Annotated in this window: 52 protein-coding genes (2 of these 52 cut by a window edge); 38 read left to right on the forward strand and 14 right to left on the reverse strand. The window is 73.0% G+C overall.

The features are described from left to right. Positions 1–1,325, reverse strand: partial view of a cytosine permease gene (locus ACZ4SV_RS30035; protein WP_365883679.1) — the 5' portion only. 124 nt of this gene lie to the left of the window's left edge; the window shows 1,325 of its 1,449 coding nt (coding positions 1–1,325); it begins with the start codon at positions 1,323–1,325; its stop codon lies off the left edge, out of view. A gap of 170 nt (positions 1,326–1,495) precedes the next feature. Between ACZ4SV_RS30035 and ftsY the strand changes: the two genes are divergently transcribed. Next, positions 1,496–2,698 (forward strand): signal recognition particle-docking protein FtsY, encoded by a 1,203-nt coding sequence (ftsY, locus tag ACZ4SV_RS30040; protein ID WP_365941725.1) that lies wholly within the window; start codon positions 1,496–1,498, stop codon positions 2,696–2,698. A gap of 242 nt (positions 2,699–2,940) precedes the next feature. Here the strand turns inward: ftsY and ACZ4SV_RS30045 are convergent, their stop codons facing one another. Beyond that, on the reverse strand, positions 2,941–3,603 hold the full coding sequence (locus ACZ4SV_RS30045; RefSeq protein ID WP_365872013.1) for a bifunctional DNA primase/polymerase: 663 nt from the start codon (positions 3,601–3,603) through the stop codon (positions 2,941–2,943). Positions 3,604–4,113: 510 nt separating this feature from the next. Between ACZ4SV_RS30045 and nsdA the strand changes: the two genes are divergently transcribed. The 6 genes from nsdA to ftsH all read left to right on the forward strand — a co-directional run bounded on the left by nsdA (position 4,114) and on the right by ftsH (position 13,884). After that, positions 4,114–5,592, forward strand: coding sequence for a transcriptional repressor NsdA (gene nsdA, locus ACZ4SV_RS30050; RefSeq protein WP_468007941.1), 1,479 nt, complete (start codon positions 4,114–4,116; stop codon positions 5,590–5,592). 343 nt (positions 5,593–5,935) lie between these two features. Continuing rightward, on the forward strand, positions 5,936–7,273 hold the full coding sequence (locus tag ACZ4SV_RS30055) for an ammonium transporter (RefSeq protein WP_468007943.1): 1,338 nt from the start codon (positions 5,936–5,938) through the stop codon (positions 7,271–7,273). After that, a complete protein-coding gene (locus ACZ4SV_RS30060; protein WP_171152440.1) occupies positions 7,270–7,608 on the forward strand; it encodes a P-II family nitrogen regulator in 339 nt (112 codons plus the stop codon). Before ACZ4SV_RS30055 ends, ACZ4SV_RS30060 begins: the two co-directional genes overlap by 4 nt. Before the next feature lie 28 nt (positions 7,609–7,636). Next, positions 7,637–10,144 carry a [protein-PII] uridylyltransferase gene (locus tag ACZ4SV_RS30065; protein WP_468007945.1) on the forward strand — a complete coding sequence of 836 codons (2,508 nt, stop codon included), beginning with the start codon at positions 7,637–7,639 and terminating at the stop codon, positions 10,142–10,144. A 156-nt stretch (positions 10,145–10,300) separates the two neighbouring features. Continuing rightward, positions 10,301–11,854, forward strand: coding sequence for a signal recognition particle protein (gene ffh, locus ACZ4SV_RS30070; protein WP_365872021.1), 1,554 nt, complete (start codon positions 10,301–10,303; stop codon positions 11,852–11,854). An 89-nt stretch (positions 11,855–11,943) separates the two neighbouring features. Continuing rightward, complete coding sequence (gene ftsH / locus ACZ4SV_RS30075) at positions 11,944–13,884, forward strand: ATP-dependent zinc metalloprotease FtsH (RefSeq protein WP_468007947.1); 1,941 nt, start codon at positions 11,944–11,946, stop codon at positions 13,882–13,884. Positions 13,885–13,940: 56 nt separating this feature from the next. On the opposite strand, the gene ACZ4SV_RS30080 is transcribed toward ftsH, so the two are convergent. Beyond that, the gene (locus ACZ4SV_RS30080; RefSeq protein ID WP_468007949.1) at positions 13,941–14,819 is read right to left on the reverse strand and encodes a class I SAM-dependent methyltransferase; all 879 of its coding nucleotides are present in this window, start codon (positions 14,817–14,819) and stop codon (positions 13,941–13,943) included. A 519-nt stretch (positions 14,820–15,338) separates the two neighbouring features. On the opposite strand from ACZ4SV_RS30080, the gene ACZ4SV_RS30085 reads away from it, so the two are divergent. The 17 genes from ACZ4SV_RS30085 to ACZ4SV_RS30165 all read left to right on the forward strand — a co-directional run bounded on the left by ACZ4SV_RS30085 (position 15,339) and on the right by ACZ4SV_RS30165 (position 28,467). Next, positions 15,339–15,935, forward strand: coding sequence for a hypothetical protein (locus ACZ4SV_RS30085; protein ID WP_365872025.1), 597 nt, complete (start codon positions 15,339–15,341; stop codon positions 15,933–15,935). A 314-nt stretch (positions 15,936–16,249) separates the two neighbouring features. Next, the gene (gene rpsP, locus ACZ4SV_RS30090) at positions 16,250–16,672 is read left to right on the forward strand and encodes a 30S ribosomal protein S16 (protein ID WP_365872027.1); all 423 of its coding nucleotides are present in this window, start codon (positions 16,250–16,252) and stop codon (positions 16,670–16,672) included. A 5-nt stretch (positions 16,673–16,677) separates the two neighbouring features. Continuing rightward, positions 16,678–16,917, forward strand: a complete 240-nt coding sequence (locus tag ACZ4SV_RS30095; RefSeq protein ID WP_005479813.1) for an RNA-binding protein — start codon at positions 16,678–16,680, stop codon at positions 16,915–16,917. An 82-nt stretch (positions 16,918–16,999) separates the two neighbouring features. Then, the gene (gene rimM, locus ACZ4SV_RS30100; RefSeq protein ID WP_365872030.1) at positions 17,000–17,551 is read left to right on the forward strand and encodes a ribosome maturation factor RimM; all 552 of its coding nucleotides are present in this window, start codon (positions 17,000–17,002) and stop codon (positions 17,549–17,551) included. Further along, positions 17,551–18,384: a tRNA (guanosine(37)-N1)-methyltransferase TrmD gene (gene trmD, locus ACZ4SV_RS30105; protein WP_468007952.1), complete on the forward strand. Its 834-nt coding sequence runs from the start codon at positions 17,551–17,553 to the stop codon at positions 18,382–18,384. The genes rimM and trmD overlap by 1 nt, the downstream gene beginning before the upstream one ends. Before the next feature lie 135 nt (positions 18,385–18,519). Next, the gene (rplS, locus tag ACZ4SV_RS30110; RefSeq protein WP_468007954.1) at positions 18,520–18,870 is read left to right on the forward strand and encodes a 50S ribosomal protein L19; all 351 of its coding nucleotides are present in this window, start codon (positions 18,520–18,522) and stop codon (positions 18,868–18,870) included. A gap of 45 nt (positions 18,871–18,915) precedes the next feature. After that, a complete protein-coding gene (gene lepB, locus ACZ4SV_RS30115; protein ID WP_468007956.1) occupies positions 18,916–19,614 on the forward strand; it encodes a signal peptidase I in 699 nt (232 codons plus the stop codon). After that, positions 19,607–20,713 (forward strand): signal peptidase I, encoded by a 1,107-nt coding sequence (gene lepB, locus ACZ4SV_RS30120; RefSeq protein ID WP_365872036.1) that lies wholly within the window; start codon positions 19,607–19,609, stop codon positions 20,711–20,713. Before lepB (ACZ4SV_RS30115) ends, lepB (ACZ4SV_RS30120) begins: the two co-directional genes overlap by 8 nt. After that, positions 20,682–21,566, forward strand: a complete 885-nt coding sequence (gene lepB / locus ACZ4SV_RS30125; protein WP_468007959.1) for a signal peptidase I — start codon at positions 20,682–20,684, stop codon at positions 21,564–21,566. The genes lepB (ACZ4SV_RS30120) and lepB (ACZ4SV_RS30125) overlap by 32 nt, the downstream gene beginning before the upstream one ends. Before the next feature lie 120 nt (positions 21,567–21,686). Continuing rightward, a complete protein-coding gene (gene lepB, locus ACZ4SV_RS30130) occupies positions 21,687–22,472 on the forward strand; it encodes a signal peptidase I (RefSeq protein WP_468007961.1) in 786 nt (261 codons plus the stop codon). Then, entirely contained in the window at positions 22,462–22,992 is a 531-nt protein-coding gene (locus tag ACZ4SV_RS30135; RefSeq protein ID WP_468007963.1) for an NUDIX hydrolase, read from the forward strand. The genes lepB (ACZ4SV_RS30130) and ACZ4SV_RS30135 overlap by 11 nt, the downstream gene beginning before the upstream one ends. Positions 22,993–23,048: 56 nt before the next feature. Continuing rightward, entirely contained in the window at positions 23,049–23,357 is a 309-nt protein-coding gene (locus ACZ4SV_RS30140; protein ID WP_014675276.1) for a DUF2469 domain-containing protein, read from the forward strand. Between the two features lie 184 nt (positions 23,358–23,541). After that, on the forward strand, positions 23,542–23,904 hold the full coding sequence (locus tag ACZ4SV_RS30145; RefSeq protein ID WP_365872044.1) for a YraN family protein: 363 nt from the start codon (positions 23,542–23,544) through the stop codon (positions 23,902–23,904). Next, positions 23,905–25,530: a YifB family Mg chelatase-like AAA ATPase gene (locus tag ACZ4SV_RS30150; protein WP_468007965.1), complete on the forward strand. Its 1,626-nt coding sequence runs from the start codon at positions 23,905–23,907 to the stop codon at positions 25,528–25,530. It begins immediately after the preceding gene. Beyond that, positions 25,527–26,687 (forward strand): DNA-processing protein DprA, encoded by a 1,161-nt coding sequence (dprA, locus tag ACZ4SV_RS30155; protein ID WP_468007967.1) that lies wholly within the window; start codon positions 25,527–25,529, stop codon positions 26,685–26,687. The genes ACZ4SV_RS30150 and dprA overlap by 4 nt, the downstream gene beginning before the upstream one ends. A gap of 312 nt (positions 26,688–26,999) precedes the next feature. Further along, positions 27,000–27,842, forward strand: a complete 843-nt coding sequence (whiG, locus tag ACZ4SV_RS30160; RefSeq protein ID WP_365872051.1) for an RNA polymerase sigma factor WhiG — start codon at positions 27,000–27,002, stop codon at positions 27,840–27,842. A gap of 67 nt (positions 27,843–27,909) precedes the next feature. Beyond that, positions 27,910–28,467, forward strand: a complete 558-nt coding sequence (locus ACZ4SV_RS30165) for a TetR/AcrR family transcriptional regulator (protein WP_468008109.1) — start codon at positions 27,910–27,912, stop codon at positions 28,465–28,467. Between the two features lie 45 nt (positions 28,468–28,512). On the opposite strand, the gene ACZ4SV_RS30170 is transcribed toward ACZ4SV_RS30165, so the two are convergent. Beyond that, entirely contained in the window at positions 28,513–29,166 is a 654-nt protein-coding gene (locus tag ACZ4SV_RS30170; RefSeq protein WP_468007970.1) for a peptidoglycan DD-metalloendopeptidase family protein, read from the reverse strand. A gap of 275 nt (positions 29,167–29,441) precedes the next feature. Here ACZ4SV_RS30170 and rpsB point away from each other — a divergent pair, with 275 nt between their 5' ends. The 10 genes from rpsB (at position 29,442) to ACZ4SV_RS30220 (ending at position 41,322) form a co-directional block, all read left to right on the forward strand. Further along, entirely contained in the window at positions 29,442–30,365 is a 924-nt protein-coding gene (gene rpsB, locus ACZ4SV_RS30175; RefSeq protein ID WP_365872055.1) for a 30S ribosomal protein S2, read from the forward strand. A gap of 177 nt (positions 30,366–30,542) precedes the next feature. After that, positions 30,543–31,379: a translation elongation factor Ts gene (gene tsf, locus ACZ4SV_RS30180; protein WP_365872057.1), complete on the forward strand. Its 837-nt coding sequence runs from the start codon at positions 30,543–30,545 to the stop codon at positions 31,377–31,379. A 216-nt stretch (positions 31,380–31,595) separates the two neighbouring features. Further along, positions 31,596–32,354: a UMP kinase gene (gene pyrH / locus ACZ4SV_RS30185; protein WP_365872059.1), complete on the forward strand. Its 759-nt coding sequence runs from the start codon at positions 31,596–31,598 to the stop codon at positions 32,352–32,354. A gap of 182 nt (positions 32,355–32,536) precedes the next feature. After that, positions 32,537–33,094 (forward strand): ribosome recycling factor, encoded by a 558-nt coding sequence (frr, locus tag ACZ4SV_RS30190; RefSeq protein WP_365872061.1) that lies wholly within the window; start codon positions 32,537–32,539, stop codon positions 33,092–33,094. Then, the gene (locus ACZ4SV_RS30195) at positions 33,094–34,230 is read left to right on the forward strand and encodes a phosphatidate cytidylyltransferase (RefSeq protein ID WP_468007973.1); all 1,137 of its coding nucleotides are present in this window, start codon (positions 33,094–33,096) and stop codon (positions 34,228–34,230) included. Before frr ends, ACZ4SV_RS30195 begins: the two co-directional genes overlap by 1 nt. 709 nt (positions 34,231–34,939) lie before the next feature. Continuing rightward, positions 34,940–36,208, forward strand: a complete 1,269-nt coding sequence (locus ACZ4SV_RS30200; protein ID WP_468007975.1) for a cytochrome P450 — start codon at positions 34,940–34,942, stop codon at positions 36,206–36,208. A 60-nt stretch (positions 36,209–36,268) separates the two neighbouring features. Next, a complete protein-coding gene (rlmN, locus tag ACZ4SV_RS30205) occupies positions 36,269–37,375 on the forward strand; it encodes a dual-specificity RNA methyltransferase RlmN (RefSeq protein ID WP_468007977.1) in 1,107 nt (368 codons plus the stop codon). Positions 37,376–37,588: 213 nt separating this feature from the next. Continuing rightward, positions 37,589–38,662: a thiamine ABC transporter substrate-binding protein gene (locus ACZ4SV_RS30210; protein WP_468007980.1), complete on the forward strand. Its 1,074-nt coding sequence runs from the start codon at positions 37,589–37,591 to the stop codon at positions 38,660–38,662. Positions 38,663–38,700: 38 nt separating this feature from the next. After that, positions 38,701–40,302: an ABC transporter permease gene (locus tag ACZ4SV_RS30215; RefSeq protein WP_365881504.1), complete on the forward strand. Its 1,602-nt coding sequence runs from the start codon at positions 38,701–38,703 to the stop codon at positions 40,300–40,302. Further along, positions 40,303–41,322 (forward strand): ABC transporter ATP-binding protein, encoded by a 1,020-nt coding sequence (locus tag ACZ4SV_RS30220; RefSeq protein ID WP_468007983.1) that lies wholly within the window; start codon positions 40,303–40,305, stop codon positions 41,320–41,322. Between the two features lie 267 nt (positions 41,323–41,589). Here ACZ4SV_RS30220 and ACZ4SV_RS30225 read toward each other — a convergent pair whose 3' ends face one another. The 6 genes from ACZ4SV_RS30225 to ACZ4SV_RS30250 form a co-directional block, all read right to left on the reverse strand. Next, positions 41,590–42,327 (reverse strand): LAETG motif-containing sortase-dependent surface protein, encoded by a 738-nt coding sequence (locus tag ACZ4SV_RS30225; protein WP_397940454.1) that lies wholly within the window; start codon positions 42,325–42,327, stop codon positions 41,590–41,592. Between the two features lie 202 nt (positions 42,328–42,529). Then, positions 42,530–42,937 (reverse strand): VOC family protein, encoded by a 408-nt coding sequence (locus tag ACZ4SV_RS30230; RefSeq protein WP_365878678.1) that lies wholly within the window; start codon positions 42,935–42,937, stop codon positions 42,530–42,532. Between the two features lie 123 nt (positions 42,938–43,060). After that, positions 43,061–44,479 (reverse strand): hypothetical protein, encoded by a 1,419-nt coding sequence (locus ACZ4SV_RS30235; RefSeq protein ID WP_468007986.1) that lies wholly within the window; start codon positions 44,477–44,479, stop codon positions 43,061–43,063. After that, positions 44,461–45,201: an ABC transporter ATP-binding protein gene (locus ACZ4SV_RS30240; RefSeq protein ID WP_365877873.1), complete on the reverse strand. Its 741-nt coding sequence runs from the start codon at positions 45,199–45,201 to the stop codon at positions 44,461–44,463. Before ACZ4SV_RS30240 ends, ACZ4SV_RS30235 begins: the two co-directional genes overlap by 19 nt. 201 nt (positions 45,202–45,402) lie before the next feature. Further along, positions 45,403–46,767 (reverse strand): aspartate aminotransferase family protein, encoded by a 1,365-nt coding sequence (locus ACZ4SV_RS30245; RefSeq protein ID WP_468007988.1) that lies wholly within the window; start codon positions 46,765–46,767, stop codon positions 45,403–45,405. Between the two features lie 19 nt (positions 46,768–46,786). Beyond that, positions 46,787–47,308: an Lrp/AsnC family transcriptional regulator gene (locus ACZ4SV_RS30250; protein WP_030785039.1), complete on the reverse strand. Its 522-nt coding sequence runs from the start codon at positions 47,306–47,308 to the stop codon at positions 46,787–46,789. 171 nt (positions 47,309–47,479) lie between these two features. Between ACZ4SV_RS30250 and ACZ4SV_RS30255 the strand changes: the two genes are divergently transcribed. Continuing rightward, positions 47,480–48,919, forward strand: a complete 1,440-nt coding sequence (locus tag ACZ4SV_RS30255; RefSeq protein WP_365877877.1) for a gamma-aminobutyraldehyde dehydrogenase — start codon at positions 47,480–47,482, stop codon at positions 48,917–48,919. 61 nt (positions 48,920–48,980) lie between these two features. Here ACZ4SV_RS30255 and ACZ4SV_RS30260 read toward each other — a convergent pair whose 3' ends face one another. Beyond that, on the reverse strand, positions 48,981–49,985 hold the full coding sequence (locus ACZ4SV_RS30260) for an aldo/keto reductase (protein WP_365877879.1): 1,005 nt from the start codon (positions 49,983–49,985) through the stop codon (positions 48,981–48,983). Between the two features lie 167 nt (positions 49,986–50,152). Here ACZ4SV_RS30260 and ACZ4SV_RS30265 point away from each other — a divergent pair, with 167 nt between their 5' ends. Next, complete coding sequence (locus tag ACZ4SV_RS30265) at positions 50,153–51,001, forward strand: helix-turn-helix transcriptional regulator (protein WP_468007991.1); 849 nt, start codon at positions 50,153–50,155, stop codon at positions 50,999–51,001. A 111-nt stretch (positions 51,002–51,112) separates the two neighbouring features. Then, positions 51,113–52,303, forward strand: a complete 1,191-nt coding sequence (locus ACZ4SV_RS30270) for an ABC transporter substrate-binding protein (protein ID WP_468007993.1) — start codon at positions 51,113–51,115, stop codon at positions 52,301–52,303. A 78-nt stretch (positions 52,304–52,381) separates the two neighbouring features. On the opposite strand, the gene ACZ4SV_RS30275 is transcribed toward ACZ4SV_RS30270, so the two are convergent. The 3 genes from ACZ4SV_RS30275 to ACZ4SV_RS30285 form a co-directional block, all read right to left on the reverse strand. Beyond that, entirely contained in the window at positions 52,382–53,551 is a 1,170-nt protein-coding gene (locus tag ACZ4SV_RS30275) for a serine hydrolase domain-containing protein (RefSeq protein ID WP_468007995.1), read from the reverse strand. 165 nt (positions 53,552–53,716) lie between these two features. Next, the gene (locus tag ACZ4SV_RS30280; RefSeq protein WP_468007997.1) at positions 53,717–54,400 is read right to left on the reverse strand and encodes a glycerophosphodiester phosphodiesterase; all 684 of its coding nucleotides are present in this window, start codon (positions 54,398–54,400) and stop codon (positions 53,717–53,719) included. Between the two features lie 67 nt (positions 54,401–54,467). Beyond that, on the reverse strand, positions 54,468–55,535 hold the full coding sequence (locus ACZ4SV_RS30285) for an adenosine deaminase (RefSeq protein ID WP_468007999.1): 1,068 nt from the start codon (positions 55,533–55,535) through the stop codon (positions 54,468–54,470). 155 nt (positions 55,536–55,690) lie between these two features. Between ACZ4SV_RS30285 and ACZ4SV_RS30290 the strand changes: the two genes are divergently transcribed. Beyond that, positions 55,691–56,586: the 5' portion of a DUF4190 domain-containing protein gene (locus ACZ4SV_RS30290; RefSeq protein ID WP_468008001.1), read on the forward strand. The gene runs 703 nt beyond the window's last position; only the first 896 of its 1,599 coding nucleotides appear in the window; it begins with the start codon at positions 55,691–55,693; its stop codon lies off the right edge, out of view.

Consider the following 56,586-nt stretch of genomic DNA (forward strand, 5'->3'; position numbering starts at 1 on the left):
TACTCGCCGATCACGTTGTTCGTCGCCAGCGGCCCGGTGAACCAGTCGGACGTGGTGAACATCAGCCCCGCCACCAGACCGGCCGCCCAGGCGGCCACGGCCGCGGGGGAGAAGCCGCCGCGGTACCAGTAGGCGCTGGTGCGCGTGGTGTCGGCCATGGCCCGGCCGTCGTACTCCGTGCGCCGCAGCATGTCCGCGCCGAACACGCCCACCCACGCCGAGAAGGCGACCGCCAGCAGCGACAGGAAGGCGATGAAGGAGCCCATGAAGCTGGTGGCCACCAGCATCAGCACGCCGCCGAAGGCCAGCGAGATCACCGCGTTGACCGAGACCGCCCAGTGCCGCGGCACCTTGAAGCCGAGCGTCTGCGCGGTGAAGCCCGCCGAGTACATCGACATCGAGTTGATCAGCAGCATGCCGATGAGCGCGATGAACAGGTACGGCACCGCGATCCACGTCGGCAGGATCTCGCCCAGGAACGACACCGGGTCGCTCGCCGAGGCCAGGTCCGGCGTGGAGACCGCCATCACCGCGCCCATCAGCACCATCGGCAGCACGACGACACCGGCGCCGCCCACCGCCGTACCCACGATCGTCTTCGAGGACGCCGTACGCGGCAGGTAGCGGGTGAAGTCCGGCGCGGTCGGGATCCAGCTGACACCGCCCGCCGCGATCATGCCGATGCCGGTGATCACCGCGGCCGTGGACCCGGCGCTGTGGTCCAGCACCTCGGACCAGTCGGTGTTCGCCACCAGATAGCCCAGCACCAGCACCGAGAAGAGCCCGAAGAGGTAGGTCGCGTACTTGTTGCACTTCTGCACGGCGTTGATGCCGAGCCCGGAGATCGCGAACGTCGCGACCACGAACACCAGCAGCGTCACCATGTCCAGCACGCTGTTCGCCTTGATGCCGAACAGGATGTCCAGGATGGTGAGCAGCGCGTACGCGCCGGTCACCGCGTTGATCGTCTCCCAGCCCCAGCGCGCGACCCAGATCAGCGAACCGGGCAGCAGATTGCCGCGCTGTCCGAAGACCGCGCGCGACAGCGCCATGCCGGGCGCGCCGCCCCGCTTGCCCGCGATGCCGATCAGACCGACGAGGCCGTACGACACGACCGGCGCGGCCACGGCGACGACCAGGGCCTGCCAGATGTCGAGGTGATACGCCACGACCAGGCTCGCGCCCATGGTCAGCAGCAGCACGCTGATGTTGGCGCCGACCCACGTGGGGAACAGCTCGCGGGCGCGCCCGGTGCGCTCATGGTCGGGGACCTGCTCGATCCCGCGGGTCTCGAGAGCGCCTTCGGTCTCGACGGATGTGCTCATGAAAGAGGTGCCAGACATGGGGGGACAGGGGGACGTGGGGACTCTACGCGCGTGGATAGACGTGCCACCATCGTACTTTGCTCCGAGTCCTCGCCTTACGTGGCGTTTGTCTCTCAGAGGAAGCCACAAACGGGCCCCCGGCGGACCCCATGGCCGATACTGGTCGGGTTATGGAAACCGTCATCCTTGCTGTAGTCATCGCCGTGGTCGTGCTCGGCGCGCTCGGCGGGCTGATCGTGGGCAGCCGGCGCCGGAAGCCGCTGCCCCCGCCGCCCCCGAAGGCGCCCGACATCACCGCGCCCCCGGCCGAGCCGCATGTCGGCGACGAGGCCGAGACGCCGCGCGACGAACCGCGCCGGACGATCGAGGAGGTGGATCTCCCGGGCGGCCCCGCACCGGTCGTCGTAGAGGAGCCCCCCGTTGTCGAGGCTCCCGAGATCGAGATCCCGGAGCCCACCGCAGGCCGGCTGATCCGGCTGCGCGCCCGCCTGTCCCGCTCGCAGAACGCCCTGGGCAAGGGCCTGCTCACGCTGCTGTCCCGCGAGCACCTCGACGAGGACACCTGGGAGGAGGTCGAGGACACGCTGCTCACCGCCGACGTCGGCGTGCAGCCCACCCAGGAACTGGTCGAGCGCCTGCGCGAACGCGTCCGGGTGCTCGGCACCCGCACCCCGGAGGAGCTGCGGGCCCTGCTCCGCGAGGAACTCCTCCACCTGGTCGGCACCGACGTCGACCGCGCGGTGCGCACCGAGCCCGAGGGCCGCAAGCCCGGCATCGTGATGGTCGTCGGCGTCAACGGCACCGGCAAGACCACCACCACCGGCAAGCTGGCCCGGGTCCTGGTGGCCGACGGCCGCAGCGTCGTGCTGGGCGCCGCCGACACCTTCCGGGCCGCCGCCGCCGACCAGCTCCAGACCTGGGGCGAGCGCGTCGGCGCCCACACCGTGCGCGGCCCCGAGGCCGGCGATCCCGCCTCCGTGGCGTTCGACGCGGTGAAGGAGGGCAAGGAGATGGGGGTCGACGTGGTCCTCATCGACACCGCCGGGCGGCTGCACACCAAGACCGGCCTCATGGACGAGCTGGGCAAGGTCAAGCGCGTGGTCGAGAAGCACGCGCCGCTGGACGAGGTGCTGCTCGTCCTGGACGCCACCACCGGTCAGAACGGCCTGGTGCAGGCCCGTGTCTTCGCCGAGGTCGTGGACATCACCGGCATCGTGCTGACCAAGCTGGACGGCACGGCGAAGGGCGGCATCGTGATCGCGGTCCAGCGCGAGCTGGGCGTGCCGGTGAAGCTGATCGGGCTCGGCGAGGGCGCGGACGACCTCGCGCCGTTCGAGCCGGAGGCGTTCGTGGACGCCCTGATCGGCGACTGACCGGACCCGCTGACCGGACCCGCCGACCGGACACCGGAAAAGCGCCCGCCCCCTCGCATCCGAGGCGGCGGGCGCTTTCGTGTCACGGTGCTTCGCGCGCGGTGGCCCACTTCCCGCACGCACCACGCCTTTCCCCTACGGCGCCCACCCCGCCCGGAGCGGCCGTCCGGCCGTCCCGCCGACGTCACGGGCCCCGTGCCGCCGTCCGGTCAACGGCCCCCGGCGCCCGCCCCGCCGGCCGCTCAGTCCCGGCTGCGGGACCGGTGGGCCACGTATGCCAGGGTGCCCAGCAGCAGCCGGGCCGGCGGCGGCCGGGTCGCCGAGTCCAGCGCGGGCGGGCGCAGCCAGCGCACCGGGCCCAGGCCGCCCCGGTCGGACGGCGGCGCGGTGAGGTACGCGCCGGGGCCGAGGCCGCGCAGGTCCAGCGCGGCCGGGTCGTCCCAGCCCATGCGGTAGAGCAGCCGGGGCAGCTCGGCGGCGGCGCCGGGGGCGACGAAGAAGTGGACGCGGCCGTCCGGGCCGGCGGTGACCGGACCGAGCGGCAGACCCATCCGCTCCAGCCGGACCAGGGCGCGGCGGCCGGCCGTCTCCGAGACCTCGACGGCGTCGAACGCCTGGCCGGCCGGCAGCATCACCGAGGCGCCCGGGAACTCGGACCAGACCTTGCTCACCTCGTCCAGCGTGGCCCCGGCCGGGACCGCCGGCGCGAACTCCAGCGGATGCGCGCCCGGCTCCGGGCAGCCGGCGCGCCCGCACGAGCAGGCACCCCCGGCGGCCCGCGCCCCCGGCAGCACGTCCCAGCCCCACAGCCCGGTGAACTCGGCGACGGCGGTGACCTCCGCCGCCCGCCCGCGCCGGCGCGTGCCGGACCGGATCTCGCGGATGCCGCCGATCGTGAAGCCCATGCCCCCTCCAACGGGTCGTGCGCGCCGGTGGTTACGACACGGAACGAGACGGAAGCGGAACGTAACGCTACGGCTCCGCCTGCCCGAGTGGCCCGTGATCAAGGCGGCGCCTTGAAGCGTTCGGGGTGGCACATCCGGAACCGTGCGCCCCTGTATGCCTCAGTCCGCCGATGTCCGCTCGCTCTCTGTCAAGTCAATCGCGCCTGGCTGGTCGTGAGTTCATTCGAAGGGGTGGCGAATGGTGGCGTTTCCGTGATGCAGGTGGTTGATGGGTAATCGTGGGGTTACTCTGAGTGTGCGAGTCCTGGGGGTGCGTGCACCCGTGGGTATGCCGGAGGCAAGCCGCCGGCGCGTTCGAAGGGTGAGAACCGGCGGACGGAACGCCGTAGGCACCGGCATGCTGATAGGGCTTGGCGCGCCGGCGGCGGCGCGCCGGCGGGGCGGCAGCGCACAGGCGGGACAAGCGGCAGCGCACAGGCGACAAGTGGTCTCAGAAATGGGGGCGTTCCAGTGGGCGGCAACGGCGGAGGCGGGACGAACGCTGACAAGCGCCCCAACGAGCTGCTCGGCTCGTGGTTCGTGCGCAGCGGCTGGTCCAAGGGCGAGCTGGCCCGCCAAGTCAACCGCCGGGCACGCCAGTTGGGTGCCAACCACATCTCCACCGACACCTCGCGGGTGCGCCGCTGGCTGGACGGGGAGAACCCGCGCGAACCGATCCCGCGCATCCTCTCGGAGCTGTTCTCGGAGCGCTTCGGCTGCGTGGTCTCCATCGAGGACCTCGGTCTGCGCGCCGCCCGCCAGCCGCCCGCCGCCTCCGGGGTCGACCTGCCGTGGACCGGCCCGCAGACCGTCGCCCTGCTCGGCGAGTTCTCCCGCAGCGACCTGATGCTCGCCCGGCGCGGCTTCCTCGGCGCCTCGCTCGCCCTGTCCGCCGGCCCCTCGCTCATCGAGCCCATGCAGCGCTGGCTCGTGCCCGCCCAGGCCGCCGCGGCCCAGGCCGGGCCCGAGCCCGCGCCGGACCCGCGCAGGCCCGGCCGGCTGTCCGGGCCCGAGCTGGACCTGCTGGAGTCCACCACGCGGATGTTCCGCCTGTGGGACGCCCAGTGCGGCGGCGGACTGCGCCGCAAGGCGGTCGTCGGCCAGTTGCACGAGGTCACCGACCTGCTCCAGGAACCCCAGCCCGGGGCCACCACCCGCAAGCTGTTCCAGATCGCCGCCGAACTGGCCGAACTGGCCGGCTGGATGTCGTACGACGTCGGTCTCCAGCCCACCGCTCAGAAGTACTTCGTGCTCGCCCTGCACGCGGCCAAGGAAGCCGGCGACAAGCCGCTCGGGTCGTACGTCCTGTCCAGCATGAGCCGCCAGATGATCCACCTCGGCCGGCCCGAGGACGCCCTGGAGCTGATCCACCTCGCCCAGTACGGCAGCCGCGACTGCGCGAGCCCGCGCACCCAGTCCATGCTGTATGCGATGGAGGCCCGCGCGTACGCCAACATGGGCCAGCCCGCCAAGACCAAACGCGCCGTCCGCATGGCCGAGGACACCTTCGCCGAGGCCGGCGAGTGGGACGAGCCGGACCCCGACTGGATCCGCTTCTTCTCCGAGGCCGAGCTGTACGGCGAGACCTCCCACTCCTTCCGCGACCTCGCCTATGTCGCCGGCCGCAGCCCCACCTACGCCTCCCTGGCCGAGCCGCTGATGCGGCGGTCCGTGGAGCTGTTCGCCAAGGACGGCGACCACCAGCGGTCGTACGCGCTCAACCTGGTCGGCATGGCCACCGTGCACCTGCTCCAGCGCGAGCCCGAGTGCGGCACGCAGTGCGTCTCGCAGGCCATGGAGGTCGCCAAGAGGGTCCGTTCCGAGCGGGTGAACACCCGTATCCGCAAGACGGTCGACACGGCCGTGCGGGACTACGGCGACCTCGCCGTCGTAGCCGATCTCTCCGACAAGCTGGCCGTCGAACTGCCGGAGGCCGCCGAGGCGAGCTGATCCGGCACCACCCCGAACCCCGGCCGCGGCCGGGCCTCCCGAACTGCCCGACTCGGCTCCCCCATGCCAGGTCATCGAGAGGCCCGCCGCGGCCGGCCTGTTCCCCGCCGCGGGCATCGTCCGCGCGAGGTTGCGCCACGATAACGATCGCGCGACCCGGTATCCGGCGCTTCACCGACGCGTAACACGCAGGACGCCTTCGTCACCCGGGCGAAACAACGAGGGGCCTCCACCGAAACCGCGCTGCGTCAGTCTCGTGGCGCATAACCGGCCACCCCTCACCCCGACCGGACCGCTCACGCACCGCCCGCACGGGGCCGTACCAACCGACGAGGAGACGCCGATGGCACCAGCCATCATGCTTGCGGCGGACACACCCAGACTGTCGTCCGCCAACACCGGCTTCATGCTCATCTGCTCCGCCCTGGTGATGCTCATGACCCCGGGCCTGGCCTTCTTCTACGGAGGCATGGTCCGCGTCAAGAGCACCCTGAACATGCTGATGATGAGCTTCATCAGCCTCGGGATCGTCACGATCCTGTGGGTGCTCTACGGCTTCTCCCTCGCCTTCGGCAGCGGCAACAGCCTCCTCGGCTACAACGCCCACTGGATCGGCCTCAGCGACATCGGCCTCACCGAACTCTGGGACGGCTACACCATCCCGGTCTTCGTCTTCATGGTCTTCCAGCTGATGTTCGCGATCATCACCCCGGCCCTGATCAGCGGCGCCCTCGCCGACCGGGTGAAGTTCTCCGCCTGGGCGCTCTTCGTCGCCCTGTGGGTCACCGTCGTCTACGTCCCGGTCGCCCACTGGGTGTGGGGCGCCGACGGCTGGGCCTACAAGCTGGGCGTGATCGACTTCGCGGGCGGCACGGCGGTCCACATCAACGCCGGCGCGGCGGCGCTCGGCGTCATCCTCGTCATCGGCAAGCGTGTCGGCTTCAAGCGGGACCCGATGCGCCCGCACAGCCTCCCGCTGGTCATGCTGGGCGCCGGTCTGCTCTGGTTCGGCTGGTTCGGCTTCAACGCCGGCTCCTGGCTCGGCAACGACGACGGCGTGGGCGCGCTGATGTTCGTCAACACCCAGGTCGCCACCGCCGCCGCCATGCTGGCCTGGCTCGCCTACGAGAAGATCCGGCACGGCGCGTGCACCACGCTGGGCGCCGCCTCCGGAGCGGTCGCGGGCCTGGTCGCCATCACCCCGTCCGGCGGCGCGGTCTCCCCGCTCGGCGCCATCGCCGTCGGCGCCATAGCCGGCGTCGCCTGCGCCGCGGCCGTCGGCCTGAAGTTCCGCTTCGGCTACGACGACTCCCTCGACGTCGTCGGCGTCCACATGGTCGGCGGCATCCTCGGCTCCCTGCTCATCGGCTTCTTCGCCACCGGCAAGGGCCAGTCCGCGGCCACCGGCGTCTTCTACGGCGACCACTCCTTCACCCAACTGTGGAAGCAGTGCGCGGGCGTCTTCGCCGTCCTCGCCTACTCGCTGGTCGTCTCCGCCGTCCTCGCCTTCCTCCTCGACAAGACCCTCGGCATGCGGGTCGCCGAGGACGAGGAGATCTCCGGTATCGACCAGGCCGAGCACGCCGAGACCGCATACGACTTCAGCGGCGCCGGCGGCGGCGTCGTCACGACCGCCGCGCAGGCCCCGGCCGCCGTGCAGACCAGGAAGGTGGACGCGTGAAGCTCATCACCGCCGTCGTCAAGCCCCACCGGCTCGACGAGATCAAGGAGGCCCTCCAGGCCTTCGGCGTCCACGGACTGACCGTGACCGAGGCCAGCGGCTACGGCCGCCAGCGCGGCCACACCGAGGTCTACCGTGGTGCCGAGTACACCGTCGACCTCGTCCCCAAGATCCGCGTCGAGGTGCTGGCCGAGGACGACGACGCCGAGCAGCTGATCGAGGTCATCGTGAAGGCGGCCCGGACCGGGAAGATCGGAGACGGCAAGGTGTGGTCCCTGCCGGTGGAGACCGCCGTACGGGTCCGCACCGGCGAGCGCGGTCCGGACGCGCTCTGAGCCGTAGCAACAGAACAGGAGTCGCCGGGTGACGGGTACGGATGTGCACACAGGGACGCAGGACTCGGGACCCGGCGGCTACGCGGCGGCGCGGCTGCGCCTCCTCACCGAGGAGGCGCGGTCCGGGCCGCCGCGCCGTGCCGCCCTCGCCGGGCTGACCGACGACTGGCTCGCGGGACTGTTCGGCGCGGCGGCGGGGGAGCGGACGGCGGCGCAACGCTCCGGGCGGCAGGACGACGGAGGGCGGCGGAGCGGCCCCGCCGGCGTCTCGCTCGTCGCCGTCGGCGGCTACGGCCGCGGGGAACTCTCCCCGCGCAGCGACCTCGACCTGGTCCTGCTGCACGACGGCTCCGACCCCGGCGCGGTCGCCGCCCTCGCCGACCGGCTCTGGTACCCGGTCTGGGACCTCGGCATCTCCCTCGACCACTCCGTCCGCACCCCCGCCGAGGCCCGCAAGACGGCCGCCGAGGACCTGAAGGTCCACCTCGGCCTGCTGGACGCCCGCCACCTCGCCGGCGATCTCGGCCTCACCGCCGGGCTGCGCACCGCCGTCCTCGCCGACTGGCGCAACCAGGCCCCCAGGCGCCTGCCCGAACTCCGCGACCTGTGCGCCGAGCGCGCCGCCCGCCAGGGTGAACTGCAGTACCTGCTGGAACCCGACCTGAAGGAGGCCCGCGGCGGCCTCCGCGACGCCACCGCCCTGCGCGCCGTCGCCGCCTCCTGGCTCGCCGACGCCCCGCGCGAGGGCCTGGCCGACGCCCGCCGCCGGCTGCTCGACGTCCGCGACGCCCTGCACCTGGCCACCGGCCGCGCCACCGACCGGCTCGCCCTCCAGGAACAGGACCAGGTGGCCGCCGGCCTGGGCCTGCTCGACGCCGACATCCTGCTGCGGCAGGTCTACGAAGCGGCGCGCGTGATCGCGTACGCCAGCGACGTCACCTGGCGCGAAGTGGGGCGCGTCCTGCGCTCGCGCGCCGTCCGGCCGCGGCTGCGCGCCATGCTCGGCGGCGGCAAACCCGTGACGGAACGCTCCCCGCTGGCCGAGGGCGTCGTCGAACAGGACGGCGAGGTGGTGCTCGCCCGCGCCGCACGCCCCGAACGCGACCCCGTGCTCCCGCTGCGCGCCGCGGCCGCCGCCGCACAGGCCGGCCTCCCGCTCTCCCTGCACGCCGTACGGCGCATGGCCGCCACCGTGCGCCCGCTGCCCACGCCCTGGCCCGCCGAGGCCCGGGAACAGCTCGTCACCCTGCTCGGCTCCGGCGCCCCCACCGTCGAGGTCTGGGAAGCCCTGGAGGCCGAGGGACTGATCAGCCGCCTCCTGCCCGACTGGGAACGGGTCCGCTGCCGGCCCCAGCGCAACGCCGTCCACCTCTGGACGGTCGACCGGCACCTGATCGAGACCGCCGTGCGCGCCTCCGAACTCGCCCGCCGCGTCAGCCGCCCCGACCTGCTCCTGGTCGCCGCTCTGCTGCACGACATCGGCAAGGGCTGGCCCGGCGACCACTCGGTGGCCGGCGAGATCATCGCCCGGGACGTCGCCGCGCGCATCGGCTTCGACCGCGCCGACGTCACCGTCATCGCCACACTGGTCCGCCACCACCTCCTCCTCGTCGAGACGGCCACCCGCCGTGACCTGGACGACCCGGCCACCGTCCGCGCGGTCGCCGAAGCCGTCGGCGGCCAGAGCACCCTGGAACTGCTGCACGCCCTCACCGAGGCCGACGCCCTCGCCACCGGCCCCGCCGCCTGGTCCTCCTGGCGCGGCTCCCTCGTCGCCGACCTCGTCCGCCGCGTCCGCGCCGTCCTCACCGGCGACGCGCCCGGGGAACCCGAACCCGCCGCGCCCACCGCCGAGCAGGAGCGCCTCGCCATCGAGGCCTTCCGCACCGGCGGCCCCGTCCTCGCGCTGCGCGCCCAGACCGAACCCGTGGCCGGCGCGGAACAGCCCGGCGACCCGGAACCGCTCGGCGTCGAACTCCTCATCGCCGTACCCGACCAGCCGGGCGTCCTGCCCGCCGTGGCCGGCGTCCTCGCCGTGCACCGCCTCACCGTCCGCACCGCGGAGCTGCGCGCCGTGCCGCTGCCCGAGGACGTGGACGACGACGGCGCGATCCTCCTGCTGAACTGGCGGGTCGCCGCCGAGTACGGCTCCCTGCCCCAGGCCGCCCGGCTGCGCGCCGACCTCGTGCGCGCCCTGGACGGCTCCCTGGACATCGCCGGACGGCTCGCCGAACGGGACGCGGCCTACCCGCGCCGCCGCGGCTGGACCGCCCCGCCGCCCCGCGTCACGGTGGCCCCGGCCGCCTCCCGCCACGCCACGGTGATCGAGGTCCGCGCCCAGGACGCGCCGGGCCTGCTCCACCGCATCGGCACGGCCCTGGACAAGGCGGGCGTGCGGGTGCGGAGCATGCACGTGTCGACCCTGGGCTCCAACGCGGTCGACGCCTTCTACGTCACGACGGGCACGGGCGCGCCCCTGCCCACCGGGGACGCGGGCACCTTGGCGGGCGCGCTGGAGGAGACCCTGCGGGCGTGACGCCCGGGCCCCGGCCGCCGCCGGCCCGCTGTGGTCCCGGCGGCCGCCGGGGTGGGCCCCGTCCGCCGAATGCGGCGGGCGGGAACCGTCGCCTTGCCGGGCCGGATACCCTGGAAGACGCTCAGACCGCCCCCGACTCCGAGGACCGAAGCCGCCGTGTTCGATACTCTCTCCGACCGCCTCAGCGCGACTTTCAAAAACCTCCGCGGGAAAGGCCGGCTGAGCGAAGCGGACATCGACGCCACGGCGCGCGAGATCCGCATCGCGCTTCTCGAGGCCGACGTCGCCCTGCCCGTGGTCCGCACGTTCATCAAGAACGTCAAGGAGCGGTGCCTCGGCGTCGAGGTCTCCAAGGCCCTCAACCCCGGCCAGCAGGTCCTCAAGATCGTCAACGACGAGCTGGTCACCATCCTCGGCGGCGAGACCCGCCGGCTCCGCTTCGCCAAGCAGCCGCCCACCGTGATCATGCTGGCCGGTCTCCAGGGCGCCGGCAAGACCACCCTCGCGGGCAAGCTGGGCAAGTGGCTCAAGGAGCAGGGCCACTCCCCGCTGCTGGTCGCCTGCGACCTCCAGCGCCCGAACGCGGTGAACCAGCTCAGCGTCGTCGCCGAGCGCGCGGGCGTCGCGGTGTACGCGCCGGAGCCGGGCAACGGCGTCGGCGACCCGGTGAAGGTCGCCAAGGACTCCATCGACTTCGCGAAGTCCAAGGTCCACGACATCGTGATCGTGGACACCGCCGGCCGCCTCGGCATCGACGCCGAGATGATGCAGCAGGCCGCGGACATCCGCGACGCGGTCTCGCCGGACGAGATCCTCTTCGTCGTCGACGCCATGATCGGCCAGGACGCCGTCAACACGGCCGAGGCGTTCCGCGACGGTGTCGGCTTCGACGGTGTGGTGCTCTCCAAGCTGGACGGCGACGCCCGCGGTGGTGCCGCCCTGTCCATCCGGCAGATCACCGGCAAGCCGATCATGTTCGCGTCGAACGGCGAGAAGCTGGACGAGTTCGACGCGTTCCACCCGGACCGGATGGCCTCCCGCATCCTCGACATGGGTGACCTGCTCACCCTGATCGAGCAGGCGGAGAAGACGTTCAGCCAGGAAGAGGCCCAGAAGATGGCCTCGAAGCTGGCGTCCAAGAAGGGCCAGGACTTCACCCTGGACGACTTCCTGTCCCAGATGGAACAGGTCAGGAAGATGGGCAGCATCAGCAAGCTGCTCGGCATGCTCCCGGGCATGGGCCAGATCAAGGACCAGATCGCCAACCTGGACGAGCGGGACGTCGACCGCACCGCCGCGATCATCAAGTCGATGACCCCGGCCGAGCGGCAGGACCCGACGATCATCAACGGCTCCCGCCGCGCCCGTATCGCGCGGGGTTCCGGTGTCGAGGTCAGCGCGGTGAAGAACCTGGTCGACCGGTTCTTCGAGGCCCGCAAGATGATGTCGCGCATGGCGCAGGGCGGCGGTATGCCGGGCATGCCGGGGATCCCCGGCATGGGCGGCGGGCCCGGCCGGCAGAAGAAGCAGCAGAAGAAGGCCAAGGGCAAGCAGCGCTCCGGCAACCCGATGAAGCGCAGGCAGCAGGAGCTGGAGGAGGCCCAGCGCCGCGAGGCCGCCGCCGCGCAGGGCGGGAACGCCTTCGGGCTGCCGCAGCAGGGCGCTCAGGACTTCGAGCTGCCGGACGAGTTCAAGAAGTTCATGGGCTGACCCGGTCCGTACGCCGCGGGGGGCGCTCTTCCATGGGAAGGGCGCCCCCTGCGCATGCCGGTGCCGGAGCCGTGTCGTACCGTCCCCGTATGACCAACCCTGCTCCGCCGCGCAAGTCGCCGGACCAGCCATGGCGTACCGAGGGCGCCCCGGAGGAGCCGCCGCAGCCGCCGCCCGGCGGGGGCAGGATGCGGGGCGGCTGGTGGCGGCTGGTCCTCACCGCGCTGGTCGTGTACCTGATCGCGAACCTGGTGCTGTCGTACGTCGACCAGGCCAACGAGCCGACGATCTCGTACACCGAGTTCAGCAGGCAGGTGAACGACGGCAACGTCGCCAAGATCTACGCCAAGGGCGACTCCATCCAGGGCCAGCTCAAGAAGGAGCGGAAGAGCCCCGGGGGCGGCGGCGCGTACACCAAGTTCAACACCGAGCGGCCGTCCTTCGCGCACGACGACCTGTGGGCGAGCCTGACCAGGAACAAGGTCACGGTCACCGCCGAACCGGTCGTCCAGCACCGCAGCTTCCTGTCGAACCTGCTGATCTCGCTGGCGCCGATGCTGCTGCTGATCGCCGTCTGGGTGTTCATCGCCCGCCGGATGAGAGCGGGGCTCGGCGGAGCGGGCGGCATGCTCGGCCGCAAGGCGCCGCCGAAGCCGGTGGAACTGGTGCCGGGGCAGAAGCGCACCACGTTCGCCGACGTGGCCGGCATCGACGAGGTCGAGGGCGAACTGAACGACGTCGTGGACTTCCTGAAGAACCCCGACGCCTACCGCCGGATGGGCGCCAAGATGCCGCGCGGTGTGCTGCTCGCGGGTCCGCCCGGCACCGGCAAGACGCTGCTGGCGCGGGCCGTGGCCGGCGAGGCCGGCGTGCCGTTCTTCTCCGCCTCGGCCTCCGAATTCATCGAGATGATCGTGGGCGTGGGCGCCTCCCGGGTGCGGGAGCTGTTCGCGGAGGCCCGCAAGGTGGCGCCGTCGATCATCTTCATCGACGAGATCGACACCATCGGGCGGGCGCGCGGCGGCGGCGCGTCGATGGGCGGGCACGACGAGCGCGAGCAGACGCTGAACCAGATCCTCACCGAGATGGACGGCTTCTCCGGTGCGGAGGGCGTCATCGTGATCGCGGCCACCAACCGCGCCGACATCCTCGATCCGGCGCTGACCCGTCCCGGCCGTTTCGACCGAGTGGTGCAGGTCTCGCCGCCGGACCGCGGCGGGCGCCAGGCCATCCTGGAGATCCACACCCGGGAGATCCCGCTCGCCGACGACGTCGACCTCGCGCAGGTGGCCCGTACGACGCCGGGCATGACGGGCGCGGAACTGGCGAACCTCGCCAACGAGGCCGCGCTGCTCGCGGTCAAGCGGAAGCAGTCGCGGGTGACGCGGTCCGACCTGTCCGACGCGCTGGAGAAGGTCCAACTGGGCGCGGAGCGTCCGCTCGTGATGCCGGAGGAGGAGCGCCGGCGCACCGCGTACCACGAGGGCGGGCACGCCCTGCTGGGCATGCTGCAGCCCGGCGCCGACCCGGTCCGCAAGATCACGATCGTGCCGCGCGGCCGGGCGCTGGGCGTCACGCTGTCCACTCCGGAGTCGGACAAGTACGCGTACACCGAGGAGTACCTGCGCGGCCGGATCATCGGCGCGCTGGGCGGCATGGCGGCCGAGCAGGTGGTCTACAGCGAGATCACCACGGGTTCCGAGAGCGACCTGGAGCAGGTCACCCGCCTGGCCCGGGGCATGGTGTCGCGCTGGGGCATGAGCGAGCGGGTGGGCCGGCTGTCCGCGCTGCCGAACGACGCCCAGCAGGCGTACGGCCTCGCCGCGGCCCCGGGGACCCTGGACGTGATCGACGCCGAGATGCGCCGCGTCGTGGACGAGTGCTACGCCGAGGCGTGCCGCAAGCTGCGCGACCACCGGGCCCAGCTCGACGCGCTCGCCCACGCCCTGCTGGAGAACGAGACGCTGGAGGAGGCGGACGCGTACCGGGTCGCCGGCATCACCCGCCTGTCCAAGGACGCCGAGGGTTAGGACCTCGGTCCCGGCCTGATCCCGGCCTGATCCCGGCCTGATCCCGGCGAGAGAGCCTAGGGAACCCGGGCGATCAGGTAGCGGAAGACGTTCGGCATCCACACGGTGCCGTCCGGACGCAGGTGCGGGTGCAGGGCCTCGGTCAGCTCCTTGCCGACCTGCTGGGCGTCGCCCGCCTCGATCGCCGCGTCGAACAGGCCGGTCGACAGCAGTCCGCGTACGGCGCTGTCGAGGCCGGCGTAGCCGAACGGGCAGGCGACCCGGCCCGAGCCGTCCGGCCGCAGCCCGGCCCGCGCGGCGGCCTCCTCCAGGTCGTCGCGCCGGGCGGCCCGCCAGCCGCGGGCACCGGGCGGCGGACCGGCGAGACCGGCGGCCGCGCGCAGCACCGAGGAGGTCGCGCAGCGCTCGGGCGGTCCCCAGCCGGTCAGCACGACGGCGGCCCCGGGCGCCGCCAGCGGCAGCACACCCGCGAGGAGCGCGCCGAGCCCCTCGGGGTCGTCCGCGTGGCCGCCGACCGGCTCGAAGACGGTGACCAGGGTGTACGGGTCCGCCCGGGTGGCGGTCGAGGGCGCGGGCGGTGCGCCGAGGAGTCCGGGCGCGGTCCGCGCCCGCCCGCCGCCGGCGGGTCCGCGGCCGCGGGGTCTGTCCGGCGCCAGGCGCTCGCGCGCGAGGGCCAGCCGTTCGGGCGAGGCGGAGTCGACACCGGTGACGGCGGCGCCCCGCGCGGCCGCCATCAGCAGGGCGAGCCCGGAACCGCAGCGCAGGCCGAGCAGCCGGCTGGCGGGGCCCACGTCGAGCCGGTCGTACACGGCTTCGTAGAGCGGCACCAGCATCCGTTCCTGGATCTCGGACCAGTCACGCGCGCGTGCGCCCGGGTCCACGCCGGATGCGGAGGCCGTGGGGGACACGTGCTGCCGCACGAGCGTAGGTGTCATAGAAGCGCCCCAATCCGCCGACGGTTCGTCGCGGCGCCCGGTTGCGTGGCCCCCGTGCCGTGCGCGCGCCCTTCCACCTATGCCAGGTAACTCCCGGCTCGCGGTGCCGTCCAGGGGTTGTGGCGCCCGGCTTGGGCCGCGGACACGGGAGTGGCGAGAATTCACCTGCCGGCAATCTGCGCGGCCGTACGGTGGGCGCACACGGGGACGGGGCGGTGGCGGGGGGCCGGACGGCACCCGGTAACCTCACGCGGACCGGCGGCGCCGGCCCGGGCGGGACGACGGGCCGAGAGCGGCCGAAACCCCCCTTGCGCATGGGCCGGTCACCGTCACCGGGGCGCTCGCCACGGGACGCGCGGCGGGGCCTACGCACCAGCTTGGGCGGAGCTGCGCGCCTTCTGGGCAGATCAGCGCACCCGCCCTCGTCAGGACACATCAGCGGCAACTGACGGGTACGTGCAAATTATTTGAGATGCCCCGGAATAGGAACACGGAGGTACCTCCGCTCGTTGTGATTACGTGAGCACGACACAGACACCACCTGTTCTCGCCGCAGAGCTGGCGCAGGCGTGGGCCGACATTCAGCGGTACCACCCCGAGCTGCCCGACCTTGCCGCACCAGAGTCCCTGATCGGGGAGTCGTCGTCCGCGTGCGGGCACGAGCTCTCCTTCGAGCGACTGCTCCACGAAGCAGTCCACGGCATCGCCGCCGCCCGGGGCGTCCGTGACACCTCCCGGGCCGGCCGCTACCACAACCGCCGTTTCCTCGCGATCGCCGAGGAACTGGGCCTGGACCACTCCGAGGAGCCGCACCCGAGCAGCGGTTTCTCGCTGGTCACGCTCAATCCCGAGGCGAAGCGGCGCTACCGCCCGACCATCGACCGGCTCCAGCGCGCGCTGAAGGCCCACACCGTGGCCACCTCGTCCGACACCTCGCGCACCTTCCGCGGCCCGGCCGCCCGGCACGGCTCCTCCGGCGGCGGCGTGCGGGTCAAGGCGGTGTGCGACTGCGGGCGCAACGTCCGCGTCGTGCCGTCGGTCCTGGCCCAGGCGCCCATCGTCTGCGGCGGCTGCGGCAAGCCCTTCCGGATCCCGGACGTCGTGGGAGCGGCCTAGGCCTGCCCGGCGCTTCCCCTCCGCCCCGAAGGGCCGGACAGGCCCCGGGCGCGGCCGGCGGCCCCGGCACCGGACGGCGCACCCGACGTGACCTCACCTCCACGCCGGGTGCCCCACCGGCCTGCCCGGGGCGTCCGCCCGGCGCCCCCGGCCGGAAGCGGGGCGCGGGTGTGGCAGAATGGCTAGCTGTACTCGACAGCCGCAAAGGACCCCTCTCTCCTCCGGCTGACGCGTCCATCGGGCACTCGGGTACCGCAACCCCACGCGGCGTCTCGCCGTGCCCAACCACGTCAAATCCAGGAGAACCCACTCCAGTGGCAGTCAAGATCAAGCTGAAGCGTCTGGGCAAGATCCGTTCGCCTCACTACCGCATCGTCGTCGCCGACTCCCGTACCCGCCGTGACGGCCGGGCCATCGAGGAGATCGGCAAGTACCACCCGACCTACCACCCGTCGGTCATCGAGGTGGACGCCGAGCGGGTGGCGTACTGGCTGGGTGTCGGCGCGCAGCCGACCGAGCCCGTGCTCGCCATCCTGAAGAAGACCGGCGACTGGCAGAAGTTCAAGGGCGAGCCGGCCCCCGCGCCGCTGCTCACCGCCGAGCCCAAGCCGGCCCGTCCGTCGTTCGAGGCTCTCGGCGGCGACGACGAGGGCAAGGGTGAGGCCATCACCCAGAAGAAGAAGGCCGAGAAGAAGGACGAGGCGGCTGCTGAGTCCTCTGAGTCGACCGAGGCCTGAGCAGCATGCTCGAAGAGGCGCTTGAGCACCTCGTGAAGGGCATCGTCGACAACCCTGACGATGTGCAGGTCGCCTCGCGTGATCTGCGCCGCGGACGCGTGCTGGAGGTCCGGGTGCACCCGGACGACCTCGGCAAGGTGATCGGCCGCAACGGCCGTACCGCGCGCGCTCTGCGTACCGTCGTGGGCGCCATCGGCGGCCGCGGTGTCCGCGTCGACCTGGTCGATGTGGACCACGTCCGCTGACGCTTCATCGCAACCGGCTCGGGCCGGGGAGGGCCACTGGGCCGTCCCCGGCCCGCAGTCGTATGACAGGAGATTTGTACAGGTGCAGCTGGTAGTCGCACGGATCGGCCGTGCCCATGGCGTAAAGGGCGAGGTCACCGTCGAGGTACGTACCGACGAGCCGGAGCTGAGGCTGGGCCCCGGCGCCGTACTCGCCACCGATCCCGCCGCCGCGGGACCGCTGACCATCGAGACCGGGCGGGTGCACAGCGGCCGTCTGCTGTTGCGCTTCGCGGGCGTCACCGACCGCACCGGCGCCGAGGCCCTGCGCAACACCCTGCTGATCGCGGAGGTGGACCCGGAGGAGCTGCCGGAGGGCGAGGACGAGTACTACGACCATCAGCTCGTCGACCTCGACGTGGTCACCGCGGACGGCACGGAGGTCGGCCGGATCACCGAGATCTCCCACCTGCCCACGCAGGACCTGTTCATCGTGGAGCGCCCGGACGGCAGCGAGGTGCTGATCCCCTTCGTGGAGGAGATCGTCGCCGAGATCGACCTGGAGGAGCAGCGGGCCGTCATCACGCCCCCGCCGGGCCTGATCGACGACCGCGCCGAGATCGCGTCCACCCGGGACGCCGGGGACGAGGCGTGATGCGTCTCGACGTCGTCACCATCTTCCCCGAGTACCTGGAACCGCTGAACGTCTCCCTCGTCGGCAAGGCACGCGCGCGCGGACAGCTCGACGTCCACGTGCACGACCTGCGCGGATGGACGTACGACCGGCACAACACGGTCGACGACACCCCGTACGGCGGCGGCCCCGGCATGGTGATGAAGACCGGCCCCTGGGGTGACGCCCTGGACACCGTCCTCGCCGACGGCTACGAGACCGGCGCACGGACCCCCGCGCTGATCGTGCCCACGCCCAGCGGCCGGCCCTTCACCCAGGAACTCGCCGTCGAGCTGTCCGAACGCCCCTGGCTGATCTTCACACCGGCCCGCTACGAGGGCATCGACCGGCGCGTCGTGGACGAGTACGCCCAGCGGATGCCGGTCTACGAGGTCTCCATCGGCGACTACGTCCTCGCCGGCGGCGAGGCGGCCGTCCTGGTCGTCACGGAGGCCGTCGCCCGGCTGCTGCCCGGCGTCCTCGGCAACGCCGAGTCCCACCGCGACGACTCCTTCGCGCCCGGCGCGATGGCCAGCCTCCTCGAAGGGCCCGTCTACACCAAGCCGCCCGTCTGGCGCGGCCGGGACATCCCCGAGGTGCTGCTCAGCGGCCACCACGGCAAGATCGCCCGCTGGCGCCGCGACGAGGCCCTGCGGCGTACGACGGCCCACCGGCCCGACCTGATCGAGCGCTGCGACCCGAAGACCTTCGACAAGAAGGACCGCGAGATGCTCTCCATCCTGGGCTGGGAACCCGACCCGGACGGCGAGCCGTACGGCCGATTTTGGCGCCGGGCCGAGAGCGTGGAAGAATAGGCCGCTGCTGTGCGCCGTCCGGCGTGCGCCCCTGCCACAGGGGGACACGACGCCCGCCCCGATCCGCACGGCACTCCTCCTGGAACCCCTAGTTTCCGTTGATGACCTGTGGCATCAGCGAGGAAAGCAGACGAAATGTCCCACCTGCTCGACACCGTCGACTCCGCGTCGCTGCGCACCGACATCCCGGCCTTCCGCCCGGGTGACACCGTCAACGTCCACGTGCGCGTCATCGAGGGCAACCGCTCCCGTGTGCAGCAGTTCAAGGGCGTGGTGATCCGCCGCCAGGGCTCCGGCGTCCGCGAGACCTTCACGGTCCGCAAGGTCTCGTTCTCCGTCGGCGTCGAGCGCACCTTCCCGGTGCACACCCCGATCGTCGAGAAGATTGAGCTGGTCACCCGCGGTGACGTGCGCCGCGCCAAGCTGTACTACCTCCGTGAGCTGCGCGGCAAGGCCGCGAAGATCAAGGAGAAGCGCGACAGCTGACGCTTGTCCCTCGGTCACAGCGGAGCCGGATAGCATCTGGCCCCGATGGACACCGAAGCACAGCAGACGGAACGCGACCGCTCCTCCCCTCCCGGTTCCCCGGGGGCGGAGGGACGGTCGCGTTTCGCGTGGGCGGCCCGGGCCGCCGACTGGCTCCCGGGCGGCCGGATCACCCTCTGTGTGCTCACCGGCCTGACGTTCCTGCTGCTCCTGAACGCCTTCGTGGCGCAGCCTTTCGAGATCCCCAGCGGATCCATGGAGCAGGGCTTGAGGATCGGCGACCGCATCCTCGTAAACAAGGTGGCGTACCGTTTCGGTGCCGCGCCGCGCCGCGGTGACGTGATCGTGTTCGACGGCACCGGGTACTTCGGGGACGCCGACTACGTCAAGCGCGTGGTCGGGGTGGGCGGAGACCATGTGACGTGCTGCGACACGAGGGGGAGGATCGAGGTGAACGGCCGGCCGGTGGACGAGACCGCGTTCCTCTACCCCGGGGACGGCGCCTCCAGCGTGCCCTTCGACGTCGTCGTGCCCCCGGGCCGCCTGTTCGTCCTCGGCGACCACCGCGACGACTCCAGCGACTCCCGCGACCACCTCGGCTCGCCCGGCGGCGGCATGATCCCGGTCGGGGACGTCATCGGCCGCGCCGACTGGATCATCTGGCCGTACTCCCACTGGACGCGGCTGACCCGCCCGGCCGCCTACGCGCGCGTGCCCGCCGCGGCGGAGGGCGCGCATGGGTAGCCGCGGCAAGCCGCGCGGGGTGCCCGCCGGACCGGCCGGCAACCTGCTGCCCACCGGGGCCCGCCGCGCCTCCGCGCCCGGCGGCGGCCGCACGCGCGCGGAGCGCCGCAGGCTCCAGCGCAAGGTCAAGCGCAAGCGCAGACGTTCCGCCGTCCGGGAGATCCCCCTGCTGGTCGGGGTCGCCGTCCTCATCGCGCTCGTCCTGAAGACGTTCCTGGTCCAGGCGTTCGTGATCCCGTCCGGGTCCATGGAGCAGACCATCCGGATCGGCGACCGGGTGCTGGTCGACAAGCTCACGCCCTGGTTCGGCTCCGAACCGCGGCGCGGGGACGTCGTCGTCTTCCACGACCCGGGCGGCTGGCTCCAGGACGAGCAGACCGCCGGGAAGTCCGCTCCCGTCGTCGTCAAACAGCTCAAGGAAGGGCTCAGCTTCATCGGGCTGCTGCCGTCCGACAACGAGAAGGACCTGATCAAGCGGGTCATCGGAGTCGGCGGTGACCACGTCAGATGCTGTGACGCCCGGGGCCGCGTCACCGTCAACGGCGTGCCCCTCACCGAGGGCGGCTACCTCTACCCGGGCGACGTCCCCTCCGCCCAGCCCTTCGACATCACCGTGCCCAAGGGCCGGCTGTGGGTGATGGGCGACCACCGGGGCAACTCCGCGGACTCCCGCTTCCACCAGGACACGCCTTACGGCGGCACGGTCTCCGTGGACTCGGTCGTCGGCCGGGCCATGGTCATCGGCTGGCCGGTCGGCCACTGGACGCGCCTGGAGGAACCTAAAACCTTTGCAAGCGTCACCGACTCGGCGCCGGGGACGGCCGCCGTTTCCCGGCCGTCGCATAGGGTTGCCCCCGAGAACCGGAACGGAATGACCCAGCTCCCGACCCCTGCGGAACTCCCGCTCGTTATGGGAGTGGTGGGCCTGCGCCGAGTCTGGGGCAGGCGGCGGCACGGAGTGAGGAGTTGGCGTGGGGGATGTGGCGGTTGGCGCACGGTCGGGACACGACGGCGAGGAGAACCGCGGGCACCCCGTGGCCCCGGACGGTCCCGTACCGGACGGCGGCATGACCTCCCGGAACGACGGGACGGCGGGTGACGAGGGCGCCCCGCAGGACGAGCGGCCCGGCGCCGCGGACACGGACGAGGGGACGCGCCGGCCGAAGAAGCCGCGGTCCTTCTGGAAGGAACTGCCGATCCTGATCGGCATCGCGCTGGTCCTGGCGCTGCTGATCAAGACGTTCCTGGTCCAGGCGTTCTCGATCCCGTCCGACTCGATGCAGAACACCCTCCAGCAGGGCGACCGCGTCCTGGTCGACAAGCTCACCCCGTGGTTCGGCTCCAAGCCCGAGCGCGGCGAGGTCGTCGTCTTCCACGACCCCGACGAATGGCTGGCGGGCGAGCCGACCCCGACGCCGAACCCGGTGCAGAAATTCCTCAGCTGGATCGGCCTGATGCCCTCGGCGGAGGAGAAGGACCTGATCAAGCGGGTGATCGGAGTCGGCGGCGACACGGTCGAGTGCAAGAACAGCGGCCCGCTGAAGGTTAACGGCAAGGCGCTGAACGAGCCGTACGTCTACCCCGGCAACACGCCGTGCAGCGTGGACGACCAGGGCGGCCAGTTCAAGGTCAAGGTGCCCAAGGGCTTCATCTGGGTGATGGGCGACCACCGCCAGAACTCCCGTGACTCCCGCTACAACCAGTCCGACGTGAACCACGGCATGGTCCCGGTCGAGAAGGTCGTCGGCCGCGCGATCGTCAAGGCGTGGCCGGTCAACCGCTGGGGCACCCTGCCGATCCCGGACACCTTCGACCAGCCCGGCCTCGGCGAGCAGACCTCCGCCGCCGCGTCCCTGCCGGTGGCCCCGCAGGGCGTGGCCGTCGCCGCGGTGCTGCCGGTGGTGGTGTGGCGGCGCCGGCGCACGGCCCGCGCGAGCGCCGGGAAGCAGTAGCCCCGACCGCCGCCGCCCCGGCCGCGGGGCGAGGGCTCCCGCGGGCGGGGGCCGCACGCAGGCGGGGGCCGCGGAAGAGGGGCTGCCCCCGCTCGGTACCGCCGGGTAGGGTGCGGGTCCATGGGTGGCGAGAGCATGACGCGTACGGCCCCGCACGGCGGCGGCACCGGCACGGCACCGGCCGGCGGCGGCCGGCTCGGGCAGCGGATCTCCGGACTGGCCGTGGCGCTGGGCCTGGTGCTGTTCCTGGGCGGCTTCGCCTGGGGAGCGGTGGTCTACCGGCCGTACACCGTGCCCACCGCCTCCATGTCGCCCACCATCGGCGTCGGCGACCGGGTGCTGGCCCAGCGAGTCGACGGCGACGAGGTGCGCCGCGGTGACGTGGTCGTCTTCGAGGACCGGGACTGGGTCAGCGACGCCAAGGTGGTCAAGCGGGTGGTCGCCGTGGGCGGGGACACCGTCTCCTGCTGCACCGACGGCAGGCTGACCGTCAACGGCAAGCGGATCGAGGAGCCGTACCTGCCCGCGGACGGCCTGGCCGGGAACAAGAAGTTCGCCGCGGTGACCGTCCCGGAGGGCCGGCTGTTCCTCCTCGGCGACGAACGCCAGGGCTCCCTGGACTCCACCGCCCACCTCACCGACGCGGCCCGGGGCACCGTCTCCCGGGACGCCGTCTCCGCCCGCGTGGACGCCGTCGTCTGGCCCTGGAAGGGCGGGCTCCAGCGCCCCACCGGCTTCGAGACGCTCGGCGCGCTCTCCCGGCCGGGCCCGCTGCGCACCATCGAGCTGCTGATCCTGGCCGGCGCGGTCCTGGTCCTCGGCGGCGGCGCCTACGGCCCGGTCGCCGCCCGCCTCGGCCGCTCCCGCACCACCACGACCCGCCCGGAGGCGGCCGGTGCCCGCTGAGCCGGGGGACGAGGTCTTCGAAGGCGAGGGTCCGGGCGCCGGTGTGCGCAAGGTGGCCCGGGTGGTCCTGCTCGACCCCGCGGACCGCATCCTGCTGCTGCACGGCCACGAGCCCGACGACCCCTCCGACGACTGGTGGTTCACGCCCGGCGGCGGCCTGGAGGGCGCCGAGACACGCGAGGAGGCGGCGCTGCGCGAACTCGCCGAGGAGACCGGCATCACCGACGTCGAACTGGGCCCGGTGCTCTGGCGGCGGCGGTGCTCGTTCCCGTTCGCGGGCCGCCGCTGGGACCAGGACGAGTGGTACTACCTGGCCCGTACGAGCCAGACGGTGACCACGGCCACGGGACTGACGGAGCTGGAACGGCGCAGCGTCGTCGGAGCGCGCTGGTGGACGTGTCGGGAACTGGCCCGGGCACGTGAGACGGTGTACCCGACCAGACTCGCCGGGCTGCTGCGCACGCTGCTCGTCGAAGGTCCCCCCGCCAGACCCGTGACCCTTGACACGGAAATCGTCTGAGGGCCCCCAGGACTGGCGCACAATGGTGGGATCGCACGGCTGAAGGGGAACATGCCATGAGCGCCGAGGACCTCGAGAAGTACGAGACCGAGATGGAGCTGAAGCTCTACCGGGAGTACCGAGATGTCGTCGGTCTGTTCAAATACGTGATCGAGACCGAGCGGCGTTTCTATCTCACCAACGACTACGAGATGCAGGTGCACTCGGTGCAGGGCGAGGTCTTCTTCGAGGTGACGATGGCCGACGCCTGGGTCTGGGACATGTACCGGCCGGCTCGCTTCGTCAAGCAGGTCCGCGTCCTCACGTTCAAGGACGTGAACATCGAGGAGCTGAACAAGAGCGATCTGGAGCTGCCGGGCGGCTGATGACGTTGCGGTTCCATGGTCTATGACCTGCGGTTCCGTGGCCGGGGACCTGCGGTTCCGTGGGCCGCCCGTGGGTGGATTCACCCGTCCGGGTGAGGGAGTTCTCCACAACCGCCGGGTAGTCCACGAAGATCAACTTCGCGGGCCGGGATGCGTGACGGTGGGCGCCGGAGGTGGTGCCGACATGAACGCACGAGAGGCAATCGGCAAGTACGGCGAGGACCTGGCCGCGCGCCGGCTCGCCGAGACCGGCCTGACGATCCTGGAGCGCAACTGGCGCGGCGGACGGGCCGGCGAGATCGACATCGTCGCGCGGGACGGCGACACGCTGGTCGTGTGCGAGGTGAAGACCCGCACGGGCGGGGCGTACGAGCATCCGATGGCCGCGCTGACCCAGGAGAAGGCGGCCCGGCTCCGCGCCCTCGCCGAGCACTGGATCCAGGCCCACGGCGGAGCCCCGCCGGGCGGCGTCCGCATCGACTTCGTCGGCGTCCTGCTGCCCCGCCGGGGCGCCCCGTCCGTCGAGCACGCGCGGGGGGTGGTCTGAATGGCCTTCGCCCGTACGTGCTCGGTGGCGCTGGTCGGCGTCGAGGGCGTGGTCGTCGAGGTCCAGGCCGACCTGGAACCGGGAGTCGCCGCGTTCACCCTGGTCGGCCTCCCGGACAAGAGCCTGACGGAGAGCCGCGACCGGGTGCGCGCCGCGGTGGTGAACTCGGGCGCGGCCTGGCCGGCCAAGAAACTCACGGTCGGACTCAGCCCGGCGTCGGTGCCCAAGAGCGGCAGCGGCTTCGACCTGGCCGTCGCCGCCGCCGTCCTCGGCGCGGCCGAACGCGTCGATCCGCGCGTGCTCGCCGACATCGTCATGATCGGGGAACTGGGCCTCGACGGCCGGGTCCGCCCGGTCCGCGGCATCCTGCCGGCGGTCCTCGCCGCGGCGGACGCGGGGTACGAGCAGGTGGTCGTGCCCGAGTGCGCCGCCGCCGAGGCGTCGCTGGTCCCCGGTGTCTCCGTGCTCGGCATCCGCAGCCTGCGGCAGCTCATCGCGGTCCTGGCCGAGGAGCCCGTCCCCGAGGAGGAACCGGACGAACAGGGCCGCCCCGATCCCCTCCTCGCCGGACTGCGGGTCCCGGGCACGGGCGCCGCCACCGGCATGCACAGCACCGGCGCGGCACAGCACGACCACGGTCACGACCTGGCGGACGTCGTGGGACAGACCTCCGCCCGCACGGCCGTGGAAGTGGCCGCCGCGGGCGGGCACCACCTGTTCCTGGAAGGACCGCCCGGCGCGGGCAAGACCATGCTCGCCGAACGCCTCCCCGCCGTCCTGCCCCGGCTCACCCGGCAGGAGTCGCTGGAGGTCACGGCGGTGCACTCGGTCGCCGGGCTGCTGCCGCCGGGCAAGCCGCTCGTCGACACCGCTCCCTACTGCGCCCCGCACCACTCGGCCACGATGCAGTCGCTCGTCGGCGGCGGCCCCGGCATCGCCCGGCCCGGCGCGGTCTCCCTGGCCCACCGGGGCGTGCTGTTCCTGGACGAGGCACCCGAGTTCCACGGCCAGACCCTGGACGCCCTGCGGCAGCCCCTGGAGTCGGGGCACGTCGTGATCGCGCGCAGCGCCGGCGTGGTCCGGTTCCCGGCGCGGTTCCTGATGGTCCTCGCGGCCAACCCGTGCCCCTGCGGGCGCTTCTCGCCGCGCGACGCGCTGTGCGAGTGCCCGCCCTCGGCGATCCGCCGCTACCAGTCCCGGCTGTCCGGCCCGCTGCTCGACCGGGTCGACCTGCGGGTGGAGGTCGACCCGGTCACCCGGGCCCAGCTCACCGCGCCGGGCGCCCGGGGCGAGTCCACGGCGGCCGTCGCCGGCCGGGTGCGCCAGGCCCGGGAGCGGGCGGCGGCCCGCCTCGCCGGCACGCCGTGGCGCACCAACAGCGAGGTGCCCGGCCGCGAACTGCGCAGCCGGTACGTGGCCGCCGCCGGGGCGATGGACGAGGCCGAACGCGGTCTGGAGCGGGGCGTGCTCACCGCCCGCGGCATCGACCGGGTCCTGCGCGTCGCCTGGACGGTCGCCGACCTCGTCGGACACGACCGCCCGGACGCGACGGACGTCGCCCTGGCACTGCAACTGCGCACCGGCGTCCCCCGAGGGGTGCCGATGGCCCTCGGGGCGCTGACATGACCGGCCCGGGGGAGCCGGACGGTGAACGGCTCGGGCGGGTCTTCCTCGGCCGGGTGACCGAGCCCGGGGACGAGGTCGCGGGGCGGTGGGTGCGCGAGTTCGGGGTGCGGGAGGTGGTGCGGCGGCTGCGGTGCGGCGGCGCCGCCCTGCCGGGGGTGAGTCCCACCCGGTGGGCGGGCCTGGTCGCGCGCGCCGGGCGGGCCGCGCCGGAACGGGACCTGGCCGAGGCCCGCGCCGTGGACGCGCGGTTCGTGTGCCCGGGAGACGGGGAGTGGCCCGGCCAGCTCGACGACCTCGGGGACGCCCGGCCGCTCGGGCTGTGGGTGCGCGGCCGGCCCAGCCTCAGGATGTGGGCGCTGCGCTCGGTCGCCGTGGTGGGCGCCCGCGCCTGCACCGCCTACGGCAGCCATGCCGCCGCCACCCTGGCCGCCGCCCTCGCCGAGCACGGCTGGGTCGTGGTCTCCGGCGGGGCCTACGGCATCGACGGCGCCGCCCACCGGGGCGCCCTCGCCGCCCGCGGCGCCACCGTCGCCGTCCTCGCCTGCGGCGTCGACCAGCCCTACCCGCGCGGCCACGCCGCCCTCATCGGCCGCATCGCGCACCAGGGCCTGGTCGTGGGCGAACTGCCACCGGGAGATCACCCGACGCCCAGCCGGTTCATCCTCCGCAACCGGGTGATCGCCGCGCTCACCCGGGGCACCGTCGTCGTGGAGGCCGCCCGCCGCAGCGGCTCGCTGGCCACCGCGCGGGCCGCGCAGCGCCTGGGCCGGTTCACCATGGGCGTGCCCGGCCCGGTCACCAGCGCCCTGTCCGCGGGCGTGCACGACCTGCTGCGCGGGGAGGCCACCCTGGTCACCGACGCCCCGGAGGTCATCGAACTCGTCGGCGGCATCGGCGACCTCGCACCGGCCCACCGGGGCCCCGTCCTCCCGCGCGACCTGCTCCACCCGGACGCCCGCTGCGTCCTCGCCGCCCTGCCCGGCGACCGCGCGGCCCCCGCCGAGGAGATCGCCCTCGGCGCGCGCACCACCCCGGAGGACGCGATCGCGAGACTGTACGAACTGCGGGCACTGGGTTATGTCGAACGACACGGCGATGGCTGGAAGTTGACACGCCAGGCGGTGATCTCGGTCCGGGACGGCCGCCACCCTCGCTGACCGACCGTGTTCGGCCGTCCGGGGGAACACCCGACGCCCTTGGGGTTTCCCGGAGTTGGCGCCCCCGGCCGGTGACGGAGAGCGAGCCGGCGTACGCGGTCACCCGCCCGGCGCGAGCCACCCGCGCAGGGGTGGAGCCGTCCTGTTCGCACACCGCGACTCCTCAGTCACGCTACGCTCACGAAATGCGGTGACGCAGACCGCGGCAACCCGACACCAGACCGACACCTCACCCAGTCAGCCCCTTCCGCCCACGATCCCCCCTCCCGCCCTTTTCGCAGCACTTCACGGCAGAACGGCACAAGGCGACGAATGCCCCAGCACACCTCCGGGTCCGACCGGGCGGCGATCCCCCCAGCCGCCCGCGACGGTGGCAGCGTGCGACCGCCCGCTCCCTCGACGCTCGACGAGCTGTGGCGGTCGTACAAGGCGACGGGGGACGAGCGGCTGCGGGAGCAGTTGATCCTGCACTACTCGCCGCTGGTCAAGTACGTCGCGGGCCGGGTGAGCGTCGGGCTGCCGCCCAATGTGGAGCAGGCCGACTTCGTCTCCTCGGGGGTGTTCGGGCTGATCGACGCGATCGAGAAATTCGACATCGACCGGGAGATCAAGTTCGAGACGTACGCGATCACCCGGATCCGGGGCGCGATGATCGACGAACTGCGCGCGCTGGACTGGATCCCGCGTTCGGTGCGGCAGAAGGCGCGGAACGTCGAGCGCGCCTACGCCACCCTGGAGGCGCGGCTGCGGCGCACCCCGACGGAGGGCGAGGTCGCCGCCGAGCTGGGCATGGAGGTCGACGAACTGCACGCGGTGTTCAGCCAGTTGTCGCTGGCCAACGTGGTCGCCCTGGAGGAGCTGCTGCACGTCGGCGGCGAGGGCGGGGACCGGCTCAGCCTGATGGACACGCTGGAGGACACCGCCGCCGACAACCCGGTGGAGGTGGCCGAGGACCGGGAGCTGCGGCGGTTTCTGGCCAGGGCGATCAACACGCTGCCCGAGCGGGAGAAGACCGTGGTCACCCTGTACTACTACGAGGGCCTCACGCTCGCCGAGATCGGCAACGTGCTCGGCGTCACCGAGAGCCGGGTGAGCCAGATCCACACCAAGTCGGTCCTCCAGCTCCGGGCCAAGCTGGCCGGCTTCGGCCGCTGAAGCCCGCGCCCCGGCCGGAGGGCGGGTCCGTACAGTGGTCGCCGTGCCAAGGATTCGAGCGGCCTCCGTGGCCGAACACCGGTCGATGCAGCGAGCCGCCCTGCTGGACGCGGCTCGGACCCTGCTGTCGGAGGGCGGGACGGAGGCGCTGACCTTCCCCGCGCTGGCCGAGCGGACGGGCCTGGCGCGGTCGTCCGTGTACGAGTACTTCGCGTCACGGGCCGCGGTGGTCGAGGAGCTGTGCGCGGTCGACTTCCCGGTGTGGGCGGCCGAGGTCGCGGCGGCGATGGAGCGTGCCGGCTCCGCCGAGGGCAAGGTCGAGGCGTATGTGCGGCGGCAGCTCGCGCTGGTCGGGGACCGGCGGCACCGGGCGGTGGTGGCCATCTCCGCGAGCGAGCTGGACGCCGGCGCGCGGGAGAAGATCCGGGCCGCCCACGGAGAGCTGGTCGCGATGATCGTCGAGGCACTGGGCGGGCTGGGGCACGAGCAGCCCCGGCTGGCGGCGATGCTGGTGCAGGGCATCGTGGACGCGGCGGTGCGCAGGATCGAACGGGGCGTCGCGGAGGACCCGGCGGCGGTCACGAACGCGGCGGTGGCCCTGGCCCTGCGCGGCGTGACGGGCTGAGCCTCGCCGGCGGCGCCCGGTGCCGACCCGGGGAGCCCGGGCGGGTTACGGCGGGGGTGGGATCGGTAGCAGTCTCGACGGGCCTCCGCCGAGCAGCCAGGGCGGGAGCAGTGACAAGGGGTTCAGGTAGGTCTCGCCCCGCAGCAGGCCCCAGTGGACGCAGGACGCCGGTCCGCAGTGTGACCGGTGCGCACCGTCCGGCTCCCGTGACCCGTCCGGCTCCCGTGACCCGTCCGGCTCCCGTGACCCGTCCGGTTCCCGTGACCCGTTCGGCTCCACCGTGCCCACCACTTCGCCCGCCCGCACCTCGTCCCCGCGGCGGACCGAGGCCCGTACCGGCTCGTACGTCGTCCGCAGGTCCGTGCCCGCCAGGGACACCGACACCACACCGCGGCCCGCCACCCGCCCCGCGAACGTCACCCGGCCGGCCGCCACCGCCCGCACCGGGGCCCCGGCCGGTGCCGCGAGGTCCACTCCCCGGTGCCCCGCCGCGTACACCGTGGCCGGCGGTTCCCAGCCCCGCAGGACCGGCGGCCGGGTGCCCACCGGCCAGCCGCGGGCGACGGCCGGCACCGGGCCCGGCGGCGGTGGCGCGGGCGCCGGCAGCGGGGCCGGCGGGGTGTCCGCGCGGGCCGGCGGGGTGAGCGGGGCGGTCGCCGTCATCAGCAGCAGGGCCGTACAGATCATCGCGTGGCGCATGCCGTACACCGTCCCGCACCCGCGCCGGTCGGGGCCGGCGCCTGTGGACTACTCGCCGGTTGTGGACGGTGCCGTCACCCGGCGCCCCGTCGGTCCCGTACACTTCTTCTGGCGATCCGGGTCACCGGGTCGACTTCGCACGCCCCGGTACGGCGACCGGCAACGGTGTCGTACCAGCGCCCCTCGGTCCTTAGTGGCACGGCGCAACGCGGGCGTCAGGCGCGACCGCCGTCCGGCGGACGCGGCACAACCGAGAACACCAAGGAGAAACGGCCATGGCCGTCGTCACGATGCGGGAGCTGCTGGAGAGCGGCGTCCACTTCGGTCACCAGACCCGTCGCTGGAACCCGAAGATGAAGCGCTTCATCTTCACCGAGCGCAACGGCATCTACATCATCGACCTGCTCCAGTCGCTGTCGTACATCGACCGCGCCTACGAGTTCGTCAAGGAGACCGTCGCCCACGGCGGCACGGTCATGTTCGTCGGCACGAAGAAGCAGGCGCAGGAGGCCATCGCCGAGCAGGCCACCCGCGTCGGCATGCCGTACGTCAACCAGCGCTGGCTGGGCGGCATGCTCACCAACTTCTCGACCGTCTACAAGCGTCTGCAGCGCCTCAAGGAGCTCGAGCAGATCGACTTCGAGGACGTCGCGGCCTCCGGTCTGACCAAGAAGGAGCTGCTGGTCCTCTCCCGCGAGAAGGCCAAGCTGGAGAAGACCCTCGGCGGTATCCGCGAGATGCAGAAGGTGCCCAGCGCCGTCTGGATCGTGGACACCAAGAAGGAGCACATCGCCGTCGGTGAGGCCCGGAAGCTGAACATCCCGGTCGTCGCGATCCTCGACACCAACTGCGACCCCGACGAGGTCGACTACAAGATCCCGGGCAACGACGACGCGATCCGCTCCGTCACCCTGCTCACCCGTGTGATCGCCGACGCCGTCGCCGAGGGCCTCATCTCCCGTTCCGGCGTGGCCGCCGGTGACAAGGGCGAGAAGGCCGCGGGCGAGCCGCTCGCCGAGTGGGAGCGCGACCTGCTCGAGGGTGAGAAGAAGGCCGAGGAGACCCCGGCCGCCGAGGCCGCTCCGGCCGAGGACGCCGCTCCGGCCGAGGCTGCTGCCCCGGCTGAGGAGGCCGCTCCGGCCGAGGCCGCTGCCCCGGCCGAGGGCGAGCAGGCCGCCGCGGAGGGCGAGCAGGCCTGACGCCGGTCCGTCAGCGTTCGACGGCGGGGGCGGTACCTCACCCGGTAGCCCCTCGGGCGCGGTGAAGTCCGCCCCCGCCGTTCACCCGTAGGCCGGCACGGTGTACGCGGTCCGCGACTGCACGCGGGTCGCGGCCGTGCGGACCTAAACCAGACTTCGAGAAAGACTCACAGACTCATGGCGAACTACACCGCCGCCGACGTCAAGAAGCTCCGTGAGCTCACCGGCGCCGGCATGATGGACTGCAAGAAGGCGCTGGACGAGGCCGAGGGCAACGTCGAGAAGGCCGTCGAGGCGCTGCGCATCAAGGGCCAGAAGGGCGTCGCCAAGCGCGAGGGCCGCTCCGCCGAGAACGGCGCCGTGGTCTCCGTCATCGCCGGCGACAACTCCTCCGGTGTCCTGGTCGAGCTGAAGTGCGAGACGGACTTCGTCGCCAAGGGTGAGAAGTTCCAGGCCGTGGCCAACGCCATCGCCGAGCACGCCGCCAAGACGAACCCGGCCGACATCGCGGCCCTGCTGGCCTCCGAGATCGAGCCCGGCAAGACCGTCCAGGCGTACGTGGACGAGGCCAACGCCAACCTCGGCGAGAAGATCGTCCTGGACCGCTTCGCGCAGTTCGCCGACGGCTACGTCACGGCCTACATGCACCGCACCATGCCCGACCTGCCCCCGCAGATCGGTGTCCTGGTCGAGTTCGACAAGCCGAACGCCGAGGTCGCCAAGGGCATCGCCCAGCACATCGCCGCCTTCGCGCCGAAGTACCTCTCCAAGGACGAGATCCCGGCCGACGTCGTCGAGTCCGAGCGCCGCATCGCCGAGGAGACCACCCGCGCCGAGGGCAAGCCCGAGGCCGCGATCGCCAAGATCGTCGAGGGTCGGCTGAACGGCTTCTTCAAGGACGCCACGCTGCTCGGCCAGCCGTACGCGCTGGACAACAAGAAGTCGGTCCAGAAGGTTCTGGACGAGGCCGGTGTCACCCTGAAGCGCTTCTCGCGCATCAAGGTCGGCATCTGAGTCCGTACCGCGATCGACGCGCGACCCCCGGAGAAATCCCCGAGGAATTCCCGATAGGGTCGACCGCAGTCGTCCGTCCACACCGCCACACCCCGGCGTGCGGCGGACGGCAGCAGATCTGACGAGGAGGCCATTGCCGCGCATGGGAGCGAAAAGCGACCCCATCGGCAATGGCCTTCTTCGTATGTGCAACACGTGAAAGAGGCGGGATCCCCCATGACCACCAAGGCCCAGAAGAGCGACGACGGCAAAGTACCCGGCCGGTTTCTGCTGAAGCTGTCCGGAGAGGCCTTCTCCGGCGGCGGGGGCCTGGGCGTCGACCCCGACGTGGTGCACAAGATCGCCCGTGAGATCGCGGCCGTCGTGCGCGACGGAGCGCAGGTCGCGGTCGTCATCGGCGGCGGCAACTTCTTCCGCGGCGCCGAACTCCAGCAGCGCGGCATGGACCGCGCCCGCTCCGACTACATGGGCATGCTCGGCACCGTGATGAACTGCCTCGCCCTCCAGGACTTCCTGGAGAAGGAGGGCATCCAGTCCCGGGTGCAGACCGCCATCACCATGGGCCAGGTCGCCGAGCCGTACATCCCGCTGCGCGCCGTGCGCCACCTGGAGAAGGGCCGCGTGGTCATCTTCGGCGCCGGTATGGGCATGCCGTACTTCTCCACCGACACCACCGCCGCCCAGCGCGCCCTGGAGATCGACGCCGAGGCGCTCCTCATGGGCAAGAACGGCGTCGACGGGGTCTACGACTCCGACCCCAAGACCAACCCCGACGCCGTCAAGTTCGACGCGCTCGGCTACGGCGAGGTCATCACCCGCGACCTCAAGGTCGCCGACGCCACCGCCGTCACGCTGTGCCGTGACAACAAGCTCCCGATCCTCGTCTTCGAACTCCTCGCGGAGGGCAATATCGCCCGCGCCGTCAAGGGTGAGAAGATCGGCACGCTGGTGGGTGACCAGAGCAGCCGGGACTGACCGGCACGCTCCCGTCGTCCGGGAACGCCACCTGTCCGGGGGACGGACGGGACGCGCCCTGGCCGGGGGATGGACAATGTCCTGCCGGTCGGGAACCGTGCAGGAAGAAGACGCGACGCAGCCGGCCGCCGCCCCGCGGGGAACCGCAGCCGGGCCTTACTCAAGACACGCAGGAGCAAGTGGTGATCGAAGAGACCCTCCTCGAAGCCGAGGAGAAGATGGAGAAGGCCGTCGTGGTCGCCAAGGAGGACTTCGCCGCGATCCGCACCGGCCGTGCGCACCCGGCGATGTTCAACAAGATCGTGGCCGACTACTACGGTGCCCCGACGCCGATCAACCAGCTGGCCTCGTTCTCCGTGCCGGAGCCGCGCATGGCGGTCGTGACGCCGTTCGACAAGACCGCGCTGCGCAACATCGAGCAGGCCATCCGAGACTCCGACCTGGGCGTCAACCCCAGCAACGACGGCAACATCATCCGGGTGGTGTTCCCCGAGCTGACCGAGGAGCGGCGCCGCGAGTACATCAAGGTCGCCAAGGCCAAGGGCGAGGACGCGAAGGTGTCCATCCGCTCCGTGCGTCGCAAGGCCAAGGACGCCATCGACAAGCTGGTCAAGGACGGCGAGATCGGTGAGGACGAGGGCCGCCGTGCGGAGAAGGAACTCGACGACCTGACGGCGAAGTACGTCGCCCAGGTGGACGAGCTCCTCAAGCACAAGGAAGCGGAGCTGCTCGAAGTCTGATGAGCGACTCTTCCTGGGGGGCGCCGCCGCCGGCGGGGCAGGCCGGTTACTGGGGGTCCACCGCGGGCGGACCTGTCCAGGGGACTGCCCCGGCGGGTCCCGCGTACGATGCGCCTGAGGCGCAGCACACTCGCCCCATGCCGATCGTGCCCGACGGCCCCGCGTACGGCGGAGACCAGGACGACGACCGGGGGGCCGCCCGGCTGAGCGGCCCCCTGTTCCGCGACGAGCCGTTCCAGGCCCGGGAACTCCCGGCCGAGACCCAGAACCCGGAGCCCATGCCCGACGTCCCGCAGCAGCCGCCGCCGGCGCCGCAGAAGAAGAGCGCGGGCCGTGACCTGAGCGCGGCCATAGGCGTCGGCGTCGGGCTCGGCGTGGTGATCGTCGCGTCCCTGTTCGTCCGCAAGGCCGTGTTCGTCGGGGTGATCGCGGTCGCGGTCGTCGTCGGCCTGTGGGAGCTGACCAGCAGGCTCCAGGAGCGCAAGGACATCAAGGCGCCGCTCGTGCCGCTCGCGGTGGGCGGCGCGGCCATGGTCGTCGCCGGCTATGTGCGCGGCGCGGAGGGCGCGTGGGTCGCCATGGCCCTCACCGCCCTGGCCACCCTGGTGTGGCGGATGACGGAGCCACCGGAGGGGTATCTCAAGGACGTCACGGCCGCCGTCTTCGCCGCGTTCTACGTCCCGTTCCTGGCCACGTTCGTCGCGCTGCTGCTCACCGCCGACGACGGTCCCTGGCGGGTGCTGACCTTCCTGGTGCTGACGGTCGTCAGCGACACCGGCGCCTACGCGGTCGGCTGGCGCTTCGGCAAGCACAAGCTGGCCCCGCGCATCAGTCCCGGCAAGACCCGCGAGGGCCTGCTGGGCGCGGTGCTGTTCGCGATGGCGGCGGGCGCGCTGTGCATGCAGTTCCTGATCGACGACGGCGTCTGGTGGCAGGGCCTGCTGCTGGGTCTGGCCGTCGCGGCCAGCGCGACCCTCGGCGACCTCGGCGAATCCATGATCAAGCGGGACCTGGGCATCAAGGACATGGGCACCTTGCTCCCCGGCCACGGCGGCATCATGGACCGGCTGGACTCGCTGCTGCCGACGGCACCGGTGGTGTGGCTGCTCATGGTGGTCTTCGTCGGCTCCGCGTGAGCGGAACGGTCGTCGCGGCCCCCGTCCCGGTCCGGGGCGGGGGCCGCGGCCGTACCCGGATGCCGCAGCCCGGCTCGGCGGCCGGCCCCGGCGCGCGGCAGACTCCCTGACAGGACGCCGCCCCCACCGCCGCCGCGCCGCCCAGGGAGAGCCCGCCATGCCCCTCGACCCACCCCCGCCCGGGAACCCGGCCGCCGACGCGCCCCTCTCGGTGGGCGCCGCTCCCGGCGATGGCACGCCCCCGGCCGCGAACCCGGCCGCCGACGTGCCCCTGGCCGGAGGCCCCGCTCCCACCGATGACGCGCCCCTGTGCGCGGACCCTGCCTCCGCCGGTGGTGTGCCCGGGTCCGTGACCCCTGTCTGTGCCGGTGGCCCGCCCCTGACGGTGAGTGCCGCTCCCGGCGATGGCACGCCCCCGGCCGCGGACCCGGCCCCGGCCGCCGACGTGCCCCTGGCCGGAGGCCCCGCTCCCGGCGATGGCGCGCCCCCGTGTGCGAACCCGGCCCCCGCCGGTGGTGTGCCCCCGTCGGCGGGCCTCGCTCCCCCCGCCGACGCGCCCCAGTGCGCGAACCCGCCCCCGGCCGCCGACGCACCCTCGCCCGCGAACTCGGCCCCCGCCGCCGATGTGCCCCTCTCGGTAGGCCCGGTTCCCGCCGCCGACGCGCCCCTGTCGGTGGGCCCCGCTCCCGCCGTCGGCGCGTCCCGGTCCATGAACCGGGCCCCCGCCGACAGCCCGCCCCCGCCCGGGAACCCCGTCCCCGCGGCCTGTCCCGTCGCTTCCGCTTCGCCCGTGCGGTTCTGGCCTGTCGGTGATCTGCCGGGGCTTGATCCCGATCCGTTTCTGGACGCGTTGTTGCGTGCGGAGCCGGTCAGCCGGATCCGGCTGCCGTACGGCGTGGGCTGGGCCTGGCTGGTCACGCGGTACGACGACGTGCGCTTCGTCACCTCCGACCCGCGCTTCTCCCGGGCCCGGGTCGCCGGCCGCGAGGTCACCAGCATGCGCCCGGCGCCCGTCGCCTCGCAGACGGCCGGCCTGCAGTACACCGACCCGCCCCGGCACAGCCTGCTGCGCCGGGTCGTCGCCCGCGCCTTCACCGGGCCGAGCATGCGGCGGCTGCGCCCGCTCGCCGAGCGCCGGGCCGCCGGACTGCTCGACGGCATGGCGCGCGCCGGCGCACCGGCCGACCTCGTGGCCCATCTGCACGGCCCCTTCCCGATCGCCGTGCTCCGCGACTTCCTCGGCGTGGACGAGCGGGACTGGCAGCGGTGGGCCGCGACCGGCGAGGCCCTGCTGTCGGCGGGTGCCGGCTCGGCGGAACGCGCCCGGGAGGCCGCCCGGGAGACCCGGGCCCGGATCACGGAACTGCTGCGCCGCCGCCGCGAGGAACCCCGCGACGATCTGGCGGGAGTGCTCGCCCGCGCCGCCGCCACCGGCGAGATCACCGACGACGAGGCGGTCTCCCTGGCGATCGCCGTCCAGGTCAGCGGCGGCCACGCGGTCCGTACCAACAGCGCCGCGATGATGTACGCGCTGCTCACCCACCCCGCGCACCTGGACCGGCTGCGCCGCGCGCCGGAGCTGCTGCCCCGGGCCGTGGAGGAACTGTTCCGCTACGTCCCGCACCGCAACGGCGTCGGCATCCCCCGGATCGCCACCGAGGACGTCACGATCGGCGGCCGGCTGATCCGCGCCGGCGACGTGGTCTACAACGCCTACGTCGCCGCCAACCGCGACCCCGCGGTGTTCCCCGGCCCCGACACCCTGGACTTCGACCGGGACCACCCCGCCCACCTGGCCTTCGGTCACGGCCCGCACCACTGCCTGGCCGCCGTCATGGCCCGGATGGAGGCCGAGATCATGATCGGCTCGGTGCTCGCCCGCTTCCCCGGCATCCGCCTGGCCGTACCTCCCGAGGACGTCCCCTTCCACCGCCGGGGCCTGCTCCGGGGCCCGGAGTCCCTGCCGGTGAGATGGTGAGGCACGCCTCCCCGACATCTCTCCGGGACACCCGGGTCGATCTGCGACACTGGTAACGCCATGCCTAAGCCCGGAGAACTCACTTTCGTCGCCCCGCGCGGAGCCAAGAAGCCGCCGCGGCATCTCGCCGATCTCACGCCCGCCGAGCGCAAGGACGCGGTGGCCGAGGTCGGGGAGAAGCCGTTCCGTGCCAAGCAGCTCGCGCAGCACTACTTCGCGCGGTACGCGCACGACCCCGAGCAGTGGACCGACATCCCCGCCGGTTCGCGCGCCAAGCTGCAAGAAGCGCTGTTCCCGGAGCTGATGACCGTCGTCCGGCATCTGTCCACCGACCAGGGGACCACGCGCAAGACGCTGTGGCGGCTGTTCGACGGCACCCTCGTGGAGTCCGTGCTGATGCGGTACCCGGACCGGGTGACCATGTGCATCAGCTCGCAGGCCGGCTGCGGGATGAACTGCCCGTTCTGCGCCACCGGCCAGGCGGGTCTGGACCGGAACCTGTCCACCGCCGAGATCGTCCACCAGATCGTGGACGGCATGCGGGCGCTGCGCGACGGCGAGGTGCCGGGCGGTCCGGCGCGGCTGTCCAACATCGTCTTCATGGGGATGGGCGAGCCGCTCGCCAACTACAAGCGGGTCGTGGGTGCCATCCGGGCGCTCACCGACCCCGCCCCGGACGGGCTCGGCCTCTCCCAGCGCGGGATCACCGTCTCCACCGTGGGCCTGGTGCCGGCCATCCACCGGTTCGCCGACGAGGACTTCAAGTGCCGGCTGGCGATCTCCCTGCACGCCCCCGACGACGAGCTGCGCGACACCCTCGTCCCGGTGAACACCCGCTGGAAGGTCCGCGAGGTGCTGGACGCCGGGTTCGAGTACGCCGCGAAGAGCGGGCGCCGGCTGTCGATCGAGTACGCGCTGATCCGCGACATCAACGACCAGGCCTGGCGCGGCGACCGGCTCGGCCGGCTGCTCAAGGGCAGGCCCGTGCACGTCAACCTGATCCCGCTGAACCCGACGCCGGGCTCCCAGTGGACCGCGTCGCGGCCGGAGGATGAGAAGGCGTTCGTGGAGGCCATCGCCGCGCACGGGGTGCCGGTCACCATCCGGGACACCCGCGGTCAGGAGATCGACGGAGCCTGTGGTCAGCTCGCGGCCACCGAGCGGTAATCTGACCACGTCCACATATCTTCATATTCCGACAGGGGAGCGCCACAGCGCTGAGAGTGCGGCACCGGGCCGCAGACCCTCTGAACCTCGCCCAGGTCATTCTGGGTAGGAAGTTCGGTCACCACTCAAGCTGTTGCGCCCTGTCCGGGTCTCCCCGCGGAGACCCGGACAGGGCCGCGTCTCTTCCTGGCCCACTCCAGGAGGACACTTCACGTGCACACCAAGACCCTCGTGGCCGCGGCGGTCGGTCTCGGCCTGCTGGCCCTCTCCGGGTGCGGGTCGTCGGACACCGGGGACTCCGCCCGCGCCAAGACCGTCACGCTGGTCAGCCACGACTCCTGGGCCGTCTCCAAAAGCGTCGTCAAGGACTTCGAGAAGCGGTCCGGGTACAAGCTGCGGGTCCTCAAGGACGGCGACGCCGGACAGGCCGTCAACAAGGCGATCCTGACCAAGGGCAACCCGCAGGGCGACGTCTTCTTCGGCGTCGACAACACCCTGCTCTCCCGGGCCCTGGACAACGGCCTGTTCCAGCCGTACGAGGCGAAGGGCTCCGCCGCGATCCCGCCCGCGGACCGCGCCGACCAGGCCGGGCACCACGTCACGCCCGTCGACACCGGCGACATCTGCGTCAACTACGACAAGGCCTACTTCAGCGAGCACAAGCTGACCCCGCCGCGGACCTTCGCCGACCTCGCCGCGCCCCGGTACAAGGACCTCCTCGTCACCGAGAACGCGGCCACCTCCTCGCCCGGCCTCGGCTTCCTGCTCGGCAGCGCCGCCGCGTTCGGCGACGACGGCTGGGAGGGGTACTGGAAGAAGCTCAAGGCCAACGGCGTCAAGGTCGTCGACGGCTGGGAGCAGGCCTACTACCAGGAGTTCTCCGGTTCCTCCGAGGGCAGGAAGGCCGGCGGCGACCGGCCGCTCGTCGTGTCGTACGCCTCCTCCCCGCCCGCCGAGGTGATCTACGCCAAGAAGCGGCCCGCCACCGCCCCGACCGGCGTGGCGTACGGCACCTGCTTCCGGCAGACCGAGTACGCCGGGCTGCTGGCCGGCGCCCGCAACCCCGAGGGCGGCAAGGCGCTCCTCGACTTCCTGCTCACCCGGGAGTTCCAGGAGGACATGCCGCTGAACATGTTCGTCTACCCGGTGGTGAAGGGCGCGAAGGTGCCGGCCGAGTTCACGCAGTACGGTCCGGCGGCGAAGGACCCGCGGACCCTGGCCCCCGGGAAGATCGCCGCCAACCGCGACCAGTGGGTCAAGTCGTGGACCTCGCTCGTACTGAAGTAGCCCGGACCCGGCGCGGGAGCGCGGCGCGGCTGGGGCTGATGGCCCTGCCCGTCGCGTTCTTCGCCGTGTTCTTCGCCTGGCCGGTCGCCGCGATCGTCGCGCGCGGGCTGAAGACGGACGGCACCTGGCACCTCGGCCGGATCGCGGACGTCGTCACCCAGCCGGACCTGCGGCAGGTGCTGTGGTTCACCACCTGGCAGGCGCTCGCCTCCACCGCGCTCACCCTGCTGCTCGCGCTGCCCGCCGCCTATGTCTTCGCCCGCCTCGACTTCCCCGGCCGGCACCTGCTGCGGGCCGTCGTCACGGTCCCGTTCGTGCTGCCCACCGTCGTCGCCGGCAGCGCCTTCCTGGCGCTGGTCGGCCGGGGCGGCCTGCTGGACGAGCTGTGGGGGGTACGGCTGGACACCACGGTGTGGGCGATCCTGCTGGCCCACGTCTTCTTCAACTACGCGGTCGTCGTCCGCACGGTCGGCGGCCTGTGGGCGCAGCTCGACCCCCGGCAGGAGGAGGCCGCGCGGATGCTGGGCGCCTCCCCGCTGACGGCCTGGCGCAAGGTCACGCTGCCCGCGCTCGGGCCCGCCGTGGCCGCCGCCGCCCTGATGGTGTTCCTGTTCACCTTCACCTCCTTCGGAGTGGTGCAGATCCTCGGCGGCCCCGCCTTCTCCACCATCGAGGTGGAGATCTACCGCCAGACCTCCGAGACCTTCGACCTGGCCACGGCCGCCGTCCTCACCCTGGTGCAGTTCGCCGCCGTCGGCGCGATCCTCGCCGTACACGCCTGGACGGTACGGCGGCGGGAGAGCGCGCTGCGCCTGGTCGACGCCGCGACGACCGCCCGCCGGCCGCGCGGGACCGGACAGCGCGCGCTGCTCGCCGGCGTCCTGGCCGGCATCGCCCTGCTGCTGGTGCTGCCGCTCGGCGTCCTCGTCCGGCGCTCCCTGGACGCCCCCGGCCTCGGCTACTACCGGGCGCTGACGGATCCCGACGGCGGTACGTTCCTGGTGGCGCCGGTGCACGCGGTGTGGACCTCGCTGGAGTACGCCGCGGCCGCCACCGCCATCGCCATGGTGATCGGCACCCTCGCCGCCGCCGCGCTGGCCCGCCGGGACGCCGGACGGCTGGTGCGGGGCTTCGACGCGCTGCTGATGCTGCCGCTCGGCGTGTCCGCCGTGACCGTCGGCTTCGGCTTCCTGATCGCCCTCGACAAGCCGCCGCTGGACCTGCGCCAGTCCTGGATCCTGGTGCCGCTCGCCCAGGCGCTGGTCGGCGCCCCCTTCGTCGTACGGACCATGCTGCCCGTGCTGCGCGCGGTGGACGTGCGCCTGCGGGAGGCCGCCGCCGTGCTCGGCGCCCCGCCCTGGCGGGTGTGGCGGGAGGTGGACCTGCCGCTGGTGCGGCGGGCGCTGCTGGTCGCGGCCGGTTTCGCGTTCGCCGTGTCGCTGGGGGAGTTCGGGGCGACCGTGTTCATCGCCCGGCCCGACAACCCCACGCTCCCGGTCGCCGTGGCCCGGCTGCTCAGCCGCCCCGGCGATCTCAACTACGGCCAGGCGATGGCCCTTTCGACCATTCTGATGGTGGTGTGCGCCCTCGCGCTGCTGATCCTGGAGCGGCTGCGCACCGACCGGACGGGGGAGTTCTAGATGCTGCTCGGCCTGGATGCCGCGACCGTGCGCTTCGGCGGGCGGGCCGTGCTCGACGCGGTCGGCCTGGAAGTCGCCGCCCACGAGGTGGTGTGCGTGCTCGGGCCCAGCGGCAGCGGCAAGTCCACGCTGCTGCGGACGGTGGCGGGACTGCAACCCCTGGACAGCGGCCGGGTGCTGCTCGACGGCCGGGACCAGACGGGCGTGCCCGCGCACAAGCGCGACGTCGGCCTGATGTTCCAGGACCACCAGTTGTTCCCGCAGCGGGACGTCGGCGCCAACGTGGCCTTCGGGCTGCGCATGCACGGCGTCGCCAAGGGCGAACGGGACGCCGAGGTGGGCCGGTTGCTGGAGCTGGTCGGCCTGCCCGGGGCCGCCCGGCGGGCCGTCGCCTCCCTGTCCGGCGGCGAACAGCAGCGCGTGGCCCTCGCCCGGGCGCTCGCGCCCCGGCCCCGGCTGCTCATGCTGGACGAGCCGCTCGGCCAGCTCGACCGCTCGCTGCGCGAACGGCTCGTGGTCGAACTGCGGGAACTGTTCGGCCGGCTGGGCACCACCGTGCTCGCCGTCACCCACGACCAGGGGGAGGCGTTCGCGCTGGCCGACCGGGTGGTGGTGATGCGGGACGGGCGGATCGCGCAGTCCGGGACGCCGGTCGAGGTGTGGCAGCGGCCCGCGGACGCCTTCGTGGCCCGCTTCCTCGGCTTCCAGAACGTGGCACCGGCAACCGTCTCCGGCCCGGCCGCCGACAGCCCCTGGGGCAAGCTGCCCGTGCCGGACGGCTCGGCGCAGGGCAGCCGCACGGTCCTCGTCCGCCCGGCCGGGGTCCGGCTGGTGCCGGCCGGCCGGGGCCTGCCCTGCACGGTGACCGCCCGCACCTTCAAGGGCACCCATGTCGCCGTCCACCTCCAGCCCGCGGACGGACCGCGCCTGGAGGCGGCCTGCTCGCTGCGGGACGCGCCCGGCCCCGGCGACCGCGTCGGCGTGGAGTTCGACGCGGCCGAGATCGCCGTGCTGGACTGATCGTCCGCCGCTGGGGCCTGTCGTTCGGATCACGCCGGGCTCGCGGGCCCCGGCACCGCTCCTCGCCGCTTCGGCGGTGAAGGAGCCGCGCGGGCCCGGCCGTCAGGTCCCTCCGCACGCGTGCGGAGGGACCGGACCCGCTCACCTCAAAGCTGCTCGCCCTCCACCGCCGCTGCCGCTGGACGGCCCCGGCCCGGAGGTGCCGGACGACCGGGAGCTGCCGGGGTTCCGGCCGGAGCGGGCCGCGTTCGCCCGACGCGTCCGGGCTCAGCCGTTGCGGCCAGTGCCGCGGCGGCGCATCCCGAACCAGACCGCGCCGCCGCCGACGACGACCAGGGCCGCCGCGAGGCCGGCGATCAGACCGGTGTGGGAGTTCGCGCCGGTCTCGGCGAGGTCGGAGTCACCGGCCGCCGGGGAGGGCGCGTTCTCCGAGGTGCCCGCCGGGACGGAGCCGGACCCGGACCCGGAGGCCGACGGGGCGGGCGGGGCGGGCTGCGCCGGGGCGGACGCGGTGGTGGCCGGGGAGGCGGAGGCGGCGGGCGCGGAGGCGGACGCGGACGCGGTCAGCGTGGCGCTGAGCGTGGGCACCGGCACCGGACTCTGGTCCGCAGCCGCGCACGCGGTGGCCGGTGTCACCAGATCGGGCGCGACGTCCTGGTCGACCCGCCGGCCGGCCGTGACATGGATCCGGTAGGTCGCGCTCGGCTTCCAGTCCTCCGCGAAGGTGATCCGGGTGCCCTGCTTCGACCCCGTGACCGGCTGCTCGCCGACCTTCGTCTCGACGCCGCCGGCGCCCTTGAGGAAGACGCTGACGGTGGCGTCGGCGGCGGAGGCGTCCGTGTCGGTGACGACGATGACGCCCTGGGTGCCGTCGCACTTGGCTTCGGCGGAGAAGTCCTCGATGGTGCACGCGAGGGCGGAGCCGGTCAGGCCGAGTATCAGAGCGGCCGACCCGGAGGCGACACCCAGGACACTCGCGGAACGGCGGACGCTACGGCGAGTCATGGACAACGTTTGTCCTTTACAGAGCGCAATTGCGGGGGGTGGAGGGGGAGTCGGGACGGCGACCAGGCGCGGCCCCGGCGCCCCCGGGAGCTCACAGGTTTATAAGCGTCCCGGCGGCAGTGTCAACGCGGGGGCGGACGGCGGCTGTTGGCTTTGCCCGCTTATTAACCGCCCCCACGTTTGCGTCCCTCCGGAGCCCCGGTCAGCCCTGCACCGCGGCCGGGTCCATCCAGACGATCTCCCAGGTGTGGCCGTCGAGGTCGTCGAAGGAGCGGCCGTACATGAAACCGTGGTCCTGGGTCTCGCCGCTCGCCGTGCCGCCGGCCGCGATCGCCTTGTCGACCAGCTCGTCCACCTTCTCCCGGCTCTCGGCGCTCAGTGCGATCAGCACCTCGCTGGTCTTCGTCGCGTCGGTGATCTCCTTCTTGGTGAAGGTCGCGTAGAACGGCTTGGTCAGCAGCATCGCGACGATGGTGTCGCTGATCACCACGGAGGCCGCGTTGTCGTCGCTGAACTGCGGGTTGATCGTGTAGCCGAGCTCCGTGAAGAACTTCTTGGCGGCGTCGAGGTCGTTCACGGGCAGGTTCACGAAGATCATCTGCTGGTACATGCGGGTTCTCCCGTCGGGTCGTGCGCGGTGCGTCGTGTTCGAGGGGTAGACGGGCGGACCGCCCCGGACTCATCGCTCCCCGGCGATCTTTCTTCCATCTTTTCCGAGTCGCTCCTCAGCGGCTCAGCGGCTCAGCGGCAGTGCCGACAGCGCGGCGATCACCAGGACGAGCGGGCCGAACAGGGCCACCAGGGCGACCGCGCGGAGGGCGGCGGCCCCGCGCAGCAGGACGGGGGGCGCGCCGAGGCGGAGCAGCGCGGCGGTGGTGCCGGCGCGGCACTGGCGGGTCTCCACGGCGGCGGTGAGCAGCGTGGCGAGCGTGGAGCCGGCGACGACCAGGGCGCCGAGCGCGGACAGCGGGTCGTGGCCGGGGGCGGCGGAGCCGTGCACGATGGTCAAGGCGCAGCCGGCGGACGCCACCGCGCAGACCACGCCGAGCGGGCGCCCGATCCGGGCGGCCTCCGTCATCAGGACCCGGCCCGCGAGCAGCCGCAGCACACCGGGCCGGCAGGCCTGGAGCAGCCGGCCGCACCCGTGGGTGAGACCCGGCCCGGCCAGGACCAGACCGGTGCCGCCGAGGAGCCAGCCGAGGAGTACGGCGAGGGCGGGGGCCGGGGCGGACCGGCCGGCGTACGCCTGCGCGGCGAGCCCGGCGGTGACGAGGGCGACGCCCCAGGGCAGGCCGGCCGGGTCGGTGTCCGCGACGCCCGGCAGGACCGAAGTGCCGTCTTCCGCCGTGCCGGAGGCCGTACCGGGGGCCGTGCCGGCGGCGGCCCGCCCGGGACGGCCCGCCGGCGCGGTGCCCGGGGACGGCGGCTCGGCCGGGGCATGCACGGCCGCCGCCGGCCGGAGATCGGCGGCGGCCCCGGAAGCCTGCGCACCACGGGCGGGCCCCGCGGCGCCCGCGGCCACCGGGGTCCCGCCGCGCCGGCGCGCGCCGAAGCGGCCGTACGCCCCGAACGTGTCCCGGACCGGCGAGGCGCCGTACGTCCCGAAGCGGCCGGACGTCCGGGGGGTCCGGCGCGCCGGGCGGGGGTCCTTCGGGCGCAGGGCCACGGCCGCCGTCGCGGCCGCCGCCGCCGGGACCACGGCGAGCAGGGTCAGGGCCGCCGGCACCGGCAGCGGCTGGTCCGCGGCGAGGAAGTCCGCCGCGCCGTCGAACGGCCCGCCCGGCAGGTCGCCGCGCAGCCGCAGGAAGGCCAGCAGGGCCAGCAGCGCGCCCAGGGCGCAGGACAGGGCCGTCGTCAGCGCGGACAGGGCCATCAGCCGGGCCGGACCGAGTCCTACGGCGGACAGTCCGGGGCGCGGCCGGGTGCCGGGGTCGGTGCGGGCGACCGCCAGCGCCAGGTACACCGTGGCGGCGAGCGGCACCGCGCACCAGGCCAGGCGCAGCGCGGCGGCGTCCGCCGCCTCCGGGTGGTGCAGGGCGTAGCCGAGGCTGGACAGCAGCAGGAAGGCGGTGCCCGCCGAGGCGGCGGACACCAGCAGCCGGCGCAGGTGGACGGCGGGCCGGGCGGCGCGGATCAGACGGAGAGCGAGCACGCGGCCCGGCCTTCCGCGTCCGGGGCGTCCGGCAGGTGCACGGTGTGCACGCGGCGCCCGTCGAGCAGGGCCACCGTGCGGTCGGCGAGGGCGGCGGTGTCCGGGTCGTGCGTGGCGAGGACGACCGTGATCCCGTGGGAGCGGGCGGCCGAGGTCAGGGTGCGCAGCACATGGGTGCGGTCGGCCCGGTGCAGCGGCGCGGTGGGCTCGTCGGCGAAGAGCACCGCGGGTCCCGGCGCGAGCGCGCGGGCGATGGCGACGCGCTGGCGTTCGGCGTGCCGGAGCGCGTGCGGCCGGCAGCGGGCCCGGTCGCCGACGTCGAGGCGCTCCAGCCACTCCAGCGCGGCCGCCTTGGCCCGGCGGCGGCCGGTGCCGCGCAGCATCAGCGGCAGCGCGGCGTTCTCCCAGACGTTCAGCTCGGGCACGAGGACCGGCTCGGGGTCGATCCAGCCGAAGCGGTCCCGGCGCAGCCGCTCGCGGGCCACCGGGCCGAGCGTGTGCACGGGCGAGCTGTTGTACCACACCTCGCCGTCGCCCGCCGGCACCAGGCCGGACAGGCAGCGCAGCAGGGTCGTCTTGCCGCTGCCGCGCGGTCCGCTGACGGCGAGGATCTCGCCCTCCCGCACGCCGAGCGAGACCCCGGCGAGGCCGGGGGAGCCGTCGCGGTGCGTGTAGTGCAGGGAGCGTGCCCAGAGCACGTCGTTGTCCGGCGGGGCCTCCATGGGCGTACACCTCGGTTCGGATCCGTTGTCCCGGTCTGCCGTCCCCCAAACGGGCCATTCGGGGGAACGAGGGCCGGGCTGATCGGTCACTGGCACGCTAGGCAGGTCCCCGGCGGGAGCCCGGACAGCACGCGGCCCCGGGCCGCCGTTCTCACTCGAACGGACGGCGCCGGGGCCGCGTGCTGTCATCCGGTCGGATGATCAGAGCTTGGTCCACGCCTCCGTGAGGGTGGCCCGCAGGATCTGCTCGATCTCGTCGAAGGTCTCCTGGTTGGAGATCAGCGGCGGGGCGAGCTGGACGACCGGGTCGCCGCGGTCGTCGGCACGGCAGTACAGGCCGTTGTCGAACAGCGCCTTGGAGAGGAAGCCGTACAGGACGCGCTCGGTCTCCTCGTCGTTGAAGGACTCCTTGGTGTGCTTGTCCTTCACCAGCTCGATGCCGTAGAAGAAGCCGTTGCCGCGGACGTCGCCGACGATCGGCAGGTCGTGCAGCTTCTGCAGGGTCTGCAGGAAGGCGCCCTCGTTGTCCAGCACGTGCTGGGTGAGGTTCTCGCGCTCGAACAGGTCGAGGTTGGCGAGGCCGACCGCCGCGGAGACCGGGTGGCCGCCGAAGGTGTAGCCGTGCAGGAAGGTGTTGTCGCCCTTGTAGAACGGCTCGGCGAGCCGGTCGGAGACGATGCAGGCGCCGATCGGGGAGTAGCCCGAGGTCATGCCCTTGGCGCAGGTGATCATGTCCGGGACGTAGCCGAACTTGTCGCAGGCGAACATCGTGCCGAGGCGGCCGAAGGCGCAGATGACCTCGTCCGAGACGAGCAGGACGTCGTACTGGTCGCAGATCTCGCGGACCCGCTGGAAGTACCCGGGCGGCGGCGGGAAGCAGCCGCCGGCGTTCTGCACCGGCTCCAGGAAGACCGCGGCGACGGTCTCCGGGCCCTCGAAGAGGATCTGCTGCTCGATCTGGTCGGCGGCCCAGCGGCCGAAGGCCTCCGGGTCGTCGCCGTGGATCGGGGCGCGGTAGATGTTGGTGTTCGGCACCTTGTGGGCGCCCGGCACCAGCGGCTCGAACGGGGCCTTCAGGGCCGGCAGGCCGGTGATGGACAGGGCGCCCTGCGGCGTGCCGTGGTAGGCGACGGCGCGGGAGATGACCTTGTACTTGGTCGGCTTGCCCTGGAGCTTGAAGTACTGCTTGGCCAGCTTCCAGGCGGTCTCGACGGCCTCGCCGCCGCCGGTGGTGAAGAAGACCTTGTTCAGGTCGCCGGGCGCGTGGTGGGCCAGGCGCTCGGCCAGCTCGACGGCCTTCGGGTGGGCGTAGGACCACACCGGGAAGAAGGCCAGCTCCTGGGCCTGCTTGAAGGCGGTCTCGGCGAGTTCCGTGCGGCCGTGACCGGCCTGGACCACGAACAGACCCGCGAGACCGTCCAGGTAGCGCCGGCCCTTGTCGTCGTAGATGTAGGTGCCCTCACCCCGGACGATCGTCGGGACGGGGGAGTTCTCGTACGAGGACATGCGGGTGAAGTGCATCCACAGGTGGTCGTACGCGGTACGGCTGAGGTCCTTGCTGCTCACGGTTATCGGGTCCTCACGGTTATCGGGTTCCCCACATGTAGGTCTGCTTCTTGAGCTTCAGGTAGACGAAGCTCTCGGTGGAGCGCACCCCGGGCAGCGCCCGGATGCGTTTGTTGATGACGTCCAGCAGGTGGTCGTCGTCCTCGCAGACGATCTCGGCGAGGATGTCGAACGAGCCCGCGGTCATCACCACGTACTCGACTTCCGACATGTCAGTCAGCGCGTCCGCGATCGACTCGACGTCGCCCTCGACGTTGATCCCGACCATCGCCTGCCGGCGGAAGCCCACGGTGAGCGGGTCCGTGACGGCGACGATCTGCATCACGCCCTGGTCCAGCAGCTTCTGCACGCGCTGGCGCACGGCGGCCTCGGAGAGGCCGACGGCCTTGCCGATCGCCGCGTACGGCCGGCGGCCGTCCTCCTGGAGCTGCTGGATGATGGCGAGGGAGACGGCGTCCAGCTGGGGACTGTTGCCGTTCCTTGACTCGCGGGACGAGTCCCTCTGGTCTGCGCTTCGACTGGCCACGACCTCACTGTGCACGAGGTCTCGACAGTTTTGCAACCCTGGATCGATGAAATCCGTTGTTTCGGAGTCTTGGCCTTGCGGATTTCGCAGAACGGATGGCGCTGGGGGTGTTGAAAACGTCGCCTCGCCGATTAGGGTGGGTGTCTCAGCGTGTGGACAGCACAGAACCAGATCAGGAGGCCGGCAGTGAGCACCGAGCTGCGTCGTCTGCGCAACTACATCGACGGTGAGTTCCGGGACGCCGCCGACGGACGGACCACCGAGGTGGTCAACCCCGCGACGGGCGAGGCGTACGCGACCGCGCCGCTGTCCGGGCAGGCGGACGTCGACGCCGCCATGGAGGCCGCCGCGCGCGCCTTCCCGGCCTGGCGCGACACCACGCCCGCCGAGCGGCAGAAGGCCCTCCTGAAGATCGCCGACGCGTTCGAGGAGCGTGCCGAGGAGCTGATCGCGGCCGAGGTGGAGAACACGGGCAAGCCGGTCGGGCTGACCCGCTCCGAGGAGATCCCGCCGATGGTCGACCAGATCCGCTTCTTCGCGGGCGCGGCCCGGCTGCTGGAGGGCCGCTCGGCCGGCGAGTACATGGAGGGGATGACCTCGATCATCCGCCGTGAGCCGGTCGGCGTCTGCGCCCAGGTCGCGCCGTGGAACTACCCGATGATGATGGCCGTGTGGAAGTTCGCCCCGGCGCTCGCCGCCGGCAACACGGTCGTCCTGAAGCCGTCGGACACCACTCCCGCCTCCACGGTCCTGATCGCCGACATCGTCGGTTCGATCCTGCCCAAGGGCGTCTTCAACGTCATCTGCGGCGACCGCGAGACGGGCCGCACGATGGTGGAGCACCCGGTACCCGCCATGGCGTCGATCACCGGCTCCGTGCGCGCCGGCATGTCCGTCGCCGAGTCGGCGTCGAAGGACGTCAAGCGGGTCCACCTGGAGCTGGGCGGCAAGGCCCCCGTCGTCGTCTTCGAGGACACCGACATCGCCAAGGCCGTCGAGGACATCTCCCTCGCCGGCTTCTTCAACGCCGGCCAGGACTGCACGGCCGCGACCCGCGTCCTGGTCCACGAGTCCATCCACGACGAGTTCGTGGCCGCGCTCGCCAAGGCCGCGGCCGAGACCAAGACCGGGCAGCCGGACGACGACGACGTGCTCTTCGGCCCGCTGAACAACGCCAACCAGCTCCGCCAGGTGGCCGGCTTCATCGACCGCCTGCCCGCCCACGCCAAGGTCGAGGCGGGCGGCCAGCGGGTCGGCGACAAGGGCTTCTTCTACGCCCCGACCGTCGTCTCCGGCCTGAAGCAGGACGACGAGATCGTGCAGAACGAGGTCTTCGGCCCGGTCATCACCGTCCAGCCCTTCACCGACGAGGACCAGGCCGTCGAGTACGCCAACGGCGTCGAGTACGCCCTCGCGTCCTCGGTGTGGACCAAGGACCACGCCCGCGCGATGCGCATGTCCAAGAAGCTGGACTTCGGCTGCGTGTGGATCAACACCCACATCCCGCTCGTCGCCGAGATGCCGCACGGCGGCTTCAAGAAGTCCGGCTACGGCAAGGACCTGTCGGCGTACGGCTTCGAGGACTACACCCGCATCAAGCACGTGATGACGTCCCTGGACGCGTAACACACCGTGAACGGCGGCGCGGCCCCGGCGGGTTCACCCACCCGTCCGGGGCCGCGCCGTGTCACTCCCCGGCGAGGAACTCCCGCTCCGCCGCCGTGAGTCGCAGGCTCGCCGCCTGCTCCCAGTCCGCCGTCTGCTCCGGACCGCGGGCGCCCACGATCGCGCCCGTCACGCCCTCGCGGCCCAGCACCCAGGCGATCGCCACCGCCCCCGCCGTCGTGCCGTGCGCCCGCGCGACCGTCCTCAGCCGGTCCACCGTACGGAGGTGGCCGTCCAGGTGCGTGGTGAAGTCCGGGTGGGTGCGGCGCCAGTCGGCGGGGTCCAGCGCGTCGAGCCGCTGCCGGGTGAACGCCCCGGTGAGCAGGCCCGAGTGGAGCGGCTGGTAGGCGATCACTCCGGTGCCGTGGCCGGCGGCCCAGTCGATCTCCGGTTCGGCCGTGCGGTTCAGGAGGGACAGCGGGGGCTGGATCGCGTCGACCCCGGCGATCCGGCGCGCGCGCTCCAGCAGCTCGGGACCGTGGTTGGACAGGCCGATCGCCCGCACCTTGCCCGCCGCCTTCAGCTCGGCCATCACCTCCCAGTACTCCTCCAGGCCGGTGGCCACCGCGTCCGCGGGCGGCTCGGTGCCGTCCCAGTCCAGGGCCGCGCCGGTGTCCGGCCAGTGCACCTGGTACAGGTCGATCACCTCCACGCCGAGACGGCGCAGCGAGTCCTCGACCTCGCGCCGCACGCTGTCCGGCCGCATGATCCGCCGGGGCGCCGCCGCCGGGTTCTCCGGGTCCCACACCAGACCCGCCTTGGTGAACACATACGGCCGGTCGGCCGCCGGCAGCGCCGCCAGCGCCTTGCCGACCACCTCCTCGGAGTGCCCGAGCCCGTACACGGCGGCCGTGTCGATCCAGTTGACGCCCAGCTCGACCGCCCGGTGCACGGCCGCGACGGACCGGGCGTCGTCCTGCGCGCCCCAGGAGAAGCGCCAGCCGTCGCCGCCGAACGCCCAGGCACCGAGCCCGATCACGGAGATGTCCAGGCCGGAGGAGCCGAGGGGGCGGAGGGGGAGAGTCATGTCGTACGTCCTTGGTCTCGTTGGTCTCGCCGGACTCGTTGTTCTCGTCCGTCGATCGCTGACGTCCACCACCCTGCGCGCCCCGCGACCGGTCCCGGCAGGCACGGCTCAGCGGGGGGAAAGACTTGACCACCCTCGGGCGGCGCCGGACCGGGATACTCGAAGGCATGACGGCACCCGGCGAACGACGCACGCAGATCGGCCAGTTCCTCAGGTCCCGGCGGGCCCGGCTCACCCCGGCCGACGTCGGCCTGACCGCGTACGGGCCGCGGCGCGTGCCCGGGCTGCGGCGGGAGGAGCTGGCGCAGCTCGCGGGAGTGAGCGTCGAGTACTACGTACGGCTGGAGCAGGGCCGCAACCCGCATGTGTCGGACGGCGTCCTGGACGCCGTCGGCCGCGCGCTGCGGCTGGACGCGGACGAGCGGGCGTACCTGCGCGCCCTGGCCCGCCCCGACCGGGCCCGCCCGGACGCGGCCCCGGCCACCGGGACGGTACGGCCCGCCCTGCGCCGGCTGGTCGACGCCCAGCCCGGCCCGGCCTACGTCTGCGGCCACCTCACCCAGGTGCTCGCCTGGAACCCGCTCGCCGCCGCCGTCTTCGGTGACTTCGGTGCCGTGCCGGCCGGGCGGCGCACCTTCGCGCACCTGGTCTTCCTCGACGACCGCTACCGCGCGCTGCTCGGCGACAGCCTCCAGGCCAAGGCCGAGGCGACCGTGGCCTTCCTGCGGGTGAGCGTCGGCCGCTACCCCGACGACTCCGCCCTCGCCTCCCTCATCGGCACGCTCGCCATGAAGAGCGAGGAGTTCGCCGCGCTGTGGGCCCGCCAGGACGTCCGCGACAAGGGCCCCGGCCGCTACACCCTGCGCCACCCCCTGGTCGGCCCGCTCGTCCTGGACTTCGAGGTGCTGCACACGCCCGAGCCGGGCCAGGTGCTGGTCACCTATCTGCCCGCGCCGGAGACCGGGGCCGGGGAGGCGCTGGGGCTGGTGGGCAGCTGGGGGCTGGCCGGGGACTGACCGGGTGACGGGCCCGGTCCGTGCGGTGATCGACAAGGTGTCGTGGCGGTACCGGTCCGCTCGACGCGGTGTCGATTGCCGCTCCGGGCGGCGCACCGGCATCCTTCCGGGGTGCCTCGGACTTCCTCTCGTACGACCCCGCCGTCCCGCCGCCGGCTCCTCGCCGGTCTCGGCACCGCCGCGCTCGGTGCCCTGGCCGGCTGCGGGGTGCCCGCCGCCTACGTCCGCCCCGGCGACCGGGCCGTGCCCGACCGGTCCGCGGCCGACAAGAAGCTGACCTGGGCCAACTGGCCGCTGTACATCGACACCGACGACGCCGACCCCGACAGGCGGCCCACGCTGGAGGGGTTCGAGAAGCGCACCGGGATAGCCGTCGACTACGCCGAGGAGGTCAACGACAACGACGAGTTCTTCGGCAAGATCAGCCCCGCGCTGATGAACCACCAGTCCACCGGCCGCGATCTGATCGTCATCAGCGACTGGATGTGCGCCCGGTACGTCCGCCTCGGCTGGGTGCAGGAGATGGACCGCGCCCGCCAGCCGAACGTGGCCCGCCACCTCGACCCGCTGCTGCGCTCGCCCGCCTTCGACCCGGGGCGCCGCTTCACGGTGCCCTGGCAGTCCGGCATCACCGGCATCGCCTACGACCGCCGCAGGCTGGGCCGCGAGATACGGCGGGTGGCGGACCTCTGGGCGGAGGACCTCAAGGGCCGTGTGACCCTGCTGTCCGGCCTGGACGAGGCGTTCGCGCTGCTCATGCAGGGCAACGGCGTCGACATCACCCGCTGGACCCCCGACGACTTCCACCGGGTCTGCGACCAGGTGGAGCGGGAGGTCAGACGGGGCCAGATCCGCCGTTTCACCGGCAACGACTACACCAAGGACCTGGTCAGCGGGGACGTCCTGGCCTGCCAGGCGTACTCCGGCGACGTCATCCAGCTCCAGGCGGACAACCCCGACATCCGCTTCGTCGTCCCCGAGGAGGGCGGCGAGCTGTGGTCGGACTCCTTGATGATCCCCGACCGGGCCCGGCACAAGGCCAACGCCGAGCGGCTGGTCGACTACTACTACAACCCCGAGGTCGCCGCGAAGCTGGCCGCCTGGGTCACCTACGTCTGCCCGGTCCCCGCGGCCCGCGAGATCCTGGCCGCCGCCAAGGACAAGGACACCGCCGCCCTCGCCGACAACCCCCTGATCTTCCCGGACTCCGTCCTGCGGGAGCGCCTGGCCGTCGCCCGGGACATCCCGGCCGCCCACCGCACGGAGTTCGCCCGGCGCTGGAACGGCATCGTGGGCCTGTGAACCGGTCCCGGCCGTCGCGGTCGCGTTCCACGGCCCGCACCGCGGTCCCGCCCACGGCATCCGGGGCGCCGGCGCCCGTCAGCGGTTGAACGCGGGGTACGCGAAGCGCTGGGCGGAGGACTGCTGGCCGTCGCCCTTGGAGTCCGTGGAGTTCACCGAGTACACCAGGGTGCGGGACAGGTCGCGGGTCGCGGCGATCGCCGCCGTGTAGCCGGGCCGGGAACCGGTCTTGCCCCAGATCTCTCTGCCGTTCACCTCGAACCGCTCCAGCCCCGCGCCGTACCGCGCCCCGGGCACGTCGGGCAGCGTGAACATCTCCCGCAACTGCGGCTCGGGCACCACCCGGCCGCGGAACAGCCCCACCAGCAGCCGCTCCAGATCGGCGGTGGTCGAGATCAGGTCGCCGGCCGCGAACCGGTCGGTCATGTTCCAGTCGGTCACGTCGACCAGCCGGCCGTCGATCCAGTCGTAGCCCCGGTTGTGCGGGCCGTGGATGCGCGGGTCCGCGCCGGCCGGGAAGGAACTGCCGCGCATGCCCAGCGGCCGGAAGATCCGCACCGCCGCCTGGTGCGCGTACGAGTCGCCGGTCACCTTCTCGACGAGCAGGCCGAGCACCGTGTAGTGGATGTTGCCGTAGGTCTGCCGCGTGCCGGGCGCGTACGCCGGGCCCTGCGCGACGGCGTCCGCCACGACCTGACGGGGTGTCAGCGTCTCGAACCGGTGCGGGTAGCCCTCCTCGACCGTGTCGCCGAGGGAGGACCCGGGACGCAGCCCGCTGGTGTAGTTCAGCAACTGCCGTACGGCGACCGGCTCGAACCGGTCGTCGAGCAGACCCGGCAGATAGTGCTGCACGGTGCCGTCGAGGTCGACCCGGCCCTCCGCGGCCAGTTGCAGCACGAGCGCCGCGGTGACCACCTTCGTCACCGAACCGGCCCGGAACCGCGCGTTCTCCAGCGCCGGCGCACCCGTACGGACGTCCCGCACCCCGGCCGTCCCGCGCCAGGTGCCGTCGCCGCCGACGCGGAGCAGCGCGGCCGTGGCGTCGTGGTCGGGCAGGCCGGCGATGGCGGCGGCGAGAGCCTCGGCGTCCGGGCCGGACGCGGCGGGGGCGGAGGCCGCCGGAACCGGTGCGGCGGGCGGGGACGCGGACGCGGCGAACGCCGGCACGGCCAGCGGACCGGCGGCCAGCGCGGCGACGAGACCGGCGGCCAGGACGGCGGTACGGGTGGAGCGGCTGGTACGGCGCATGGGCGGGCTCCTTCAGAGGCCGGGCGGGAGATGCCTGATCATCCTCGGCCACCGGACCACCGCCGGGGATCCTCACCCAGGAGGGCGTACGACCCTTGCCCGTCCCTGAGTAACCACCCGTACTGTCCGGGGAGTTGTACGGGATCACCCCTACGGGCGCCGGGGTCAGGAGGAGCGCAGCGCGTGCAGGACGCCGATGCGGTTCGTCGTGATCGAGTCCACGCCCAGCTCCAGCAGCCGGCTCATGGAACGGCGGGTGTCCGGGGTCCACACGGACAGCAGACAGCCGTCGCGGTGGACGCGGGCGGCCAGCTCCCGGCCGACCAGCGGGAAGCGGTAGTTGAGCCAGCGCGGGCGGACCGCGGCGAGCAGCGCGGGCCGCGGCGGGGCCAGGGTCGTCCAGGTCAGGGCGATCTCGGCGGCCGGGTCGGCGGCGCGGACGGCGAGCACCGCCTTGGCGTGCGCGCTGTAGTAGACCCGGTCCCGGGCCCCGCTCTGCCCCACCACGTCCAGTATCCGCTCCACCGTGCGGCGGCCGGCCGGCCCGCACAGGTCCACCATCACCCGGCTGTCGCCGGTCGCGGCCAGCGCCTGCGCCAGCGTCGGCACCCCGCCGTCCGTCAGCCCGTGCAGCTCCGCGGCGGACAGCGCGCCGAGCGGCCGGTCGACCCCCCACAGCCGCCGCAGCGTCTCGTCGTGCAGCAGCACGGGGACGCCGTCACGGGTGAGCCGTACGTCGATCTCGACGGCGTCCGCGCCCCGGCCGAGCGCGGAGCGCAGCGAGTCGAGGGTGTTCTCACGGAAGCGGTAGGGGTCGCCGCGGTGGGCCACGGCGGTCACGGTCTGCATGGCCCCCATTCTGGCCGGACCACGCCCCGCCGCCGCCCCGGGCCCGGCGGTGCCGGTGCCGGGCGGATCAGCCGGCGAGCCAGGCGGCCGTGTACGCGTCGATCTCCCGCGCGATCCGCGTCTTGCCCGCCGGGTCCAGGAAGGCGGCGTCCACCGCGTTCTTCGCGAGGTCGGCGAGGCCCCGTTCGTCCAGTTCCAGGAGCCGCGCGGCCACCGCGTACTCGTTGTTCAGGTCGGTGCCGAACATCGGCGGGTCGTCGGAGTTGATCGTCACCAGCACACCGGCCCGGGTGAACTCCTTGACCGGGTGCTCCTCCAGGGTCCGCACCGCGCGGGTGGCGATGTTGGAGGTCGGGCAGACCTCCAGCGGGATGCGGTGCTCGGCGAGGTGGGCGAGCAGCCTCGGGTCCCGCGCGGAGCTGGTGCCGTGCCCGATGCGCTCGGCGCGCAGCTCGGTCAGCGCGTCCCACACCGTCTCCGGTCCGGTCGTCTCCCCGGCGTGCGGGACGGAGTGCAGACCGGCCGCGATGGCCCGGTCGAAGTACGGCTTGAACTGCGGCCGGGGCACGCCGATCTCCGGCCCGCCGAGCCCGAACGACACCAGCCCCTCCGGACGCACCCGGTCGTCGGTGGCCAGCCGTGCCGTCTCCTCGGCCGCCTCCAGGCCCGCCTCGCCGGGAATGTCGAAGCACCAGCGCAGCACCGTCCCGAACTCCGCCTCGGCGGCCTTCCGGGCGTCCTCGATCGCGTCCATGAAGGCGCGCTCGTCGATGCCGCGCCGGGTGGAGGAGAAGGGGGTGAGGGTCAGCTCGGCGTACCGCACCTGCTGGCGGGCCAGGTCCCGGGCCACCTCGTAGGTGAGCAGCCGGACGTCCTCCGGGGTGCGGATCAGGTCCACGACCGACAGGTAGACCTGGATGAAGTGCGCGAAGTCCGTGAACGTGAAGTAGTCGGCCAGGGCCTCCGGGTCGGCGGGCACCCGGGAGTCGGGGTGGCGGGCGGCCAGTGCCGAGACGATGCGGGGAGAGGCGGAGCCGACGTGGTGGACGTGCAGTTCGGCCTTGGGCAGCCCCGCGATGAAGTCGCGCAGATCGCGGACGGCGGTGCCGGTGGCGGGTACGGCGGTGTCGGTCAAGGGTCCTCCCCGGGCAGGGCGCCCGTGGACCGGGGTGCGGGGTCCGGGCGCGGTGATCGGCTGATCGGTGACGCGGGTTCATCGTAGGCCCCGGGTTGGGGTGCCCTTCCGGGCCCGTAGCATGACGGGAGGTCCAGCAGAGGGGGAGCTCCAGCATGTCCGACGAGGCGCCGCCGCAGTCCACACCGGGGGAGCGGTCCGCCGGACAGGGGCCCGCGACACCCCGGGTCTCCCTGGCCAAGACGCCGCCACCGCCCGTCACCGGAGCCCCCCGCCAGGACACGGCCCCGACACCGACCCCCGACCACCGGGCCCGGCCCGTGACCTCGCTGCGGACGGCGCCGCCCACGCCTGCCGACGCCGAGTCCGAGCCGGTCGATGCCGTGCCCGAGTCGCGGCCCGTCGAGTCCGCGCCGGTCGATGCCGTGCCTGAGTCCCGGCCCGTCGAGTCCGAATCCGTCGACGCCGCGTCCGTCCCCGTCGATGCCGTGCCTGCGGCCGCCGTGCCCGAGCGCCGGCCCGCCGAGTCGGCGCCCGTCGAAGCCGTGCCCACGGACGCCGTGCCTGAGTCCCAGCTCGCCGAGTCCGCGCCCGCCGACACGCCCCCCGCCGCTGGCGCCGGCCCCGGCGCCTCCTCCGGCCCCACGGCCTCTACCGGCCCCGGGGCCTCGTCCGGCCCGGTGGCCTGGGCCGGACCCGCCGACGGGACCGAGTCCTCGGCCGCGTCCGGGCCCGTCGATGCCGTGCCCGAGCGCCGGCCCGCCGAGTCGGCGCATGCCGTGCCTGTCGACGCGGAGTCCCGGCCCGTCGACGCCGTGCCCGCGCCCGTCGATGCCGTATCCGAGGCCCGGCCCGTCGAGTCCGCGCCCGCCGGCACGCCCCCCGCCGCTGGCGCCGGCCCCGGCGCCTCCTCCGGCCCCACGGCCTCTACCGGCCCCACGGCCTCTACCGGCCCCACGGCCTCTACCGGCCCCGGCGCCTCGTCCGGCCCGGTGGCCTGGGCTGGACCCGGCGGGGCCGAGTCCCCGGCTGCCGCCGCCCCGCAGCCGAC

Source organism: Streptomyces sp. NPDC027672 (assembly GCF_055566335.1).

Bases quoted from the DNA above. Each gene is read 5' to 3' on its own strand.
- ACZ4SV_RS30170 (WP_468007970.1), bottom strand. From the start codon at position 29,166: ATGCGCCACGCGATGATCTGTACGGCCCTGCTGCTGATGACGGCGACC.
- lepB (WP_468007959.1), top strand. From the start codon at position 20,682: ATGACCTCCCGGAACGACGGGACGGCGGGTGACGAGGGCGCCCCGCAG.
- tsf (WP_365872057.1), top strand. From the start codon at position 30,543: ATGGCGAACTACACCGCCGCCGACGTCAAGAAGCTCCGTGAGCTCACC.
- trmD (WP_468007952.1), top strand. From the start codon at position 17,551: ATGCGTCTCGACGTCGTCACCATCTTCCCCGAGTACCTGGAACCGCTG.
- ACZ4SV_RS30200 (WP_468007975.1), top strand. From the start codon at position 34,940: ATGAACCGGGCCCCCGCCGACAGCCCGCCCCCGCCCGGGAACCCCGTC.
- ACZ4SV_RS30240 (WP_365877873.1), bottom strand. From the start codon at position 45,201: ATGGAGGCCCCGCCGGACAACGACGTGCTCTGGGCACGCTCCCTGCAC.
- ACZ4SV_RS30055 (WP_468007943.1), top strand. From the start codon at position 5,936: ATGGCACCAGCCATCATGCTTGCGGCGGACACACCCAGACTGTCGTCC.
- whiG (WP_365872051.1), top strand. From the start codon at position 27,000: ATGCCCCAGCACACCTCCGGGTCCGACCGGGCGGCGATCCCCCCAGCC.
- ftsY (WP_365941725.1), top strand. From the start codon at position 1,496: ATGGAAACCGTCATCCTTGCTGTAGTCATCGCCGTGGTCGTGCTCGGC.
- lepB (WP_468007961.1), top strand. From the start codon at position 21,687: ATGGGTGGCGAGAGCATGACGCGTACGGCCCCGCACGGCGGCGGCACC.
- ACZ4SV_RS30145 (WP_365872044.1), top strand. From the start codon at position 23,542: ATGAACGCACGAGAGGCAATCGGCAAGTACGGCGAGGACCTGGCCGCG.
- ACZ4SV_RS30195 (WP_468007973.1), top strand. From the start codon at position 33,094: ATGAGCGACTCTTCCTGGGGGGCGCCGCCGCCGGCGGGGCAGGCCGGT.
- pyrH (WP_365872059.1), top strand. From the start codon at position 31,596: ATGACCACCAAGGCCCAGAAGAGCGACGACGGCAAAGTACCCGGCCGG.
- ACZ4SV_RS30215 (WP_365881504.1), top strand. From the start codon at position 38,701: ATGGCCCTGCCCGTCGCGTTCTTCGCCGTGTTCTTCGCCTGGCCGGTC.
- ACZ4SV_RS30230 (WP_365878678.1), bottom strand. From the start codon at position 42,937: ATGTACCAGCAGATGATCTTCGTGAACCTGCCCGTGAACGACCTCGAC.
- ACZ4SV_RS30140 (WP_014675276.1), top strand. From the start codon at position 23,049: ATGAGCGCCGAGGACCTCGAGAAGTACGAGACCGAGATGGAGCTGAAG.
- ACZ4SV_RS30275 (WP_468007995.1), bottom strand. From the start codon at position 53,551: ATGCGCCGTACCAGCCGCTCCACCCGTACCGCCGTCCTGGCCGCCGGT.
- dprA (WP_468007967.1), top strand. From the start codon at position 25,527: ATGACCGGCCCGGGGGAGCCGGACGGTGAACGGCTCGGGCGGGTCTTC.
- ACZ4SV_RS30095 (WP_005479813.1), top strand. From the start codon at position 16,678: ATGCTCGAAGAGGCGCTTGAGCACCTCGTGAAGGGCATCGTCGACAAC.
- ftsH (WP_468007947.1), top strand. From the start codon at position 11,944: ATGACCAACCCTGCTCCGCCGCGCAAGTCGCCGGACCAGCCATGGCGT.
- ACZ4SV_RS30225 (WP_397940454.1), bottom strand. From the start codon at position 42,327: ATGACTCGCCGTAGCGTCCGCCGTTCCGCGAGTGTCCTGGGTGTCGCC.
- ACZ4SV_RS30220 (WP_468007983.1), top strand. From the start codon at position 40,303: ATGCTGCTCGGCCTGGATGCCGCGACCGTGCGCTTCGGCGGGCGGGCC.
- ACZ4SV_RS30280 (WP_468007997.1), bottom strand. From the start codon at position 54,400: ATGCAGACCGTGACCGCCGTGGCCCACCGCGGCGACCCCTACCGCTTC.
- ACZ4SV_RS30265 (WP_468007991.1), top strand. From the start codon at position 50,153: ATGACGGCACCCGGCGAACGACGCACGCAGATCGGCCAGTTCCTCAGG.
- ACZ4SV_RS30080 (WP_468007949.1), bottom strand. From the start codon at position 14,819: ATGACACCTACGCTCGTGCGGCAGCACGTGTCCCCCACGGCCTCCGCA.
- rpsB (WP_365872055.1), top strand. From the start codon at position 29,442: ATGGCCGTCGTCACGATGCGGGAGCTGCTGGAGAGCGGCGTCCACTTC.
- ACZ4SV_RS30045 (WP_365872013.1), bottom strand. From the start codon at position 3,603: ATGGGCTTCACGATCGGCGGCATCCGCGAGATCCGGTCCGGCACGCGC.
- ACZ4SV_RS30260 (WP_365877879.1), bottom strand. From the start codon at position 49,985: ATGACTCTCCCCCTCCGCCCCCTCGGCTCCTCCGGCCTGGACATCTCC.
- lepB (WP_365872036.1), top strand. From the start codon at position 19,607: ATGGGTAGCCGCGGCAAGCCGCGCGGGGTGCCCGCCGGACCGGCCGGC.
- rlmN (WP_468007977.1), top strand. From the start codon at position 36,269: ATGCCTAAGCCCGGAGAACTCACTTTCGTCGCCCCGCGCGGAGCCAAG.
- ACZ4SV_RS30150 (WP_468007965.1), top strand. From the start codon at position 23,905: ATGGCCTTCGCCCGTACGTGCTCGGTGGCGCTGGTCGGCGTCGAGGGC.
- lepB (WP_468007956.1), top strand. From the start codon at position 18,916: ATGGACACCGAAGCACAGCAGACGGAACGCGACCGCTCCTCCCCTCCC.
- rplS (WP_468007954.1), top strand. From the start codon at position 18,520: ATGTCCCACCTGCTCGACACCGTCGACTCCGCGTCGCTGCGCACCGAC.